This window comes from Mycobacterium sp. C31M (assembly GCF_053345865.1).
On sequence record NZ_JBKFAX010000024.1, the window covers coordinates 1 to 56,707 of the forward strand.

57 protein-coding genes and 1 pseudogene (1 of these 58 cut by a window edge) are annotated in these 56,707 nt (G+C 67.5%); 30 read left to right on the forward strand and 28 right to left on the reverse strand.

Features of this window, described 5'->3' with window-relative positions; genetic code table 11:
- Both ACLBYA_RS28045 and ACLBYA_RS28050 read right to left on the reverse strand, forming a co-directional pair.
- On the reverse strand, positions 1-671 hold a 671-nt coding region (locus ACLBYA_RS28045), incomplete at its 3' end, for a DUF222 domain-containing protein (protein ID WP_447712753.1).
- A gap of 229 nt (positions 672-900) precedes the next feature.
- Positions 901-1,236, reverse strand: a complete 336-nt coding sequence (locus ACLBYA_RS28050) for a DUF4262 domain-containing protein (RefSeq protein WP_447712754.1) — start codon at positions 1,234-1,236, stop codon at positions 901-903.
- Between ACLBYA_RS28050 and ACLBYA_RS28055 the strand changes: the two genes are divergently transcribed.
- Positions 1,237-2,610 (forward strand): NAD(P)/FAD-dependent oxidoreductase, encoded by a 1,374-nt coding sequence (locus ACLBYA_RS28055; RefSeq protein ID WP_447712755.1) that lies wholly within the window; start codon positions 1,237-1,239, stop codon positions 2,608-2,610.
- Here the strand turns inward: ACLBYA_RS28055 and ACLBYA_RS28060 are convergent.
- On the reverse strand, positions 2,607-3,062 hold the full coding sequence (locus tag ACLBYA_RS28060) for an SRPBCC family protein (RefSeq protein WP_447712756.1): 456 nt from the start codon (positions 3,060-3,062) through the stop codon (positions 2,607-2,609). The genes ACLBYA_RS28055 and ACLBYA_RS28060 overlap by 4 nt on opposite strands.
- A gap of 64 nt (positions 3,063-3,126) precedes the next feature.
- On the opposite strand from ACLBYA_RS28060, the gene ACLBYA_RS28065 reads away from it, so the two are divergent.
- The 3 genes from ACLBYA_RS28065 (at position 3,127) to ACLBYA_RS28075 (ending at position 5,008) form a co-directional block, all read left to right on the forward strand.
- Positions 3,127-3,486: a DUF427 domain-containing protein gene (locus ACLBYA_RS28065; RefSeq protein ID WP_447712757.1), complete on the forward strand. Its 360-nt coding sequence runs from the start codon at positions 3,127-3,129 to the stop codon at positions 3,484-3,486.
- A 9-nt stretch (positions 3,487-3,495) separates the two neighbouring features.
- Positions 3,496-4,392, forward strand: coding sequence for a DNA-3-methyladenine glycosylase family protein (locus ACLBYA_RS28070; protein WP_447712758.1), 897 nt, complete (start codon positions 3,496-3,498; stop codon positions 4,390-4,392).
- Positions 4,393-4,465: 73 nt separating this feature from the next.
- Entirely contained in the window at positions 4,466-5,008 is a 543-nt protein-coding gene (locus tag ACLBYA_RS28075) for a Dps family protein (RefSeq protein WP_447712759.1), read from the forward strand.
- A gap of 47 nt (positions 5,009-5,055) precedes the next feature.
- Here the strand turns inward: ACLBYA_RS28075 and ACLBYA_RS28080 are convergent, their stop codons facing one another.
- Positions 5,056-5,868, reverse strand: coding sequence for a PaaI family thioesterase (locus ACLBYA_RS28080; RefSeq protein WP_447712760.1), 813 nt, complete (start codon positions 5,866-5,868; stop codon positions 5,056-5,058).
- A 462-nt stretch (positions 5,869-6,330) separates the two neighbouring features.
- Here ACLBYA_RS28080 and gltB point away from each other — a divergent pair, with 462 nt between their 5' ends.
- Positions 6,331-10,920 carry a glutamate synthase large subunit gene (gene gltB, locus ACLBYA_RS28085; RefSeq protein WP_447712761.1) on the forward strand — a complete coding sequence of 1,530 codons (4,590 nt, stop codon included), beginning with the start codon at positions 6,331-6,333 and terminating at the stop codon, positions 10,918-10,920.
- On the forward strand, positions 10,913-12,379 hold the full coding sequence (locus tag ACLBYA_RS28090) for a glutamate synthase subunit beta (protein WP_447712762.1): 1,467 nt from the start codon (positions 10,913-10,915) through the stop codon (positions 12,377-12,379). The genes gltB and ACLBYA_RS28090 overlap by 8 nt, the downstream gene beginning before the upstream one ends.
- A 414-nt stretch (positions 12,380-12,793) precedes the next feature.
- On the opposite strand, the gene ACLBYA_RS28095 is transcribed toward ACLBYA_RS28090, so the two are convergent.
- Positions 12,794-13,654, reverse strand: coding sequence for an LLM class F420-dependent oxidoreductase (locus ACLBYA_RS28095; RefSeq protein ID WP_447712763.1), 861 nt, complete (start codon positions 13,652-13,654; stop codon positions 12,794-12,796).
- Positions 13,655-13,742: 88 nt separating this feature from the next.
- Here ACLBYA_RS28095 and ACLBYA_RS28100 point away from each other — a divergent pair, with 88 nt between their 5' ends.
- Positions 13,743-14,783 carry a PHP domain-containing protein gene (locus tag ACLBYA_RS28100; RefSeq protein WP_447712764.1) on the forward strand — a complete coding sequence of 347 codons (1,041 nt, stop codon included), beginning with the start codon at positions 13,743-13,745 and terminating at the stop codon, positions 14,781-14,783.
- Here ACLBYA_RS28100 and ACLBYA_RS28105 read toward each other — a convergent pair.
- Entirely contained in the window at positions 14,780-15,070 is a 291-nt protein-coding gene (locus ACLBYA_RS28105) for a YiaA/YiaB family inner membrane protein (protein WP_447712765.1), read from the reverse strand. The two genes, ACLBYA_RS28100 and ACLBYA_RS28105, sit on opposite strands and share 4 nt — an antisense overlap.
- A 66-nt stretch (positions 15,071-15,136) precedes the next feature.
- Here ACLBYA_RS28105 and ACLBYA_RS28110 point away from each other — a divergent pair, with 66 nt between their 5' ends.
- Positions 15,137-15,568 (forward strand): hypothetical protein, encoded by a 432-nt coding sequence (locus tag ACLBYA_RS28110; protein ID WP_447712766.1) that lies wholly within the window; start codon positions 15,137-15,139, stop codon positions 15,566-15,568.
- Here the strand turns inward: ACLBYA_RS28110 and dinB are convergent.
- Positions 15,565-16,794 carry a DNA polymerase IV gene (gene dinB / locus ACLBYA_RS28115; protein WP_447712767.1) on the reverse strand — a complete coding sequence of 410 codons (1,230 nt, stop codon included), beginning with the start codon at positions 16,792-16,794 and terminating at the stop codon, positions 15,565-15,567. The genes ACLBYA_RS28110 and dinB overlap by 4 nt on opposite strands.
- A gap of 24 nt (positions 16,795-16,818) precedes the next feature.
- Entirely contained in the window at positions 16,819-17,460 is a 642-nt protein-coding gene (locus ACLBYA_RS28120; RefSeq protein ID WP_447712768.1) for a TetR/AcrR family transcriptional regulator, read from the reverse strand.
- A gap of 77 nt (positions 17,461-17,537) precedes the next feature.
- Here ACLBYA_RS28120 and ACLBYA_RS28125 point away from each other — a divergent pair, with 77 nt between their 5' ends.
- Complete coding sequence (locus tag ACLBYA_RS28125) at positions 17,538-19,007, forward strand: flavin-containing monooxygenase (RefSeq protein WP_447712769.1); 1,470 nt, start codon at positions 17,538-17,540, stop codon at positions 19,005-19,007.
- A 96-nt stretch (positions 19,008-19,103) separates the two neighbouring features.
- On the opposite strand, the gene rraA is transcribed toward ACLBYA_RS28125, so the two are convergent.
- The 6 genes from rraA to ACLBYA_RS28155 are packed head-to-tail and all read right to left on the reverse strand — an operon-like array spanning position 19,104 to position 23,030.
- Entirely contained in the window at positions 19,104-19,586 is a 483-nt protein-coding gene (gene rraA / locus ACLBYA_RS28130) for a ribonuclease E activity regulator RraA (RefSeq protein ID WP_447712770.1), read from the reverse strand.
- Complete coding sequence (locus tag ACLBYA_RS28135) at positions 19,583-20,338, reverse strand: MerR family transcriptional regulator (protein WP_447712771.1); 756 nt, start codon at positions 20,336-20,338, stop codon at positions 19,583-19,585. Before ACLBYA_RS28135 ends, rraA begins: the two co-directional genes overlap by 4 nt.
- A gap of 46 nt (positions 20,339-20,384) precedes the next feature.
- Positions 20,385-20,882, reverse strand: a complete 498-nt coding sequence (locus tag ACLBYA_RS28140; RefSeq protein WP_447712772.1) for a hypothetical protein — start codon at positions 20,880-20,882, stop codon at positions 20,385-20,387.
- Between the two features lie 44 nt (positions 20,883-20,926).
- Positions 20,927-21,847: a copper resistance D family protein gene (locus tag ACLBYA_RS28145; RefSeq protein WP_447712773.1), complete on the reverse strand. Its 921-nt coding sequence runs from the start codon at positions 21,845-21,847 to the stop codon at positions 20,927-20,929.
- Entirely contained in the window at positions 21,844-22,377 is a 534-nt protein-coding gene (locus tag ACLBYA_RS28150) for a copper resistance CopC family protein (protein ID WP_447712774.1), read from the reverse strand. Before ACLBYA_RS28150 ends, ACLBYA_RS28145 begins: the two co-directional genes overlap by 4 nt.
- Entirely contained in the window at positions 22,374-23,030 is a 657-nt protein-coding gene (locus tag ACLBYA_RS28155) for a DUF6474 family protein (protein ID WP_447712775.1), read from the reverse strand. Before ACLBYA_RS28155 ends, ACLBYA_RS28150 begins: the two co-directional genes overlap by 4 nt.
- 257 nt (positions 23,031-23,287) lie before the next feature.
- On the opposite strand from ACLBYA_RS28155, the gene ACLBYA_RS28160 reads away from it, so the two are divergent.
- From ACLBYA_RS28160 to ACLBYA_RS28170, 3 genes are all read left to right on the forward strand, one after another.
- On the forward strand, positions 23,288-24,277 hold the full coding sequence (locus ACLBYA_RS28160; RefSeq protein WP_447712776.1) for a hypothetical protein: 990 nt from the start codon (positions 23,288-23,290) through the stop codon (positions 24,275-24,277).
- 64 nt (positions 24,278-24,341) lie between these two features.
- Positions 24,342-24,833 (forward strand): DUF955 domain-containing protein, encoded by a 492-nt coding sequence (locus tag ACLBYA_RS28165; RefSeq protein ID WP_447712777.1) that lies wholly within the window; start codon positions 24,342-24,344, stop codon positions 24,831-24,833.
- A complete protein-coding gene (locus ACLBYA_RS28170; RefSeq protein ID WP_447712778.1) occupies positions 24,830-25,975 on the forward strand; it encodes a hypothetical protein in 1,146 nt (381 codons plus the stop codon). The genes ACLBYA_RS28165 and ACLBYA_RS28170 overlap by 4 nt, the downstream gene beginning before the upstream one ends.
- Before the next feature lie 77 nt (positions 25,976-26,052).
- Here ACLBYA_RS28170 and ACLBYA_RS28175 read toward each other — a convergent pair whose 3' ends face one another.
- The 4 genes from ACLBYA_RS28175 to ACLBYA_RS28190 all read right to left on the reverse strand — a co-directional run bounded on the left by ACLBYA_RS28175 (position 26,053) and on the right by ACLBYA_RS28190 (position 28,527).
- Positions 26,053-26,451, reverse strand: coding sequence for a helix-turn-helix domain-containing protein (locus ACLBYA_RS28175; protein ID WP_447712779.1), 399 nt, complete (start codon positions 26,449-26,451; stop codon positions 26,053-26,055).
- 464 nt (positions 26,452-26,915) lie between these two features.
- On the reverse strand, positions 26,916-27,449 hold the full coding sequence (locus ACLBYA_RS28180) for a peptidase (protein WP_447712780.1): 534 nt from the start codon (positions 27,447-27,449) through the stop codon (positions 26,916-26,918).
- Between the two features lie 166 nt (positions 27,450-27,615).
- Entirely contained in the window at positions 27,616-28,239 is a 624-nt protein-coding gene (locus ACLBYA_RS28185) for a superoxide dismutase (protein ID WP_447712781.1), read from the reverse strand.
- A gap of 132 nt (positions 28,240-28,371) precedes the next feature.
- The gene (locus ACLBYA_RS28190; RefSeq protein WP_447712782.1) at positions 28,372-28,527 is read right to left on the reverse strand and encodes a hypothetical protein; all 156 of its coding nucleotides are present in this window, start codon (positions 28,525-28,527) and stop codon (positions 28,372-28,374) included.
- Positions 28,528-28,936: 409 nt separating this feature from the next.
- Between ACLBYA_RS28190 and ACLBYA_RS28195 the strand changes: the two genes are divergently transcribed.
- Genes ACLBYA_RS28195 through ACLBYA_RS28205 form a run of 3 tightly spaced genes read left to right on the forward strand, consistent with a single transcriptional unit; the run spans position 28,937 to position 31,157 of the window.
- Positions 28,937-29,260: a rhodanese-like domain-containing protein gene (locus tag ACLBYA_RS28195; RefSeq protein WP_447712783.1), complete on the forward strand. Its 324-nt coding sequence runs from the start codon at positions 28,937-28,939 to the stop codon at positions 29,258-29,260.
- A 9-nt stretch (positions 29,261-29,269) separates the two neighbouring features.
- A complete protein-coding gene (locus ACLBYA_RS28200; RefSeq protein WP_447712784.1) occupies positions 29,270-30,325 on the forward strand; it encodes a DUF4328 domain-containing protein in 1,056 nt (351 codons plus the stop codon).
- 4 nt (positions 30,326-30,329) lie between these two features.
- A complete protein-coding gene (locus tag ACLBYA_RS28205; RefSeq protein ID WP_447712785.1) occupies positions 30,330-31,157 on the forward strand; it encodes a glycerophosphodiester phosphodiesterase in 828 nt (275 codons plus the stop codon).
- On the opposite strand, the gene ACLBYA_RS28210 is transcribed toward ACLBYA_RS28205, so the two are convergent.
- From ACLBYA_RS28210 to ACLBYA_RS28225, 4 genes are all read right to left on the reverse strand, one after another.
- The gene (locus ACLBYA_RS28210; RefSeq protein WP_447712786.1) at positions 31,158-31,703 is read right to left on the reverse strand and encodes a ferritin; all 546 of its coding nucleotides are present in this window, start codon (positions 31,701-31,703) and stop codon (positions 31,158-31,160) included. It abuts the gene before it with no gap.
- Between the two features lie 121 nt (positions 31,704-31,824).
- Positions 31,825-32,961 (reverse strand): LCP family protein, encoded by a 1,137-nt coding sequence (locus ACLBYA_RS28215; RefSeq protein ID WP_447712829.1) that lies wholly within the window; start codon positions 32,959-32,961, stop codon positions 31,825-31,827.
- Positions 32,962-33,096: 135 nt separating this feature from the next.
- The gene (locus tag ACLBYA_RS28220; RefSeq protein ID WP_447712787.1) at positions 33,097-33,861 is read right to left on the reverse strand and encodes a CPBP family intramembrane glutamic endopeptidase; all 765 of its coding nucleotides are present in this window, start codon (positions 33,859-33,861) and stop codon (positions 33,097-33,099) included.
- Between the two features lie 19 nt (positions 33,862-33,880).
- Positions 33,881-34,672 carry a DUF2470 domain-containing protein gene (locus ACLBYA_RS28225; RefSeq protein WP_447712788.1) on the reverse strand — a complete coding sequence of 264 codons (792 nt, stop codon included), beginning with the start codon at positions 34,670-34,672 and terminating at the stop codon, positions 33,881-33,883.
- 111 nt (positions 34,673-34,783) lie between these two features.
- Between ACLBYA_RS28225 and pheA the strand changes: the two genes are divergently transcribed.
- Positions 34,784-35,704 (forward strand): prephenate dehydratase, encoded by a 921-nt coding sequence (gene pheA, locus ACLBYA_RS28230; RefSeq protein ID WP_447712789.1) that lies wholly within the window; start codon positions 34,784-34,786, stop codon positions 35,702-35,704.
- Complete coding sequence (locus tag ACLBYA_RS28235) at positions 35,701-36,384, forward strand: histidine phosphatase family protein (RefSeq protein ID WP_447712790.1); 684 nt, start codon at positions 35,701-35,703, stop codon at positions 36,382-36,384. Before pheA ends, ACLBYA_RS28235 begins: the two co-directional genes overlap by 4 nt.
- Positions 36,385-36,615: 231 nt before the next feature.
- Here ACLBYA_RS28235 and ACLBYA_RS28240 read toward each other — a convergent pair whose 3' ends face one another.
- A complete protein-coding gene (locus ACLBYA_RS28240; protein WP_447712791.1) occupies positions 36,616-36,966 on the reverse strand; it encodes a metallopeptidase family protein in 351 nt (116 codons plus the stop codon).
- A gap of 4 nt (positions 36,967-36,970) precedes the next feature.
- Positions 36,971-38,428: a septum formation family protein gene (locus ACLBYA_RS28245; protein WP_447712792.1), complete on the reverse strand. Its 1,458-nt coding sequence runs from the start codon at positions 38,426-38,428 to the stop codon at positions 36,971-36,973.
- Between the two features lie 113 nt (positions 38,429-38,541).
- On the opposite strand from ACLBYA_RS28245, the gene serS reads away from it, so the two are divergent.
- The 3 genes and pseudogenes from serS to ACLBYA_RS28260 all read left to right on the forward strand — a co-directional run bounded on the left by serS (position 38,542) and on the right by ACLBYA_RS28260 (position 41,594).
- Complete coding sequence (serS, locus tag ACLBYA_RS28250; RefSeq protein WP_447712793.1) at positions 38,542-39,795, forward strand: serine--tRNA ligase; 1,254 nt, start codon at positions 38,542-38,544, stop codon at positions 39,793-39,795.
- Positions 39,792-40,596, forward strand: a pseudogene (locus ACLBYA_RS28255) (DUF5718 family protein). Before serS ends, ACLBYA_RS28255 begins: the two are co-directional and overlap by 4 nt.
- Before the next feature lie 11 nt (positions 40,597-40,607).
- Positions 40,608-41,594, forward strand: a complete 987-nt coding sequence (locus tag ACLBYA_RS28260; RefSeq protein ID WP_447712794.1) for an MOSC domain-containing protein — start codon at positions 40,608-40,610, stop codon at positions 41,592-41,594.
- Here ACLBYA_RS28260 and ACLBYA_RS28265 read toward each other — a convergent pair.
- Both ACLBYA_RS28265 and ACLBYA_RS28270 read right to left on the reverse strand, forming a co-directional pair.
- A complete protein-coding gene (locus tag ACLBYA_RS28265; protein WP_447712830.1) occupies positions 41,591-41,920 on the reverse strand; it encodes a hypothetical protein in 330 nt (109 codons plus the stop codon). The genes ACLBYA_RS28260 and ACLBYA_RS28265 overlap by 4 nt on opposite strands.
- Positions 41,921-41,934: 14 nt before the next feature.
- Positions 41,935-43,491: a Rieske 2Fe-2S domain-containing protein gene (locus tag ACLBYA_RS28270; RefSeq protein WP_447712795.1), complete on the reverse strand. Its 1,557-nt coding sequence runs from the start codon at positions 43,489-43,491 to the stop codon at positions 41,935-41,937.
- A gap of 98 nt (positions 43,492-43,589) precedes the next feature.
- On the opposite strand from ACLBYA_RS28270, the gene ACLBYA_RS28275 reads away from it, so the two are divergent.
- The 3 genes from ACLBYA_RS28275 to ACLBYA_RS28285 are packed head-to-tail and all read left to right on the forward strand — an operon-like array spanning position 43,590 to position 45,920.
- Positions 43,590-44,363 (forward strand): lysophospholipid acyltransferase family protein, encoded by a 774-nt coding sequence (locus ACLBYA_RS28275; RefSeq protein WP_447712796.1) that lies wholly within the window; start codon positions 43,590-43,592, stop codon positions 44,361-44,363.
- Positions 44,364-44,370: 7 nt separating this feature from the next.
- Entirely contained in the window at positions 44,371-45,108 is a 738-nt protein-coding gene (locus ACLBYA_RS28280; protein WP_447712797.1) for a lysophospholipid acyltransferase family protein, read from the forward strand.
- The gene (locus ACLBYA_RS28285) at positions 45,108-45,920 is read left to right on the forward strand and encodes an HAD family hydrolase (protein ID WP_447712798.1); all 813 of its coding nucleotides are present in this window, start codon (positions 45,108-45,110) and stop codon (positions 45,918-45,920) included. Before ACLBYA_RS28280 ends, ACLBYA_RS28285 begins: the two co-directional genes overlap by 1 nt.
- On the opposite strand, the gene ACLBYA_RS28290 is transcribed toward ACLBYA_RS28285, so the two are convergent.
- Entirely contained in the window at positions 45,915-47,498 is a 1,584-nt protein-coding gene (locus tag ACLBYA_RS28290; protein WP_447712799.1) for an N-acetylmuramoyl-L-alanine amidase, read from the reverse strand. The genes ACLBYA_RS28285 and ACLBYA_RS28290 overlap by 6 nt on opposite strands.
- A 123-nt stretch (positions 47,499-47,621) precedes the next feature.
- A complete protein-coding gene (locus ACLBYA_RS28295; RefSeq protein WP_447712800.1) occupies positions 47,622-48,578 on the reverse strand; it encodes a hypothetical protein in 957 nt (318 codons plus the stop codon).
- 237 nt (positions 48,579-48,815) lie between these two features.
- Here ACLBYA_RS28295 and glf point away from each other — a divergent pair, with 237 nt between their 5' ends.
- The 7 genes from glf to ACLBYA_RS28330 all read left to right on the forward strand — a co-directional run.
- Complete coding sequence (gene glf, locus ACLBYA_RS28300; protein ID WP_447712801.1) at positions 48,816-50,036, forward strand: UDP-galactopyranose mutase; 1,221 nt, start codon at positions 48,816-48,818, stop codon at positions 50,034-50,036.
- Between the two features lie 61 nt (positions 50,037-50,097).
- On the forward strand, positions 50,098-52,053 hold the full coding sequence (locus ACLBYA_RS28305; RefSeq protein WP_447712802.1) for a glycosyltransferase: 1,956 nt from the start codon (positions 50,098-50,100) through the stop codon (positions 52,051-52,053).
- A 1-nt stretch (position 52,054) separates the two neighbouring features.
- Entirely contained in the window at positions 52,055-52,591 is a 537-nt protein-coding gene (locus tag ACLBYA_RS28310) for a phosphatase PAP2 family protein (protein ID WP_447712803.1), read from the forward strand.
- Positions 52,588-53,508 carry a decaprenyl-phosphate phosphoribosyltransferase gene (locus ACLBYA_RS28315; protein ID WP_447712804.1) on the forward strand — a complete coding sequence of 307 codons (921 nt, stop codon included), beginning with the start codon at positions 52,588-52,590 and terminating at the stop codon, positions 53,506-53,508. The genes ACLBYA_RS28310 and ACLBYA_RS28315 overlap by 4 nt, the downstream gene beginning before the upstream one ends.
- The gene (gene zomB / locus ACLBYA_RS28320) at positions 53,486-55,450 is read left to right on the forward strand and encodes a flagellar motor control protein ZomB (protein WP_447712805.1); all 1,965 of its coding nucleotides are present in this window, start codon (positions 53,486-53,488) and stop codon (positions 55,448-55,450) included. The genes ACLBYA_RS28315 and zomB overlap by 23 nt, the downstream gene beginning before the upstream one ends.
- Positions 55,451-55,598: 148 nt before the next feature.
- A complete protein-coding gene (locus ACLBYA_RS28325; RefSeq protein ID WP_447712806.1) occupies positions 55,599-56,555 on the forward strand; it encodes an esterase family protein in 957 nt (318 codons plus the stop codon).
- A 74-nt stretch (positions 56,556-56,629) separates the two neighbouring features.
- Positions 56,630-56,707: the beginning of an esterase family protein gene (locus ACLBYA_RS28330; RefSeq protein WP_447712807.1), read on the forward strand. The gene runs 924 nt beyond the window's last position; only the first 78 of its 1,002 coding nucleotides appear in the window; the start codon lies at positions 56,630-56,632; its stop codon lies off the right edge, out of view.

Sequence of the window (56,707 nt, forward strand, 5' to 3'; positions counted from 1 at the left end):
TAGGCCGCCGTCTCCGCATCCACCCAACCACTGATGTGGGTCAACCCGTCGGCATCCTGCTTACCGACCCGGGTCCCACACGTGTGCCGGGCCACATCCGGGCCGGGGCCGTCCTGATTGATCAGCATCAACGCAAACGTCGCCGCGGTCTGCACCGTCTCCGGAACACTGACCACCGCAACCGAGACCAGGATCTTTTCGAGCTCCGCACACTTGGCCGGGCTGGTGTACTTGCCGGCTTGGTGTAGCGCGTCACGGATGACGGTGATGTGCGCGTCGGTGATGCGCCCCTCAGACAGAGCGCGTGCACATTCCGGTAGCAGCGGGGCCAACACCTGCCCGTCCAGGGCGTGGCGCGGCCCCAACTCCTTGGCGGCCTTGATCCGCCGCCCCGCCTCGGCCTCGGACAGCCGCATCCGCGTCGAGAGCACATCGGCCCAGGTTTTGCCGCCGATCTCATGGGCGGTGGCCCGATCCATCAACGTCGCCAGGATCCGGTGATCAACCGCGGCATCGGCGCGGGCACGTTCCTCGCGATCGGACTGGATCGCCAACAACTCCGCGGTATCGAAACACGTGAAATCCGCGTCCAACAACGCCTTCACCGATGCAGCGCGATCGGCCAGTGCATGCTGCACCGATTCCCGACTCGCCACCGCATCCGACTTCATGACCTCAACATATGCGTGACCACCGACAAAACAGGTCGGCTTGTGACACCAGAGGCCAACGGGGTTAGAGAAACTCGAGTCGCTCGAAAGTCGCTGCCCAGGTGGCACATTCGGATGTCAAGCCAGCGGCATGGCCGGCCCGAACCCGCCCGGTCCGCGTAGTCCCAGCACCGGCTGTCGCCGACCGCCAAGGTTGAAATCCGGGCACCGCGGTGAATGGCCTACCCCGTCACGCAAGGCGATCTGCAGCGCCCGGACGGACCGTGGTGGAACGCCAGCGCCCATGGCATGTGGACGTCAGGGACCGCTCGGGCGGCAGGGCGGTGATGAGCAGCTCCGGCAGACCGGCGTCGGCCAGGCCGAGGGTGTAGGCGAACGGCGGCTCCGCGTCGACGTACTGCACCGCCCAGCCGTTCTTGCGCGCCAACCCGCGCAGCACGTCGAGGTAGTCCTGCCGGGTGGACCCGGGGTGATCGCACAGCCAGCACATGATGTGCCCCTTCGGTCGGTGCTTGCGACCACCATGCGCCCGCATACCGACAACCCGAGCTGACAGAATCGGCACGTGCCCACGCTCAACGGTCAGGTATCCCACTGGTTCGACACGCCGCCGACGCCGCGGCCCCGGCTGCCCGGCGACCGGGGCGCCGACGTCTGCATCGTGGGTGCCGGCTACACCGGCCTGTGGGCGGCGTACTACCTGAAGAAGGCCGACCCGTCGTTGCGGATCACCATCGCCGAGGCCCGCTTCGCCGGCTTCGGCGCATCGGGCCGCAACGGCGGATGGCTGTCCGGTCTGGTCCCGGGCGACCGGCACCGGATGGCGAAAACCCATGGCCGGGAGAAGGTCCTGGCCTGGCAGCAGGCCCTCAACGGTGCCGTGGACGAGGTCATCGCCGTGGCCGACGCCGAGGGAATCGATGCCGGCGCGGTCAAGGGCGGCACCCTGGAGATCGCCCGTAACCCCGCCCAGGCGGCCCGGTTGGCGGCCACCATCGCCGAAGAACGGCGCTGGCTCAACGATGTCACCGAACTCACCAAAGACGAAGCGGCCCAGCGAATCCAGTTCGATGGGCTGGTCTCGGCCTACCACACCCCGCACTGCGCGCGGATCCAACCGGCCGCGCTCGCGCGTGGGCTCGCCGACACCGTCGAGCGACTCGGCGTCACCATCTACGAACGCTCACCCGTCATCGAGATCGCGCAGGGCCGTGCCGTCACCATGACCGGAACCATCTCCGCGCCGATCGTGTTGCGCGCGACCGAGGGCTTCACCCCGGCACTGCGGGGGCTGCACCGGCGGTGGCTGCCGATGAACTCATCCATGATCGCCACCGAACCCATCCCGTCCGAGATCTGGGACGAGATCGGTTGGCAGGGGCGCGAAACCGTCGGCGACACGGCCCACGGTTTCTTCTATGCCCAGCGCACCGTCGACGACCGGATCGCCATCGGTGGACGCAGTGTGCCCTACCGGTTCGGATCGCGCACAGACACCGACGGGCGGGTGCCCGAACGGACCATCCGATTGCTCACCGAGGTGCTGCACTCGTTGCTGCCCCAGGTGCGACGGGTGCCCATCGCGCACGGCTGGTGCGGAGTGCTGGCCGTCCCGCGGGACTGGGAGGCCGGGGTTTCGCTGGATCGGGCGACCGGGCTCGGCTGGGCCGGCGGATACGTCGGGCACGGGGTGACCGCCACCAACCTCGCCGGCCGCACACTGTCCGACCTCGTGCTGGGCCAACACACCGACCGCACCGAACTGCCGTGGGTCGGCCACCAGTCACGCAACTGGGAACCCGAACCGCTGCGCTGGCTCGGGGTGCGGGGTCTCTACATCGCCTACAAGCTGGCCGATAAGCACGAGCAACGCAGCGGGTCTGCCAAAACGTCGCCGATCGCCCGGGTGGCCGATCTGATCACCCGGAAGCCGCACTAACCCTCGGCGCGCTCCTTGAGCCGCTGCAGCGTCAGCCGGATGTGCTCGGCATTGGCGCCGTCCCGGTCGCTGACCCCGGTGGCCACACCGGCGATCTTCTTGAACCAGCCGGCCCGGCGATCCCAGGTCGACTCGGTGACGGTGCACCCACCGTCGGCGACGACGATGTCGTAGCGCCAGTGTGCGACCGGGAACACCGCGGACTTCACATCGAAGGCGAATGCCTTGCCCGGGTCGGCCGTGGTGACGGTGCAGGTGGTGGTCCAGGACTTGGTGCCGTTGCGATTCTGGCCCTTGAACACCGCGCCGGGAACGGCGGCCGAGCCTTTGGTCCAGGACATCGCATGCGCCTCCTCGGCCAGTGCGGCCATCGTCGGCAGGTCGGTGATCAGCGCGTACACCGCGGACGGGTCGGCGGCGATGGTCACGGAGGCTTGCACGGGAGCGGTCATGGGGGGATCGTAGCCACCGTGGAGTCCCGGGAATCACCGATCGCGGCGTCATGTTGATTCCGCTATGACAGACCGTGAGCCCCGGCAACCCAGCGCCGAGCACCCCATCACCATCACGCCCACAGGGCAACGGGTGACCGTCACCGTCGGTGGCGTGACCATCGCGCAGACCGACGACGCTCTGACCCTGCAGGAAGCCAACTATCCGGCGGTGCAGTACATCCCGTTGGCCGATGTCGATTCCAGCGTGCTGGCCTGCAGTGCCACCAGCACCTACTGTCCCTATAAGGGTGACGCCACCTACTACCACGTCAACGACGTGCAGGACGTCATCTGGACCTATCAGCAGCCCTATCCGGCAGTCGCACAGATCGCCGGACATGTGGCGTTCTATCCGGACAAGGCCGACATCCAACTGGCCTAGATTGGGTTGGTGCCGTCCGCCACGCTGAAGTTCAGTGGCCCCGTCAGCCCCGGGGCGACGCTGGGTCCGCTGCGTCGTGGCAGTGGTGATCCGTGCTTCCGGACGATCGGCGCCGATATCTGGCGGACGTCCTGGATGCGGACCGGGCCGGTCACTGCGCGGATCACCAAGACGGCAACGGATACCGTCGAATGCGAGGCATGGGGCGCAGGAGCGCCGGAGTTGATCGACGGGCTACCGGGGCTGCTGGGATACGACGACACCGCGGCGGGCTTCGACCCGGTCGAACCCACGATCGCCGAGGCCTACCGGCGGGTGCCCAATCTGCGGCTGGGTCGCACCGGGCGGGTGCTGGAGGCACTGGTACCGGCGATCATCGAACAACGTGTCTACGGCAAGGACGCCTTCCGTTCCTGGCGTCTGCTCACCACCAAATTCGGTCAGCCCGCTCCGGGACCGACGCCGGCAGGCATGCGAGTGCCGCCAAGCCCCGAGGTGTGGCGGCGTATCCCGTCCTGGGAATTCCACATGGCCAATGTCGACCCGGGTCGCGCCCGCACCGTGGTGGGTTGCGCTCAGCGGGCCGACGCGCTGGAACGGCTGACTGCCGAGCGCGCCGTGGCAGGCCTGAGATCGCTACCGGGGGTGGGGGAGTGGACGGCGGCGGAGACGGTGCAACGGGCCTTCGGTGATGCCGACGCCCTGTCGGTGGGTGACTTCCACCTGGCGAAGACGGTGGGGCTGAGCCTGCTGGGTGTACCGATCGACGATGCCGCGATGGTGGAACTGCTCGAGCCGCTGCGCCCGCACCGGCAGCGCGCCGTCCGACTGCTGGAGCTCAGCGGGCTCGCGGTGAACCCGCGCCGTGCGCCGCGGCAGGCGATCCCGAACCTGCGTGCGCTCTGATTGGGGGTGATTACCTGACGGCAACGGTGGGTATGTGTGTGTTCGACAACAGATGCCACTGTTAGGAGGCACAATGACTGCGTTCACGATTCCCGGGCTGTCCGACAAGCAGGGCACCGAGGTGGCCGAGCTGTTGCAGAAGCAGCTGAGCACCTACAACGACCTGCACCTGACCCTCAAGCACGTGCACTGGAATGTCGTCGGCCCGAACTTCATCGGTGTGCACGAGATGATCGATCCGCAGGTGCTGCTGGTCCGTGAGTACGCCGACGAGGTTGCCGAACGGATTGCGGCACTGGGTGGTTCGCCCAAGGGTACGCCGGGCGCGATCCTGGCCGACCGCACCTGGGACGACTACTCGGTGGGTCGCGACAACGTGCAGGCGCACCTGGCGGCACTCGACCTCGTGTACACCGGGGTCATCGAGGACACCCGCAAGGGCATCGACCGCCTCGATGATCTGGACCTGGTGTCACAGGACATGCTGATCGGTCACGCCGGTGAGCTGGAGAAATTCCAGTGGTTCGTCCGCGCGCACCTGGAGAGCGCCGGCGGCGAGCTGGTCCACGAGGGCAAGTCGACGGAGAAGGGCGCTGCCAACAAGGCGCGCAAGTAAACTCACCCCCACTGAGCGTCCGGCGCGGTGACAACCGTGTCGGACGCTCAGTGCCGGTATGCGGTCAGCCGCGCGGTCAGCGCGAGCTTGCCGTCGTCGCCGATGGCGCGTGCCTCGGCAACGCCGCTGCTGCGGCCGCTGTGCAGAGCCGTTGCGGTGTAATAGGATTGGCCGCCGCCGATGAGCCTGCGCAGATAGTTGACCCGCAACGAGGCGGTGTGCAGCGGCTGATCGGCGCGGCCGGTGTTGAGCGCCGCGGAGGCCACCAGTTCCAGGCCCGCTGCGGCCACACCGCCGTGCACCGCACCGAGCGTGTTGTTCACCGCCGGGTCCGCCAGTTGGCGCAGGGTGCTGCCATGGCCGCCGGTTTCGGCCACCTGCACCGCCATCAACTCGGCGAGATCGGTCGGCAACGGCTCGGCGGGTTCGTCGGGCTGTTCGAATGCGCCATCGACGTGGACGGCCGCAGTGATGTAGAACGTGCGAACGGTGGCGAGCCCTATCTCGGCGCCGTCGTGGGTCAGCTCGCTCACCGACAGGGACGTCGCTCCCGCCGCACCGAGGGCGCGGCTGGAGGCCAGTACCGGGATCGACGGTGCGTCGGCGAGGCGCGCCTGTGCATCCGGGGTGAATTCCATGGCGAGCTCGCTGGACACCGTCCAATGCCCGTCCGGGCGACGGGCATGATTCGCGAAGCCGGCGATATGGTCCACCAACACCGCCAGCGGGGCCAAGGTGGGCGCTCCGGTGAGGGGATTGCTGAGGCCGGCGATGGGCATGGTTGCCGCATAGCGCGTGGGGCCTACCTCGACATTCGCGATGCCGAAGCGGCCAGGTGGGGTGGTCTGCGGATATGACATCACCGTCCAGCTTCGCGCCGGTTCGCGACGGCTATACCGGGAGGGGGTATCCAACGAGGTAAAAGCAAGATATCTAAGAATCTGGCAAGGCTTTGAGCAAATCCGCGACCAGCCGTTGCCGCACTTCAGTGCGCTGCACATAACAACTGGCAAATCGATGTGACGAGTGTCTCAATCGGGTGTGTCGAGTGAGTCGACCCGCCGCCCGTCGCGTTTACCGCGAAAAGCTCTGGGGTGCTGAGTCTTTGGTGCCGAAGAGTTCGTGCGCCGGGTTCGGCCGGCGGAGGCGGCGAAACAGTCTAGTTAGGTTTGACTAAGTTGGCATGCCTTGCTGTCTTTGTCATATCGTTTCCCCACTTGTGGCGAGTGGATAAACGCCGTCGTTCAGTGCTGCACGAAGGCGCCGCAATCAGTGCACGACGCTTCACGCAGGCATGAGAGTAAGGGTCAGGTGGATTACCGATGGGAACAGTGCCCAGCGGGCTCTACAACCCGGCATATGAGCACGACTCATGTGGCGTGGCCATGGTGGCCGATATGCACGGTCGCCGCAGCCGCGACATCGTCGACAAGGCGATCACCGCGCTGCTGAACCTGGAGCACCGCGGTGCCGCCGGTGCCGAGCCCAACACCGGTGACGGTGCCGGCATCCTTCTGCAGGTTCCCGACGAGTTCCTCCGCGCGGTGTGCGCCGAACAGGGTGACTTCGAGCTGCCGGCCGAGGGCAGCTACGCCACCGGCATCGCCTTCCTGCCGCAGTCCTCGCGCGACGCCAAGCTGGCATGTGAAGCCGTGCAGAAGATCGTCGAGGCCGAGGGGCTGGAATTGCTCGGCTGGCGCGATGTGCCGCACGACGACTCCTCGCTGGGCGCGCTGGCCCGCGACGCACTGCCCACCCTGCGCCAGGTCTTCATCGCAGGCGCCTCGGGGATGGATCTGGAGCGTCGCGCCTACGTCATCCGCAAGCGCGCCGAGCACGAACTGGGCACCAAGGGCCCGGGCCAGGACGGTCCCGGCCGCGAAACCGTTTACTTCCCAAGCCTTTCCGGGCAGACCTTCGTCTACAAGGGCATGCTGACCACCCCGCAGCTGCGCGAGTTCTACCTCGACCTGCAGGACGAGCGGCTGACCAGCGCACTGGGGATCGTGCACTCGCGGTTCTCCACCAACACCTTCCCGTCCTGGCCGCTGGCGCACCCGTTCCGCCGGGTCGCGCACAACGGTGAGATCAACACCGTCACCGGCAACGAGAACTGGATGAAGGCCCGCGAGGCACTCATCCACACCGACGTGTTCGGCTATCACAACGACCTGAACAAGATCTTCCCGGTGTGCACCCCGGGGGCCTCGGATACCGCGCGGTTCGACGAGGTGCTCGAACTGCTGCATCTCGGCGGCCGCAGCATCGCGCACGCGGTCCTGATGATGATCCCGGAAGCCTGGGAGCGCAACGAGAACATGGATCCCGCGCTGCGGGCGTTCTACCAGTACCACGGCTCGTTGATGGAGCCCTGGGACGGACCGGCATCGGTGTGCTTCACCGACGGCACCGTCATCGGTGCGGTGCTCGACCGCAACGGGCTGCGGCCCTCCCGGGTGTGGGTGACCAACGACGGTCTGGTCGTGATGGCGTCGGAAGCCGGCGTGCTCGATCTGGACCCGTCAACCGTCGTGCAGAAGATCCGGCTGCAGCCGGGCCGGATGTTCCTGGTGGACACCGCCCAGGGCCGGATCGTCTCCGACGAGGAGATCAAGTCCCAGCTGGCCGCCGAGCAGCCGTACCAGGACTGGTTGGACGCCGGTCTGTTCCACGTCGACGACCTGCCGCAGGGCAAGTACGTCAAGATGCCGCACCACCGGGTGGTGCTGCGCCAGCAGGCATTCGGCTACACCTACGAGGAACTGAACCTGTTGGTCGCGCCGATGGCGCGCACCGGCGCCGAGGCGCTGGGATCGATGGGAACCGACACCCCGATCGCCGTGCTCTCACAGCGCCCGCGCATGCTCTACGATTATTTCCAGCAGCTGTTCGCGCAGGTGACCAACCCGCCGCTGGACGCCATCCGCGAAGAGGTGGTGACCAGCCTGCAGGGGGTCATCGGCCCCGAGGGTGATCTGCTGAACCCGGACGAGAACTCGTGTCGCCAGATCGTGTTGCCGCAGCCGATCCTGCGCAACGCAGATCTGTCCAAGCTCGTCGACGTGGATCCCGACCACGAGATCCGCGGCCGCAAGCACGGGATGCGTGCCGCCGTGGTCAGTTGCCTGTACCCGGTCGCCGACGGCGGAGCCGGCCTGCGCCGCGCCCTGGAGGACGTCCGCACCAAGGTGTCCCAGGCCATCCGCAACGGCGCCCGCATCATCGTGCTGAGTGACCGCGAGTCCACCGAATGGCTGGCCCCGATCCCGTCGCTGCTGTCGGTCGCCGCCGTGCACCATCACCTGGTCCGCGAGCGCACCCGCACTCAGGTCGGCCTCGTCGTCGAGTCCGGTGACGCCCGCGAGGTGCACCACATGGCGATGCTGTGCGGGTTCGGAGCCGCCGCCATCAACCCCTACATGGCCTTCGAATCGATCGACGACATGATCGACCGCGGCGTGATCACCGGGATGACCAGTGATCAGGCGAAGTCCAACTACGTCAAGGCCGCAGGCAAGGGTGTGCTGAAGGTGATGTCCAAGATGGGCATCTCGACACTGGCCTCCTACACCGGTGCCCAGCTGTTCCAGGCCATCGGTATCAACCAGCGGGTGCTCGACGAATACTTTTCCGGATTGCACTGTCCCACCGGCGGTATCGACCTCGACGATATCGCCGCCGATGTCGCGGCCCGGCACGAGCTGGCCTATCTGGACCGACCCGACGAGTGGGCCCATCGCGAGCTCGAGGTGGGCGGCGAGTACCAGTGGCGGCGCGAAGGTGAGTACCACCTGTTCAACCCGGACACTGTCTTCAAGCTGCAGCACTCCACGCGGACCGGTCAGTACGAGGTCTTCAAGGAGTACACCAAGCTGGTCGACGACCAGAGCGAGCGGATGGCGTCGCTGCGCGGACTGCTGAAATTCAAAGAGCGCGAATCTGTTCCGCTGGACGAGGTCGAACCCGCCAGTGAGATCGTGAAGCGCTTCTCGACCGGTGCGATGAGCTACGGCTCCATCTCGGCCGAGGCGCATGAGACGCTGGCCATCGCGATGAACCGCCTCGGCGGCCGGTCCAACTCCGGCGAGGGCGGCGAGAGCGTCGATCGTTTCGAACCGGACGAGAACGGGGACTGGCGGCGCAGTGCCATCAAGCAGGTGGCCTCCGGCCGGTTCGGCGTGACCAGCCACTACCTGTCCAACTGCACCGACATCCAGATCAAGATGGCCCAGGGCGCCAAGCCCGGTGAGGGCGGTCAGCTGCCGGGTCACAAGGTGTACCCGTGGGTCGCCGAGGTGCGGCACTCGACACCCGGCGTCGGCCTCATCTCGCCGCCGCCGCACCACGACATCTACTCGATCGAGGATCTGGCCCAGCTGATCCACGACCTGAAGAACGCCAACCCGGCCGCCCGCATCCACGTGAAGCTGGTGTCCGAGAACGGTGTCGGCACCGTCGCAGCCGGTGTCTCCAAGGCGCACGCCGATGTCGTGCTCATCTCCGGCCATGACGGCGGTACCGGTGCCACCCCGCTGACATCGCAGAAGCATGCCGGTGCGCCGTGGGAGCTGGGGCTGGCCGAGACGCAGCAGACGTTGCTGCTCAACGGTCTTCGCGATCGCATCGTGGTGCAGGTGGACGGACAGCTCAAGACCGGTCGTGATGTGGTGATCGCCGCGCTGCTGGGTGGTGAGGAGTTCGGTTTCGCCACCGCGCCGCTGGTGGTCTCGGGCTGCATCATGATGCGGGTCTGCCACCTCGACACCTGCCCGGTGGGGGTGGCCACCCAGAACCCGGTGCTGCGCCAGCGATTCAACGGCAAGCCCGAGTTCGTGGAGAACTTCTTCCTCTTCATCGCCGAAGAAGTCCGGGAATTGATGGCACAGTTGGGCTTCCGTACCGTCAACGAGATGGTCGGTCAGGTCGGCGCGCTGGACACCAGCCAGGCCGCCGAGCACTGGAAGGCGCACAAGCTGGACCTGGCGCCGGTGCTGCATGAGCCGGAATCGGCGTTCATGAACCAGGACCTGTACTGCAGCTCGCGCCAGGATCACGGCCTGGACAAGGCGCTGGATCAGCAGCTGATAATCCAGTGCCAGGAGGCCATCAACGACGCCATCCCGGTGCGGTTCACGACCAAGATCGCCAACGTCAACCGCACCGTCGGCACCATGTTGGGCCACGAGGTCACCAAGGCCTATGGCGGCCAGGGGCTTCCGGACGGCACCATCGACATCACCTTCGAGGGGTCGGCGGGCAACAGCTTCGGTGCCTTTGTGCCGCGCGGTATCACGCTGCGGGTGTACGGCGATGCCAACGACTATGTCGGCAAGGGTCTGTCCGGTGGCCGGCTCGTGGTGCGCCCGCCGGAGAACGCCCCCAACGGCTATGTCGCCGAGGACAACATCATCGCCGGCAACGTGATCCTGTTCGGTGCCACCAGCGGTCAGGCTTACCTGCGCGGTCAGGTCGGCGAGCGGTTCGCCGTGCGCAACTCCGGTGCGCACGCCGTCGTCGAGGGCGTCGGCGACCACGGCTGCGAGTACATGACCGGCGGCCGGGTGGTGATCCTCGGCCAGACCGGGCGCAACTTCGCCGCCGGGATGTCCGGTGGTGTCGCCTACGTGTACGACCCGGCCGGTGCGCTGGCGGGCAATGTGAACCCGGAGATGGTCGACCTGGACGAGCTGGCCACCGAGGACCTCGAGTTGCTGCAGGAGATGATCGTGGGACATGTCGATGCGACGGATTCCGCTGTGGGACAGCGGATCCTGACCGACTGGGACGGTGAGACCAAGAAGTTCGTCAAGGTGATGCCCCGCGATTACAAGCGGGTGCTGACTGCCATCTCGGATGCCGAGGCAGACGGCCAGGACGTGGCAGAGGCGATCATGGCGGCGGCCCGTGGCTGATCCGAGCGGTTTCCTCAAGCACACCGTCCGCGAGACCCCAGCCCGGCGGCCGGTCGATCTGCGCCTCAAGGACTGGAAAGAGGTCTACGAGGAGTTCTCTCAGGACACTCTGCAGGTGCAGGCGTCGCGTTGTATGGACTGCGGTATCCCGTTCTGCCACAACGGATGCCCGCTGGGTAATCTGATCCCCGAGTGGAATGACCTGGTGTTCCGGGGACATTGGCGCGACGGTATCGAACGGTTGCACGCGACCAACAACTTCCCGGAGTTCACCGGTCGGCTCTGCCCGGCGCCGTGCGAGGCGTCCTGCGTGCTCGGCATCAACCAGGACCCGGTGACCATCAAGCAGGTCGAGGTCGAGTTGATCGACAACGCCTTCGACCAGGGCTGGGTCAAGCCGATGGTCCCGACGGTGCGGACCATGAAGAAGGTCGCCGTCGTCGGCTCCGGGCCTGCCGGGCTGGCCGCCGCTCAGCAGCTCACCCGTGCCGGTCACAGCGTGACGGTGTTCGAACGCGCGGACCGCATCGGCGGCCTGCTGCGCTACGGCATCCCCGAGTTCAAGATGGAAAAGCGCCATATCGACCGTCGCCTGGAGCAGATGGCGGCCGAGGGCACCCAGTTCCGCACCGGCGTGAACGTCGGCGTCGACATCACCGTCGAGCAGCTGGACTCCGAGTACGACGCGGTGGTGCTGGCCGGCGGTGCCACCGCATGGCGCGACCTGCCGATCCCGGGGCGTGAGCTGGACGGTATCCATCAGGCGATGGAGTACCTGCCGTGGGCCAACAAGCTGCAGCACGGCGATGACGTCGCAGGCCCCGACGGCGAGCCGCCGATCACCGCCAAGGGCAAGAAGGTCGTCATCATCGGTGGCGGTGATACCGGCGCGGACTGCCTGGGCACCGCGCACCGCCAGGGTGCAGCCAGCATCCACCAGTTCGAGATCATGCCGCGCCCGCCGGAGACCCGAGCCGACTCCACACCGTGGCCGACCTATCCGCTGATGTACCGGGTGGCCTCCGCGCACGAGGAGGGTGGCGAGCGCGTCTTCTCGGTCAACACCGAGCAGTTCGTCGGCACCGACGGCCGGGTGACCTCGCTGATGGTGCACGAGGTCGAGATGAAGGCAGGCAAGTTCGAGAAGGTCGAGGGCTCGGACTTCGAGCTCGAGGCCGATATCGTCTTCCTGGCCATGGGCTTCGTCGGGCCGGAGCGCCCCGGATTGCTGACCGATCTGGGTGTCGAGCTGACCGATCGCGGCAACGTCGCGCGCGAACGTGACTTCCAGACCACTGTCCCCGGCGTGTTCGTGGCCGGTGACATGGGGCGGGGCCAGTCGCTGATCGTGTGGGCGATCGCCGAGGGCCGGGCGGCCGCCGCCGGGGTGGACCGTTACCTGATGGGCGAGTCGGCCCTGCCGCGGCCGATCGAGCCGACCGCGGCGCCGCAGCGATGAGCGCTTGCGCGAAGAGCAATCAGATCCAGCGGTAGCTACGTCGGTCCAGTCACATCAGCAACATGAGCCACAGAAGAAACATCTGACTTTAAATCGGCGCGCCGAGTGGTGTTAGCCGCGTCACAGGTGTCTAATAGCTGGGCAGGGGTCGTGCGGGTAAAGTGACCCCACGGTGCAGCTATTCGCCGACCGCAGGAGTTCCTACCGTGTACATGACACCCAATTCACGGTCACGGGTGAGTCGAATCGCCTGGTCATGGTTCCGTCATCCACGTCGCAGCCGTGATTTCCCAGCTAAGCACGAACGGCTGATCACGTCCGCCGAGTTACTGCGCTACGGCGTCTGACCCGGTCGCCGGCGGGCGATCGGACGTCTCCGCCGGCGTTTGCCAAATCGTAATAATCTCGTGACTGTCATTCTTGGGATGCGGTTTGCAGGCCAGAATCCCGGATCGCCTCGGCGAGCGGTTCCAGCACCGCGGGGTCGTACGGCGGCGGCAGGTAGACGATCGCGAGATCCAGGCCCTCGGCACTGAGTCCGGCGGCCTCACCGATGACCTTTGCGTAATCGCGGTCCTCGCCGAGCCGGACATGCGCCGACAGCGTGATCTCCTTGGGGTCCCGGCCGATATCGGCGCAATGGGCGGCCAGCACATCGCGCTTGCGGGCGAACTCCTCGGGCGGGCCGCCGACGAAGTTCCAGTGATCGGCGTACTTGGCGGTGATCTTGAGTGTGCGCTTCTCACCGCTGCCGCCGATACAGAACGGCGGGTGCGGCTGCTGCGGCCCCTTGGGCTCGTTGCGGGCGTCCTTGAGTTGGTAGAACTTGCCCTCGAAGGTCGTCGACTCCTGGCTCAGCAGACCGCGGAGGATCTCGCAGGCCTCCTCGAACCGGTCGAAACGCTCCTTGATGGTGCCCAGCTCGATGCCGTACGCGCCGGACTCCTCCTCGTTCCAGCCGGCGCCGATACCCAGTTCCAGGCGGCCGCCCGAGATGATGTCGAGCGCGGAGGCCATGTTCGCGAGCACCGCGGGATGCCGGTAGTGGATGCCGGTCACCAGCACACCGACGCGGAGCCGCTCGGTGGCCTGGGCCAGTGCGGTCAGGGTGGTCCAGCCTTCCAGGCAGGGCCCGGTGGAGTCGGAGAAGATCGGATAGAAGTGGTCGAAGGTCCAGCCCGACTCGTACGCGTCGATACCGTCGGCGGTCTTCCAGATGGCCAGCATGTCGGCCCAGGTGGTGTTCTGCGGGGACGTTTTGAAGGCGAATCGCATACCTGCCGAAACTAGTCGCCCCCGGCAGTTCATTCCGGATCGCCCCAGATTATTCCTGTGAATGTTCCCAGCGGGCACACTGGAGCGCATGGACCCCGTGCAGGCACTGCGCCGGATCGCCTATTACAAGGACCGGGCCCGTGAGGACACCCGGCGGGTGATGGCCTACCGCAACGCCGCCGATGTGGTGGAGGCGATGACACCCGAACACCGCGAGCGGGTCGGTAAGGCGGGCAGCTGGCAGACGTTGCCGGGTATCGGTCCCAAGACTGCGAAGGCGATCGCCCAGGCCTGGGCAGGCCGCGAGCCAGACACCCTGGTCGAGCTGCGTTCGGCGGCGGCCGATCTCGGCGGGGGACAGATCCGCGCCGCGTTGCGCGGTGACCTGCACCTGCATTCGAACTGGTCCGACGGTTCGGCTCCGATCGCCGAAATGATGTCCACCGCAGCCGAACTCGGACATGAATACTGCGCCCTGACCGACCATTCGCCACGGTTGACGGTCGCCAACGGGCTGTCCCCGGAGCGGTTGCGTGAGCAGCTCGATGTCATCGACGAGCTACGCGAACAGTTCTCGAACACATCCCCGTCGCTTCGGTCGCCCCAGCCGATGCACATCCTCACCGGGATCGAGGTCGACATCCTCGACGACGGCACCCTGGACCAGGAGCCTGAGCTGCTGGAGCGTGTCGACATCGTGGTGGCCAGCGTGCATTCGAAACTCAAGATGGATGCGCCGGCGATGACGCGCCGGATGCTGCGCGCCATCACCGAGGGACAGGCGAACATCCTCGGCCATTGCACCGGCCGACTGGTCGAGGGCAACCGCGGCACCCGGCCCGAATCGAAATTCGATGCCGAGAAGGTCTTCACCGCCTGCCGCGACAATGGTGTTGCGGTGGAGATCAATTCGCGCCCCGAGCGCCGAGACCCCCCGACCCGGCTGCTCGAGCTGGCGTTGCAGATCGGCTGTGACTTCTCCATCGACACCGATGCGCACGCCCCCGGCCAACTGGACTTCCTGGGCTACGGCGCACAGCGGGCGCTGGACGCGCAGGTGCCCGTCGACCGCATCGTCAACACCTGGCCGGCCGATGACCTGCTGGAGTGGGCCGGCCGGCGGAGTTAGCCGTTCGCGGTGAACGGATTGTGTTCGGCGATCAGCCGTTCCATCCGCGCCTCGTCGATGCGCGCGTGCACGCTGGCCGACTCCTGCTGGTCGCGGATCACCTTGGCGAGCGTGAATGCGCTGGTCACCAGGAACAGGACCGACATCCCCAAAAACATGCGCTGCCAGATATCCAGCGGCAGGAACGTGATACCGGCGAGCACCCCGACGAAACTGACACCGAAGGCGATGGTGGCCTGCAGGGCGAACGCCGCGGTGACCTTGGCCGTGTCCGTGAACGTGTTCATGGCTCCCAGCCTGACCGGATGAGGCGTTCGGCGAATGCGTGGAACTACTCAAATTAGACTCGCCCGATGCATTCAGCCCTCGGCGTCGGCACCACGATCACCCTGCTGGCCGCCGGGCTGATCTTCCTGCTCGCGCTGTCACTGGGCGTCTGGAAGTACCGGCAGATAGTGACCAGCGAGAACCACCTGGCCCATCCCTACGTCGACATCGCACACCGCGCGGCCCTGCTGTACGCGTTCGCGACCCTGCTGGTCGCCGTGTTCGTCGAACTCAGCGCCTGGCCGATCTGGCTGAACCTGACCGCCGCCATGGTTCAGGTGTTCTTCTTCGTATTCGCAATCTTCACCTACATCGTGCACGGGCTCACACAGGACACCACCAACCAACTGGAGCGCCCGACTCCCACCCTGCACATCGGCATGTGGGCGCTGATCGTCGGCGAGATCGGCGGTTTCGCCGTGCTCTTCGCCGGTTTTGTTGTGGCACAGTTCTTCTAGTCGGGCAGCATGGGCATCTCCCATCCCGGGTCACGGCCCAGCAGCACGCCTCGGGTCACCGAGGCCCGGCCGAAACGCGCCCGCACCTCGTCGACCGCGGCCTCCAGTGCCACCGGGTCCGCCGAGCCGGTGAACGGCAGTTCGAGCTGCGCGGCGCCGTCGCGGTCGATATTGGTGACCGCGAAGCCGACCAATGTCAGACCCCGCTCGGCGATCAACGGCGCGGCCGCGGCCACCAGCCCGCGGGCCGCGGCGAGTACCACCTCGGTGGAGGCCGTCGCGCGGGGCATCGTGTGCGAACGGGTGACCCGGCCGAAATCGTCGAACCGTAGCCGCAGCACCACCGTTCGCCCGGTCCGCCCGGCCTTGCGCATCCGGCCGGTGATCCGGTCGACGAGATTCACCACGACAGCGTCGATCTCGTTGTCCGACATGGTGTTCCCGGAACGGCCGAGTGCGCGCTGCGCCCCGACCGAGCGGCGGCGTACACCGGCGACGACCCGGCGGCGGTCGGTATTGTGCGCCAGCGCGAACAACTGTCGCCCCATTGCCGGGCCGACCATGGCGCCCAGTGACGTATCGCTCAGTTCGGCGACGTCGGCGACGGTGTGGATGCCATGGGCCTGCAGTTTCTCGGCGGTCTTGGCCCCGACGCCCCACAGTCGGCGGACGGGCAATGGATGCAGGAAGGCCAGTTCGCGGTCTGGTGGGACCAGCAGTAACCCGTCCGGTTTGGCTTCCTGGCTGGCGACCTTTGCCAGGAATTTGGTCCGTGCGATCCCGACGGTGATGGGCAGGCCCACATCGACGCGGATGCGCTCCCGCAGTCGCGCCCCGATCTGTACCGGGGTGCCCGAGACCCGCGCCAGTCCACCGACATCGAGAAAGGCCTCGTCGACAGACAGCGGTTCGACCAGCGGGGTGGTGTCACGGAAGACGTCGAACACCGCGTGGCTGGCCTCGGAGTACGCGCGCATACGTGGCGGGACGACGATGACGTGCGGGCACAGCCGGCGGGCCTGGTGCCCGCCCATGGCGGTACGGACGCCGTAGGCCTTGGCCTCATAACTTGCCGCCAGCACCACCCCGGCGCCGACGATGACGGGACGGCCGCGCAACGCCGGATCATCACGTTGCTCGACCGAGGCGTAGAACGAGTCGAGATCAGCGTGCAAGATGGCCGGCTGAGCCGGCCGTTCAGCAGAAGTCGCACCGGACACGAACATATGTTCGCATCGAGGTCCGACAAGTTATGGTTGCGCGCCGTAGATGCTGGCCAGCCAGATGTGGGTGAGGGTGTCGACGACGCGGTCGTACTCGACTGCGGGCTGTTCGGCGGCCAGGGCGGCCATCATCATCCGCTCGTTCATCAGGTTCAGTGAGGTCGCCAGGTCCAGCGCTGGAATGGTCTCCGGGGCAGCGCCGCGTTCGCGTTCGGATTTGATCAGCGCGGCGGTCAGGGCGATCCACTTCTGCATGAGCCCGTTCCAGAAGGCCCGAAACTCGGGGCTGGCGGTCATCGCCTCCTTGCCGGCCCGGGCGGTGGCGGGTCGCGATCCGAAGGAGCTGAAGAAGATCTCGATACCCCGGCGGATCGCCTGATGCGGTTCGGTGGGCATGGCGCCGATGGCCTGGTCGAACCCGGTGTCGGCGCGCTTGATCATGGGGTCGAGCAGCGTGAGCAGTACCGCTTCCTTGGATGGGAAGTAGAAGTAGAAGGTCGGCCGAGAGATGCCGGCTCCTCTGGCGAGATCGTCGACCGAGATATCGGCGAACGACCGCTGCTCCAACAGGTCTGCCGCGGTGGTGAGAATCGCCTGCTCACGATCGTCACCCGAGGGTCGGGTCGAGCGTCGGCCGCGCGGTGCGCGGGCCTGGCTGGCGGTGGTCACCGTGGTGACTTTACGCCATGTCGAAAAAATCAACACACCGTTGACCGACTCAACACCATGTTGATACCGTCGGTCCCATGAACGAACACTTCGACGTCGTGATCGTCGGCGCCGGCATCTCCGGTATCAGCACGGCCTGGCATCTGCAGGACCGCTGCCCGTCCAAGAGTTACGTCATCCTGGAGCGGCGCGAGAACATCGGCGGCACCTGGGACCTGTTCAAATACCCCGGCATCCGCTCGGACTCGGACATGTTCACCCTCGGTTTCCGGTTCAAGCCGTGGACCTCGAGCCGGTCGATCGCCGACGGCGCGTCGATCTGGAACTACATCAACGAGGCCGCCGCCGAGAACGGCATCGACAAGCACATCCGCACCGGCCAGAAGGTCGTCGCCGCGGACTGGTCGGATGCCGACAACAAGTGGACGGTCACCGTCGAGGCCGGCGGCGAGCAGAAGCAGATCACCGCCTCGTTCCTGTCGGTCTGCAGCGGCTACTACAACTACGACGAGGGGTATAGCCCGACCTTCACCGGTGCCGAGGACTTCACCGGCCAGATCATCCACCCCCAGCATTGGCCGGAGGATCTGGAATACGCAGGTAAGCGGATCGTCGTGATCGGCTCCGGGGCCACCGCGGTCACGCTGATCCCGTCGCTGGTCGACGGCGGCGCCGGCCACGTCACGATGTTGCAGCGCTCACCCACCTATATCGGCTCGCTGCCGCTGGAGGATGTGGTCGCCGCGAAGGCCAACAAGTACCTGCCCAAGCACCTCGCACATTTTGTGAACCGCTGGAAGGCAATCGGTTACGCCACTGGCCAGTACCAGATCGCGCGGCGTTTCCCGGCGGTTTTCAAGCGGGCGCTGCGCCAGATGGCCACCCGCCGGCTGCCCAAGGACTTCGACTACGACAAGCATTTCAGTCCGCGTTACAACCCCTGGGATGAGCGAGTCTGCCTGGCGCCCAACGGTGATCTGTTCAAGTCCATCCGCTCCGGCAAGGCCGATGTCGTAACCGACACCATCGACCGCTTCACCGCGACGGGTATCCAGCTCGCCTCCGGCCAGCACCTCGATGCCGATATCATCATCACTGCAACAGGTTTGAACATGCAGCTGTTCGGTGGTGCCAAGGCGCTGCGCAACGGCGAGCCGATCGATCTTCCCAGCACGATGTGCTACAAGGGCCTGATGCTCTCCGGCGTGCCGAACATGGCGATCACCTTCGGTTACACCAACGCATCCTGGACACTCAAGGCCGACCTCGTCTCCGAGTTCATCTGCCGGGTGCTGAACTACATGGACGACAACGGTTTCGACCGCGTCGAACCGCAACACCCCGGTGCCTCGGTCGGCGAGGAACCGTTCATGGACTTCACCCCGGGATACTTCCGGCGCGCCATGGACAGCCTGCCCAAGTCGGGTTCGGAGGCGCCGTGGCGGCTCAAGCAGAACTACTTCATCGACCTGCGGACCATCCGGTACGGCAAGGTCGACGAGGAGTCGCTGCTGTTCACCAAGCACCGCGCGGCGGTCAACGCCTGACCTTCATCCGCCGAGAAGGCGCCGAATGGCCCCCAAATCCCGTGATTTGGGGGCCATTCGCGCTCCCCCGCAAGCGGGAGGTGCCCCCAGCTCGCGCTAAGAGGGTGCGACGACGACAATGCCGTCCTCGTCGCTGTATGCGATCTCGCCCGGCACGAACGTGACGCCGCCGAAGCTGACCTCGACATCACGTTCGCCCGCACCGGTTTTGGTGCCCTTGCGGGGGTTGGTCCCCAAGGCTTTGATGCCGACGTCGATGGTGGCCAGTGTCGCCGCGTCGCGCACGGCTCCGTTGACGATGACGCCGGCCCAGCCGTTGTCGGCCGCCAGTCCGGCGATGATGTCGCCGACCAACGCCGTGTGCAGCGACCCGTCGCCGTCGACCACCAGCACCCCGCCCGCGCCCGGTGTCGACAGGATCGACTTCAGCAGGGCGTTGTCCTCGAAACAGCGCACCGTGGTGATGGGGCCGGCGAAAACGCTGCGCGCGCCGAAGTTCCGCAGCTGCAGATCACAACTGCGGACGTCGGGGTAGATCTCGTCGACCAGATCGGCGGTGGCGCGGGGTTGGATGGTCATTCCATGAGACTAGCGATAACCACCTCGTGGACGAACTGCGCCAACCCCGGTTCGACAGCGTCGTAATAGGCCGTGAACCGGGCATCGGCCAGATACATCTGCACCAGGCCGCGGTGCATCTCACCACCGCACTCATAGAACCGTTCGATCGATGCCCGGTGCCGCGCCGCCAAGGCATCGGCCTCCGGTGACCCGGCCTGCACCCCGGCGCGCTTGGCGGCGGCCAGATCGGCCAACAGGGCGTCGCCTTCGGCCTTGAGGTCGATCCAGTCCTGTTTGGTCAGTTGCGCCGCCCGTTGCTGGGACAGCCGCCACGCCTCCGTGTCACCCCAGCGCTGCTGCGCCTCGATGGCGTACTCCTCGCCGAACGCCGTCGTCCCGAAGATCTCGACCTGTTCCTCGGCCGTCAACTGGATACCGCTGCGGTGTGCCGCCATGAGTTCCTCCACCGCCTTGATGGTGCGCTGCAGATCGTCGGCCCGCTCCAACAGCAGAGCGCGCTGACGTTGCAGCCGGGACAGCTCGTCGGCCTCGGGGTCGTCGAGCAGGACGCGGATCTCGTCGAGCGCAAGCCCGGCCGCCCGGTACACCAGCACCAGGTGCAGCCGTTCGACGTCGGCATCGGTGTACCCGCGATAGCCCGCTGGGGTGCGCACGCTCGGCACCACCAGACCGATGTGGTCGTAGTGATGCAGCGTCCGCACGGAAAGCCCGGTCAGTGCCGCAACCCGGCCGACGGTCCGTTCGTCCATGGACTCGACTATCGCCCCTGACGTCGCGTCAGGGTCAAGGGTGAGTTCAGGCGGCGTCGTCGCTGCGGCGGGTCCAGAGCACCACCACGACGGCGAGCAGGCCGACGGCCAAGGCGACGGCCAATGGCAGCCGCGATTGATCGGGACCGGCGGCCGGCACCACGGCGGGTGTCGGCACCGCCGCCGCGACGGTTGATTTCGCTTGGGCAGCAACCTCTTTGGCGGCTTCCGGGGTCGCCTTCACCGGCGCCGGCACGACCTTGGCGGCCGGAGCTTTCTTGGCAGGCGCCTTTTTGGCCGGAGCTTTGGCCGGGGCTGCCTTCTTGGCGGGGGTCTTCTTCGCGGCGGCCTTCTTGGCCGGAGCCTTGGCCGGGGCTGTCTTCTTGGCGGGCGTCTTCTTGGCCGCGGCCTTCTTGGCAGGCGGCGGGGGAGTCGGGGCGGCGGCCTCAGTCGGGCGATCCTCGGGCAGTCCGGGGTCAGCCGGGTCCTTCTGCTCGGGAAGGTCCTGCTCGTCGGCCATGCGTCTGCTCCTCTGCAGTGTCATTTCGCGCCCCGCCAAAGGCCCATCATGCCAGCAGCGGGTTCCGGCTAACCCGTTACCGCCAGCGCAGCCGCCAAAGTCAGTGCCACCGCCATCAGCGCCAACTCGGTGTCGGAATGCCGGGTGGACACCTGGGCGGTCACCCGGTGTCCGCGTGCCGACGGCAGCCACCGATACCGATTTCGCCAGGCCAGCACCATCAGGGCGGAGGTGACGACGATTTTTGCCGCCAGCAGTCGGCCGTAGCCGGTACCGATCAGCGCCGCCGGTGAGTCGAGCATCACCGCGGCGCTGAGTACCCCACCGGCCAGCAAGACGATCACGCACCACAGCGACATCACCGAGAACCGTGGTAGCACCCGCGCCCACTGGCCGCGGTGGGCGACCGTCAACACCAGCGCTGCCAGCACCCCACACCAGAGTGCGGCCGCCACTGCGTGCAGCGTCACCGCGACTCCGCCGATCGGACTGTCGGAGAGGTGCCCGGCCAAGGTGCGCGCCGCGGTGCCGGTCGCCGCGACCCCGGCGATCACCATCGTCGCCGCCGGCCCGCGCGTCACGACCGCCGACACCCCGACCACCAGCGCCGCTCCCACACAGATCAGGTCGGCACGCCCGGCCACTGTCGCCAGCGCGTACTCGGTCGTGGTGCGTAACCCGAGGCTCAACACCCCGACAGCGGCGGTATCGGCGGCTGCCGACACCAGACGCACCAACTCGGCCGCCAGCCACACCCAGGCCGCCACCGCCAGGGCGGCGGCGCTCCGGCGGGTCAGTTCCGGGCGGTAGCGGGGGACATCGAGGTAGGGCACCACCGCCAGACCGAGCACGATGACCGCCGCGCCATCGGCGAGCACCCGGGTGACGGTGGTCGGCAGTGACAGCTGCGGCTGGGCCAGCGCCCAGGCCAGCGTGATCCCGACGAGGAGGACGAGCGCACCGGGTGCGGCGCGCCGCAGGTACGTCACGTCCGGCGGCGTCGGCTCCACCAGAGGCCGGCGCCGACGAGGACGACCGCGCCCATGACGAACGGCCACACCGGAAACCCGTCATCGGGGGCCGCCGTCGGCGCTGCGGCCGGCGCAGGCGACGGCGGCGGCGAGGCGACGGCGGGTCCCGGCGCCGCTTCGGTACGGGCCACGGTCAATTCGAACGACCAGGAGCCGCTGATGACATGGCCGTCAGCCGAGGTGACGCGGTAGTTGGCGGTGTAGGTGCCGGCCGGACCGAGCGGACGCAGGTCGACCTCGGCGACGGGACCGTTGACCCGGACCTCACCGGATGACCACAGATTGCCGTCCGGACCGACGACGGTCATCGCGGCGAACGCAGTCTGCAGATCCTCGCTGAACGTCGCGCTGACCGTGGCCGGGCCCTCGGCGAGGGTGGCGCCCGATGCCGGATCAGAGGACAGCAGGGTCGCGTGCGCGGATGCGACACCGGGAGCGGAGAACACCGCCAACAGTGCAGCGATCAGCACGGCGAGCAGCCGTGTCACGGCAGGCCCAGCCGGGCCAGCAGGTCGGCGTCGATCCCGTCGAGCTGATCACCGATCGCGGCGTGGGCGGCGCGGCGCCGGGCCGAGGGCATGTTCTCCGCGGCGGTCACGGCGGCGGCGAGGTCGATCAGTCGGTCGTTGACGGCGGCGACGAACTGCCGGGTCTCGCCATCCTTGGGGTTCTTCTCGGCGACCCGGCGCACCGCCTGCTCGGCGCCGGTGATGCGGGCCGACAGTGCCGCACCATGGCCGGAGAACTGCCCGACCTGGCTCAGCGGTACCCCGAGCTGATCGGCGCGGCGCTGGTCCAGCAGGCCGCGGGCGGCGATGGCGCCGCGGTAGGCAAGCGGCACCACGACGGGGGCGAGCAGCCGCGACACCGTCAGCGCTCGGCGAATCTTGGTCGGCGACAGCAGCTTGCCCTCACGGACCGCCTTGAGCTGGGTCTCAGCAACCTTCAGTGCCGCGCGATCACTGTCGTGCTGGGCCTTGAGCTGTGCCTTGACCGCCTTGGACGCTGCCTTGCGATCGGCCTTGATGCGTCGGGCGTCATTCTTGGCGGCCAGCCTGGCCTCGAGTTTGGCCTTGGCTTTGATCGCCCGGGCCTCGGCACGCCGGGTCGCGCGGCTCTTGCGTTGTTTGAACAGGGCCATCGGCGGTGCCTCCCGGTCAGATCGTCGATGTGGTGGGCGGATGCATGGCATATGCGCACCGCTGCGGCCAACCCTATCGCTCTGCTGTGGACACCGGCGTCGGTGCCCGATGCGGCGGCCGGTTTCGCGCTGACAGCAAACAGTGCGCGGGGGGTGTGCGACAATTGCCGAAACGAGGGCTGATCTGCACGATGACGCCATGAAGGGGTGGTGACGACGTGGGTTCGCGCATGCGAGTCGCCGCGGCTGCCTGCCTCGTGTCGTCTGGCCTGCTCGTCGGGGGTGCGTCCACTGCCATCGCATTCGCCGCACCGGACACGGCAAGTGACCCGTCGGACGGTGGAAGTGCTGGTCCGGCCGCCGATCAGCCGTCCCGCGGCCCCGGTCGCGACGCGGTCAACCGACCTGGTGCGGGGGCCACGCCGATCTCCGGGCGGGTGGGCGCCCGTCAAGCCGAGAAGCCCCGCCCCAGGGCCGGTGATCCGAAAAACGAACCCACTGACAGCAAATTTTCCGAAGCGGCAGAAGAGAACGCGGCAGAGGAGTCCGAGGACGGCGCCGGCGAACATTCTCCGGATCCGACCCGAGCCGTCGAGAACCCCCGCGAGGACCCCAAGGGTGAGGACGATCCCAAGGGTGAGGACGGTACCGAGGAGGACGACGAGGACGAGTGCGGCTGGTGGTGGCCGAGTCCGCCCGAGGGCGATATCCCGTCGTCGGGGACCGGTGACGGCTACGACGGTGTCTCCCCACCCGTCGGCCGGCCCAGCATCCCGCCCGGCATCGGCCTCCCACACGCGATGGTGCCGGAGTCCCCGGTGGTACCGGTCGTCCCCGACCCGCTCGAACCGCCGCCCGGACTGGCGGCCCCGGCCGCGCTACCGATGCCGGTGCTGTCGATGCCGATGGTCGCGTTGCCACCTGCGGTACCCGGCGGCGGCTCGGGCGGTGGTGTCGGCGCCGCACCGCGCGTACCGGGCGTTGCCGAGCCGCGTCCGGCTCCGCGCAGCACACCGCCGGCCGAAGGCCCGGCCGCTGTCCGTGGCACCGAGGCCGTCCCGGCCAACTACCGGGCGGGTTACGGGGAGCGTCTGCGCACCGCATCGACATCGCAGGTGATCGCGATGGCGGTGCCCGGAGCAACCGGGATCATGCTTCTCACCGGAGCGGGTGGGCTCATCGGCTACCGGCAGGCCCGCGCAGGTCTGGCCATCCGGGCAGCCGGTTCGGGGAGGTTCGTCAGTTGATCGCCAATCCCGCGCACGCAGCGAACGTCAGCGCCATAGTGGAAAGGTCGAAAAGGGGGACACCATGCCTGCCAGTCGTCGAGTGACCCGTGCCGTGAGTTCTGTACTGGATCTGGCCCCGCGACGGGGTGAGGTCTCGCTACCGCGCCTGGTCGAGGCGGTGGCCGACGATCAGGGGCGGCCGATCCAGATCAAGATGGCCGATCTGCCGCCGGGGGTGTGCGGGCAGTGGCGTCAGTACGCCGACCACGATGTCTTCCTGATCCAGAAGGGGCTGCCGGCCTGGGATCGCACCCTGGCCCATGAGCTCGGCCACCTGGTGCTCGGCCATGCGGGGACGCCGGTCGTCGAGGCGGCCCGCGAGGTGACCGAACTCGCCGGCTCTGATCTGATCGGATACATGCTCAATCAGCGGACCGGGTGCATGGGTCCGGCGGGAGAGGCTGCCGAGCAGGAGGCGGAGGATTTCGCCGCGTTGCTCATCTACCGTCTCGGCCGGTTGCCCTCGGATCGTTCGTCGATCATGCAGGTGCGACTCGGGGAGGCGTTTGGTTGACCGTCTGGGTGATCGCCGGTCTTCTCGGATTGGCGACCGGCCTGCGCATCGGCTGGGCGCTGGTCAACAAGCAATCCCTGGTCAGCACCGCGATGATCCTCGCGCTGGGGAGCCTCGGGATTGTCGCTGCCCTCAACTGGCAGCCGCTGACGCTGCTGATCGATACCGCGCTGCGCTGGCCCAACATCTCAGTGGCGCTCAGCCAGGTCGCGCTGATCGCCTGTGCCGCAGGCAGTTGCGTGATGATCACGACGGTCGCCTCGGACCGTAAGCCGGCCGCCATCCGGCGGATCGCGGTGGCGCAGTACGTTGTCGCCGCGGTGATCGCGACCGTCACCCTGGTCAGCTTCTTCCGCCGGGAGCGGGAGCCCGAGATGGCACCGGAGGAGTATCTGCGTCGCCACCTCGGCGCCGGCGGATCCTCGGCCTGGCTACTGCCGATGTTGTACGTGCTGTTGGCGTTGACACTGGTCGCCTGGGCCGGCGTGCGGCACTCGAACCGCACCCGCCGCGGCCGCGCGCTGTTCGTGTTCAGCGTCGGGATGGTGCTGATGGTGTTGGCCAGCGCCTTCTTACTGCTGCGCGCGGTGGGCAACACCGATGTCCTCGGGGTCGGGGCGGCCGCGACGCTGCTGGGCTGCGCCATGCTGGTGGTCGCCGGCGGCTCGCTGCTGCCCAGCATCGAGGACTGGTTCGGGGCGCGCCGGGAGATGCGCACGATTGCGCCGCTGCTGGCCGAGCTGAACGAGCGGCATCCGGATGTCGGGATCGGTGTACGCCCGCGTGGGCCGCTGCTGTTCCGGGTGGCCGAACAGATGTCGCTGATCTCGGACTCGCTGTACCTGGAGGCGATCGCTGCCGAGGGGGTGCGCCGCCGCACGGTCGACGCCGGCCCCGGCGGGCGCGATGCGGAGCTGAACATCGCCGATATCGCCGATCTGGACTCGCCGCCGGTGCCCGCCGATGAGCAGGCCCGCGGTATCGCGCAATGGATCTACGACGGTCGCGATGACAACAGCGGGGACGGCCCGCACGGCTCGTTCCCCGGGTTGAACTGGCTGCGCCAGCCGACGACGTTCTCGGACCGGGAATGGATCCTGGCGATCGCCGAGCAGTACGAGGATCTCGTCAAGGTGCCCTGAACGGGCACTGAAACCACAGACGGTGCCGCAGCGCTCACGCGCCCGGCACCGCTTGTGTCGTGATCCTGTGGATGGATCTAGCTGTCGAGGTTCTCCCGACGACGGAGCTCTTCGGCCTTCTGCACCAGATCCTGCTGGGCATCGGCGGAGAGCCCGACGGTGCGCGCGGCGATGCGGCGGACGCCCTCGTCGCGCATGTTGGCGAGCCACGTCAGCTCCTTGTCGAGCTTCTCGTAGTACTCGTCATCGGTGAAGTAGGCCGGCTTGATCCGGAAGAAATTGGCGAGCGCGGCCATCGTGGTCACCGACGGGTTGGTGCGATTGCCGGAACGCAGCTGGGACAGATACGGGGCCGACATCGTGACACCTTCGGCCTTGAGGGCGCCGATCACCTCGGCCGACGTGTGGGGTCCCCGGCCCGGGGGGTAAACCGTATCGAAGAGGCGATTCAGTCGGGCGGCGAACGTCTTGCTCATCTAACTTTCCTCCACTTAACTCACGAGCCGTCTGCGCTGGGTTCGTATTTGCTGATCATCGTAGCGAGTGATGCCGCCACAACCAAGTGCAAACCACTGAAAACTAACACTACCTTCACTTGGGGCCCCGGGCGAGGTGTTGTAGCTGCACGTCAACCTCACATTCGTCACCTGGGCGCGTGAGCTGGCGAAGTAGAAAATGACGGTGGCGCTGTTTTGCCCAGATCAACTGATCTTGACACGTTGTCACAGTAACCCCATAGCTGATCGGCAGTGCTCAGGCGTCACGCAGCAAAGATCGGCCTTGGATTTGCTGAGGTCGCCGGCGAAGCGGGTGACCGGTAGCCATGACGTGCACTTCGCTCCGCAACATAATTGCTGGCGTTTGCACAGGAAGTGGGGCCGAATGTGGCCGATTCGTGTCCGAACCGTTATCGTGATTTTGCTGCGACAGCGTCGGCGAGCTAAGCGGCGAGCAGCATCGCCAGGATCGCGGTGTCCGGATGGCTGATCGGGTCGACGCCCACCCGACTCACCATCGAGGTGATGGTGCCGTCGGCCTCGGCCTCCACCCAGGCCGCCCGGTGCTCCAGGCCCAGATGTGGGATGCCGGGCAGCAGGACACATCCGGATGCCGCGCCTGCGCATTCGGGAAGTGACGGCGTGGTCTCCGACGGCGGGTGCAGCATCAGTAGCGCGGGCGGTTGATGCTCGGCGAAAAACCCTGGCGGAACCGCAGATTCACCGACCACCGGACCCTCGGCCAGGACCAGGCCGACGGTGCCGGGTTCGGGTTGGTCGGGCAACTCCTCGCGGACACCGAAAATCGTTGTGGTGGAGAGCAAGCCGGGCAGTGAGGCGACCCGCACCGCGACCATGAGCAGCTGCGCCCATTCCTTTGTGGAGTCCGGCCAGCGACCCGACACCACAAAACCCTTGAGGGTTCCCCTGGAATGGAACGGGGCGATCTCGACCGCTCTTCCGGAACCGGTGTCCATCTGGCCTCCCGACAGTCGCACGTCTGGTGAACCGACACTGCTGTGGGTCGCTGTGACACAGGATGCGGCAGTGGCGCATTAGCACGCAAGAGGACACGAGTGCCAGCAGAAGCCAAGAGCCCCGCATGCCGGGGCATGCGGGGCTCTCTTGAAGTGCGGCGCGGGCTCAGCCGAAGATGAGGCCGCCGGCCTGGGAGGTGGCGCGTGCGTAGCGGTCCTGGACGTCGGCCCAGTTGACGACGTTCCAGAAGGCCTTGACGTAGTCGGCCTTGACGTTCTTGTACTGCAGGTAGAAGGCGTGCTCCCACATGTCGACCTGCAGCAGCGGGATGATGCCGAGCGGGACGTTGGCCTGCTGGTCGTAGAGCTGGAAGGTGAGCAGGCGAGCTCCGAGGGTGTCGTAGCCCAGGACGGCCCAGCCCGAGCCCTGCAGGCCGTTGGCGGCGGCGGTGAACTGGGCGCGGAACTTGTCGAAGCTGCCGAACTGGTCGTCGATGGCGGCTGCGAGGTCGCCTTCGGGCTTGTCGCCGCCGTTGGGGGACAGGTTCTTCCACCAGATGCTGTGGTTGACGTGGCCGCCGAGGTGGAAGGCGAGGTTCTTCTCGTTGAGGAAGATGGCCGACTGGTCGTCTCCTGCGCGGGCTTCTTCGAGCTTGGCCACCGCGTCGTTGACGCCCTTGACGTAGGTGGCGTGGTGCTTGCTGTGGTGCAGTTCGTTGATCTGGCCGGAAATGTGGGGCTCCAGCGCGCCATAGTCGTAATCGAGTTCTGGCAGCGTGTATTCAGCCACGTTGGTCCTTCCTAGTCATGGGAATCGCGGTGGAGTTCGGCGTCGCGGAGTTCGACAACAAGCTCGAGCACAACCTTGCTCCATCCCCGCGTGCACCGCAAGGAGTGGGTACCCAGGTCGGACCGGGGAGAATCAGAAGAGGACGATCGCGGCGAGGACGCCGAGAAGCACGAGGGCGATCACGCTGGCGCGGATGAGCGCCACCACCTGGTTCTTGGTGTAGTGATGCGAGGTGTGCCAATCCGAGGGCGGCACGGCCGAACCCTGCCCGATCGGGTGTGCTGCCATCAAATGCTCCTGACCTGCACGATCACGCCGTCCCCCCAGTGAGATCTGTCACACGGACTGTTGTGACGCCGATCATAGACCCTGTTTGCTCAGGGCAGAAATCGGGTGTCTGCGCCGCCACCGAAAGGTCCCGTGGTGATCAAATCTGGCCGATCCGAATGGCAAAAATGACCGTCGAGAAATTTAGCTCGGCAACGCTTTTGCTCGCTCGGTGTGTCGCTTGTTGATCGTCGACCACGGACAGGGCCGATTCATCCACAGCCTGATGCTTTCCTCACAGCGAAAGCCGGGGTTGTGCACAGTCAAGCCCGTGCACACTTGTGGATGAACCTGTGGAAACTGTGGATAGCAAGGACATTGCTGCTGGGGAATCGGTGCGATGCCGCCCACGCCGTGCCAGCATGGTCGTATGTCTGACGACGATGTGGCGCAGATCGAGGTCGGCCAACTGCCGCTGGAGTTCGGCGAAGCGGTGGTGCTGCTCGACGTGCGCGAGGACGACGAATGGCAGGGCGGCCACGTGGCCGGTGCCCAGCACATCCCGATGGGTGACGTGCCCGCCCGGATCGACGAGATCGACCGCGACGCGACCCTCTATGTCATCTGCCATGCCGGCGGGCGCTCCCAACGCGTCGCGCAGTATCTGGCGCGCAACGGTTTCGAACCGGTGAATGTGGCCGGCGGCATGTTGTCGTGGGTTCAGGCGGGTCGCCCGGTCAGCACCCCGTCGTAGGCTGGTCGGGTGATTCAGGTCTGTGCCCAGTGCGGGACGCGGTGGAATGTGCGCGACCGCCAGCGGGTGTGGTGCCCGCGCTGCCGCGGCACACTGCTCGCCCCCGGAGCACCACCACCTGCGCAGGCCCCCGCGACACCGCAACCCGCGGGGCGTCCGGGCGGACCCTGGGACGCCAGGCCCGCAGGCCCGGGCAAGAAGCCGGCAGGTTATCGCTGGATCGCGGTGCGGCCCGGTGCGGCGCCCCCGACACGTCGTCGGCGCGGACCGTTGGGCCCGACGCCGCGCTACACCGTCATTCCGCGCTGGGGTCTCTACGAGCAGTTCGAGAATCCGGCGGCGGCCGATGCGGCGACGACCGACCGCCGTGCGTCCAACCCCGCCACGGTGCGTCGCGTTCTGATCCTGACGATGATCCTGCTCGGCGCGGCCGCGGTGCTGCACATGCTGCGCTACGCGCTGATGCTCTACAACCGCAGCACCCTGCTGAACCCGATCGTGGCCGGTATCGCGACCTGGCTGCCGGTGGCTGCGAGCGTCTTGGCGTTGTTCGGTGTGCTGGCCAGTGCTCTGATCTTGACCAACTGGCTCATCGCGCGGCGCGCTGCGGCCTTCGACCATCTTGGCTCGACGGATCCGCGCACACCCGGTCGTCTGTGGGTCGGCTGCATGGTGCCGCCGGTCAACCTGGTGCTGGCACCGGTCTTCGTCATCGAACTGGCTCGGGCCGAGCGGCGCGAGGGGCTGCGCATCGTGAGCTGGTGGATCACCTGGTTCTTCAGCTACCTGCTGTCGACGGCCTCGATCGTGACGACCGTGCTGACCGTCTTCGGGACCGATGCCCAACGCATCGCCGACAACACGGTGATCACCACGATCGCCTATCTGGTGGCGTTGGCCACCCTGGTGCTGACCTGGCAGGTGTATCAGGGCTTCGAGCGGGTTCCGGTGCACCGACCGTCCCGACGCTGGGTCATGGTCGCCGCCGGGCAATCCGAGCCGGAGCCGGGACCTGCCGAAACAATCCCTCCGGTTGAGGCCGAGGACCGGAACCCGGCAGCATAGCCCTATGACCGAGGGGGACGTTGCGGCCAACACCGGCCACCCGTTCGTGGTGGCCCACCGGGGCGCCTCGGCGGATCGGCCCGAGCACACTGTCGCCGCCTATGAACTCGCCCTGTCCGAAGGCGCCGACGGCGTCGAATGCGATGTCCGGCTGACCCGTGACGGCCACCTGGTGTGTGTGCACGATCGCCGGGTGGACCGGACCTCGAACGGGACGGGTCTGGTGTCGGAGATGACGCTCGCCGAGCTGCGCGAACTGGACTTCGGATCCTGGCACGCCGGCTGGCGGGACAGTGGGACGACCGGGGATACCGGGCTGCTGACCCTGGACACCCTGCTGACGCTGGTGCTGGATACCAAGCGACCGGTGAAGATCTTCATCGAGACCAAACACCCGGTGCGCTACGGCGCGCTCGTCGAGAGCAAGGTGCTGGCCCTGCTGCACCGCTACGGCATCGCCGCGCCCGCATCGGCCGATCTGGCCCGGGCGGTGGTGATGTCGTTCTCCGCTGCGGCGGTCTGGCGTATCCGGCGGGCGGCGCCGATGCTGCCGACCGTGTTGCTCGGGGAGACCTCACGCTTCCTGGGTGGCAGCGCCGCGACGACGGTCGGGGCCACGGCCGTCGGGCCGTCCATCGCGACGCTGCGTGAACATCCGGAGCTGGTGGACCGGGCGGCCGCACAGGGGCGGGCACTGTATTGCTGGACGGTCGATCACTACGAGGATGTCCGGTACTGCCGGGACCTCGAGGTGGCCTGGGTGGCCACCAATCATCCCGGCCGTACCAAGGACTGGTTGGAGAACGGTCTGACCGGCGCCGGCCGTGACTAGTTAGAGGTTGCCGCCGGCGGCCTTCGGGGCGGTCGCATCCGCGCCGGGCGCGCTGAATTCGCGGGCCACGAAATCTTCCAGGCTGAACAGGTTGGCGCCGGCCCGCTCGGCGATGCGCACCAGGGTCGACATGGTCGCGACCTCTTCCACCTGCTCCTTGAGGAACCACTGCATGAACTGTTCGCCGAGGTAGTCGCCCTCGTCACGGGCGGCGGCCGCCAGCAGGGTGACCTGCTCGGTGACGGTGCGCTCCTGCTCGAGTGCCAGGCGCAATGCCTGCGACGGGGTGTCGAAGCTGTTGTGGACCGCGTCGACCCCGGGGATCTCGACGTGGACGCCGCGGTTGAGCAGGTACTGCACCAGCATCATCGCGTGATTGCGTTCCTCGACGGCCTGGGCGTAGAAGTGCGTGGCCAGTCGGGGCAGGTCGAAACCGTCGAAATACACGGCGATGGCAATGTACTGCTGTGACGCGGTGAACTCGCTGCGAATTTGCTCGCGCAGGAGGGTGTTGAACTTGGTGTCGAGGGTCGTTGCGTCAGTCATGATCACCACAATAGGGCAGGTCATACGGCATGTCATCCAAGGTGAACCTTATTCAGGTTAGCCATCCCTAACCGCTGTGATGGCCGTTACAAAGGGTAGGTTTAGTTTGCTGGCAGCTGACTCAGGGCCGGTCGGTGTCGAGCACATCGGCCGGCACCGCGGTATCGGCGGCCAGTGCCGCGAACAATCGGCCGGTGGCCTCGCTGTCCCACACCACGATGGATCCGACGTCGCTGGAGGTGTATTCGGCGATCGGCACCGTCGTGGTGGTGGGGTTGTCCTGCAGCGCCCAGCCCAGGCGAGCCAGATCCCAGATGTGTCCGCCCTGGTCGACGGTGACGGCCCCGGTGGCTGCTGTCGCCATCGGATACCAGCGCAGCGGATTGAGCATGACGCCCGGGCTGAGCGCGCGGTGCAGCAGTGCGGACATGAATTCCCGCTGGTTGGCCATCCGGTCCAGGTCGGCCCGGGCAGTGGCGCGGGACCGGACGAACCCGAGTGCCGTGCGGCCGTCGAGTTCCGAGCAGCCCGCGGGCAGGTCGATGCCGGCCAGCGGATCACTGATCGGCTCGGCGGGGCACATCGTCACTCCGCCGACGGCGTCGACCAATTGCGCGAACCCCCCGAAGCCGACCTCGGCGTAGTGGTCGAGTCGGATACCGGTGGCCTGCTCGACCGTCTGCACCAGCAGCGGCGCACCGCCCAACGCGTACGCGGCATTGATCTTGTCCTCGCCGTAGCCGGGAATCGGCACGTAGGAATCCCGCGGCAGGGACACCAGCGTCGGCGGGGTGTCGGAGAACAGCCCGCCGATGTGCAGCAGCAGCAGGGTGTCGGTGCGCCCGTTGCCGACATCGCCGCCGGTGGCCAGGGTGTTCTGCTCGTCGACTGTCAGGTCGGCGCGGCTGTCCGAGCCGACCAGCAGCCAGGTGGTGCCCTTGCCGGCCGGCGGGCGTTCCGGATAGTCGGCCAGCACCGGGATGCGCTGTAGCGAGGAATCGAGCCACAGACCGCCGCCGCCGGCCGCGCTGACAAGTAGCAGCAGGACAGCCATGAACACGGCGCCCCAGCGCCGGGCCCGCCGCGGTCTTTTCGGCGCCGGCGCGGGTGGGCGCGGCGCGGGGCGGGTCGCCCGCTGTACTGGGGGTCTCGGTGCCGGTGGTCTCGGTGCCGGCGGTTTGGCTGGCGGTGGTGCCGGCCGTCGCGGCGGCGGCGGTGGCGGGGTTGCCCGGCGCGACGGTGGCGGGGGAGGAGGCATCCGCGGCGGGGTGGCCGGATTCGGCGGCCACACCGGCGGCGGTCGATGGCCGGCGTGACGACGGATCTCCGGCGCCGGTTCCCTGCCCGGCCGATCCTCGTTCACCCTGCAAATGTACGGCGCGCGGGGGCGATCTCAGCCCAACCAATCCAGCTCGTCGGCGGCCAGCGAATACCCGACGAAGGCGACCGCGTCGATCAGTCCGTGCGCGACGATCAGCGGCCACAGTCGCCCGGTGCGTATCCACACGTAGCCGAACACCAGCCCCATCACGATGTTGCCCAGCCCGGCGCTGTAGCCCTGGTACAGGTGGTAGGTGCCGCGCAGCAGCGCCGAGATCAGCAGGGCGGCACCGACGCCGAAGCACAGCTGCCGCAACCGGGTGATCAGGAACCCGACGACGATGATCTCCTCGGCCCAGCCGTTGGCGAAGGCGATCGCCAGCAGCAGCGGTATCCGCCACCAGGTGTCGTTGATCTCGGCGGGTTCGACGGCCGCGCTGAGGCCGAGCATCCGGGCACCGACGTAGAACGCGAGCCCGGGCAGTCCGATCAGTGCGGCCAAGGCCAGTCCGCCGGTGAGGTCCGGATGCAGTCGGAACCGGCCGAGGCCGATCGATGCGGGCCCGGATCCGGTGCGCCACAACAGGTACAGGCCCAGCGCGCCCCATGCCACGAGCTGGACGAAGGAGGCGATGTTGAGGCCGAGGTCGATCAGATCGATCGGGGAGCGGCGCTCGTTGAGGGCCACCGTCTGACCGGCCAGGCCCAGCAACACCGCCTCGATGAGGCGTAGCGACGCGGCGTAGGCACTCAGACCGAAGGTGACCGCGAGGACGACCAGGATCTCGATGCGGATGGTGCGCGGCGGCAGAAACTCGTTGTTGGAGGGCCCGGTCACCGCAGCCAGGCTAGACGGATCAGATGCGGCGCGCGCGCAGGCCGTTGAGGAACGGGCAGCCCATCAGCACCCGGATGGCCTGGCTCAGTCCGGTCACATCGTCGACCGGCTTTGCGAACGGCAGGCGGACGTCGTGGTCACCGGACTCGTCCTCGACGCGCAATTGGACGCCGTAGCGGTCCAGGCCCAGCGGGCGGACACGGCCGCTGCGCAGGGTTTGTGGCAGCCGGTTGGCCAGCCGGTCGACCACCTCGCGGTGGGCCGACTCGAGGTGGCGCAGCCAGCAGGATTCCAGCCCGCAGAACGGGTCGGGGTCGGCGGCCAGCAGCGCTCCGAGGCCGACGGACTCGGCGCCGGTCGAATCGGCGACCACCACCGACTCGATCTCGAGGCGGGCCAGCGCGTACGGCGTCTCGCCGTGTGCGGCCTCATCCGTGCCGGTGTTCACCTGCAGCAGAGCCGGATTGGGATTCTCGGCGGCGATCAGGTCGAGCATGCCCGCGACCTCGCCGTCGGGGACCAGGAACATCCGGCCCTGGATCCACACCAGCGACCGCACGGGTTCGCGTAGCGGCAGCGGCGCGTAGTCGGTCATCTCCAGCACGGCCTGGATGCCTGCCGACCCGGCGGAGACCACCATGCCGGTCAGCAACCCGTCGGCCGGGATGGTGATGGCAAAGGAGCCGTCGTCGAGCAGATGGTGGACGGGTGTGGCGGTGGGCTCCATGCCCTCGACCGCCAACATTGCGCCGCCGGCCCTGGCACAGGCGCTACGAATTCGCTCGGCGGTCGTCGGTGCCGTCACTGTCATCTGTGGCCTTCCGGTTAGTGAGGTAAGCCTTACTTAACTACACGGCGCAGGGGTGCGCAAGGTTTCCCTCGCGGCCCGGAAACCGACCATCGAGCTACTAGGGTTGAAGTCGTGTCACGCATCGCCTACCTCGGACCGGAGGGAACGTTCACCGAGGCGGCGCTGCTGCAGATGATCGCCGCCGAGGTCATCCCCGGCGGAGGCGATGTCATCCCGCTGCCCCAGGACAGCCCGGTCGCGGCGCTGCAGGCGGTGCGCGACGGTATCGCCGACTACGCGTGCGCGCCGATCGAGAACTCCATCGAGGGATCGGTGTTGCCCACCATGGACGGGCTGGCGACCGGTTCGCCGCTGCAGATCTACGCCGAGCACACCCTCGACGTCGCCTTCAGCATCGTCACCCGTCCCGGTGTGGCGCCCGCCGATGTGAAGACCATTGCCGCATTCCCGGTCGCCGCCGCCCAGGTGCGACGTTGGCTGGCCACCGAGCTGCCCGATGCGCAGGTGGTACCGGCCGCGTCGAATGCTGCGGCGGCCAAAGATGTCGTCGAGGGTAACGCCGATGCCGGCGTCAGCACCGCGCTGGCGGCCCGGCGCTATGGCCTTGCCGAGCTGGCCTCCGGGGTGGTCGACGAGGCGAATGCGCGCACCCGCTTCGTGCTGATCGGCGCGCCCGGTCCACCTCCGCCGCGCAGCGGTGCCGACCGCACCTCGGTGGTGCTGCGGCTGGACAACGTCCCCGGTGCGCTGGTGGCGGCGATGACCGAACTGTCGGTGCGCGACATCGATCTGACCCGGATCGAATCCCGGCCCACCCGAACCGAATTGGGCACCTACAAGTTCTTCCTCGATTGGGCGGGCCACCTCGAGGACGACGCTGTCGGGGACGCCCTCAAGGCGCTGCACCGGCACTGCGCCGAGGTCCGATTCCTGGGATCCTGGCCGACCGGTGCGGCGGTCGGGGCACTCCCACCCGCGGTCGACGATGCGGCCCGCTGGTTACAGGCATTGCGGACAGGAGGATCGAGATGACCGGTCGGCTGGTGCTGGTACGGCATGGACAGTCCTACGGCAACGTCGAGCGCAGGCTCGACACCCGGCCGCCGGGGGCGGCGCTGACCGAACTCGGTCATCAGCAGGCGGCGACCTTCGCGCAGAACTGGTCGCATCCGGTCGGTTTGGTGGCCCATTCGGTGGCGACGCGGGCCCGCGAGACGGCCGCCGGCATCGCATGCGGCCTGGACCTGGACACCCACGAGTTCGAGGGCATTCACGAGGTCCAGGTCGGTGATCTGGAGAACCGTAACGACGAAACCGCCATCGACACGTTCGAGTCGGTCTACCGCAGCTGGCACCTCGGTGATCTCGACGTCCCGGTGCCGGGCGGTGAGAGCGGCCGCCAGGTGCTGGATCGGATGGTCCCGGTGCTCACCGAACTACGTTTGCGCCACCTCGACGACCGGCGCTGGACCGAGGACATCGTGGTGGTCAGCCACGGCGCGGCCATCCGGCTGGTGTCGGCGGCCCTGGCCGGTGTGGACAATGCTTTCGCGTTGGAGAACCACCTGAGCAATACCGAGTGCGTGGTGCTGAGTCCGATCACCGACGGCCGGTGGAGCTGTGTGCAGTGGGGTGCGGCCACCCCGCCGTTCACGGTGACGGCGCAGCCCGAACCTCAGACCACCGAGGCCGACGCCGGCCCCATGGGCTGAGCCCACGCGGCGCATTCACAGCCCACGGCAAAACAGTCGATGGCGTAGGTGTGCGCCGCCTCGGGTGTTTCACAATCGGGTTCGGTGCATTCCGAACGCTGACCGATGTGCACGATCACGGTGCCGTGACAGTGCGCACGCTCCGGATCGACCGCACAGCTCGGACAGTTCCCGCTCATGATTCGATTGTGGCATCACCGACCGACAGGGCCGCGCTCCCACGCGGTGCGTTCAGCCCCAGCCCAGTTCGTGCAGGCGATCGTCGTCGATGCCGAAGTGGTGTGCGAGTTCGTGGACCACGGTGATGGCCACCTCCTCGACGACCTCCTCCTCGGTCTCGCACATCTGCAGCAGCGCGTCCCGATAGATGGTGATGACATCCGGTAGCGCACCGGCGTACGTCGAGTCGCGTTCGGTCAGCGCGTAACCCTCGTAGAGGCCCAGCAGATCGGGCTCCTCGGGATGCCGGCTGCGTACCAGGAAGACGACATTGTCCGCCGCGGCGGCCAGTTCGGCGGGTATCAGGTCGAGCGCATCGGAGACCAGTTCCTCGAACCGTTTCGCGCTCATCCGAACCGGCACGTAGTTACGGAACCGGTGCCGGGATCACCGGCGGTGGCGGAGCCCCCGGCGGCGGGGCGGCCGGGGGCGGGGCGGCCGGGGGCGGCACACCCTCCATCGGCGGGCCGGCCGGCGGCGGAGCGGCCCCCGGCGGCGGTGGCAACTGTGGCACCGGCGGACCATTGAGGAAGGTGTTACCGCCGGTCGGGGTCGCCGGCGCCTCCTCCTGGGTCGGGCTCGACTGACCGGGCAGATGCTCGTTGGACTGCCCGGAGCCGCTGCTGCTCGAACCACTGCCCGAACCGCTGCCGCTCGATCCGCTGTCGTAGTTGCTGTCGGTCTGGTCGTAGGTGATCTGCGACGAGGTGTCCACCGGCGGCGGCAACGGGATGGCCGGGATGCTCAGGCGCTCGTCGGGGATGTCCGGCGGCGGGACCGGTGGGCGGCCGTTGATCATCAACGGCCCCTTGGCGCTGTTGACCAGCGTGGACCAGCCGCCGTTGCCCAGCGTCGCGCCGATACTGCAGGAGACCTGATGGCTGCCCGCCGACCAGCTCGGCAACGCGATGGTGCTGTACACCAGGGTCAGGGTGGTGGTGCGCAGCTCCAGTGGCGCCAGATACGCCTCGGTGACCCGGGCGCAGTTGTCCTTGACGAAGGTGTCCTGTTCGGCCTCGGGTGGCAGCCCCTGCGGGAACTTCTCGGCGAGGTTCACCGCGCCGGTCACCTCAAGGGAGTGCGGGCCGGTGCAGTCGACGGGAATGTCCGTCGGCTGGTTGGTGGCCGGGTCGATGCCCAGGCAGGTGCCCGCCGGCCACACCTTGGACTGGTCGATATCGGCGACCTTGCCCTGATAGGCCTGCTGCTGATTGTTTGCGCCCGGGAGCTGCAGGCCGCACAGCATGCGCCGCTCACCGGCCTGCCGCCAGGCCTTCTCGCCGGACCACAGCAGGCTCACGGTGAACCGGCCGTTGGGGTCATAGCGCTCACCGAGGTAGCGCTGCACCGCGCTCTGGCACTGCTCCTGGCTGATCTGCTGGATGCGGGCCGGCGACGGCGGGGCCGCATCGGGGCCGTACTCGGTGCCCGGGAAGGTGCGCATGTCGACGGACTCGGCCACCTCGAACCGGTGCTCGGTGGTGCAGTCGACGATCTGTGCCTTGTCCGGGGTGCGCTCCGGCCAGTTCAGGCAGTCCCCACCCTTGGCATTGTCGAAGGTGCTGTTGGCGCGCAGACCCAACGCGCCGGTGCCGGAATTGAGGCCGGCCAGTCGGCCTCCGGCGGCGGTGTCCGGCAGCACCGTGATGACACCGGCGATCAACAGACCTCCGAGCGCGGTCAGCAACAGCGCGCGGCGGGTCGGGCTCAGCGGGTTGCTGACGGACAGCGCGCCGCGCCACCGGGAAACCGGTTTCTGCGGGGTCTTGGCCTCGTACAGAAACGGTTCCGCGTCGGCAGGCTCGTCCTTGGGTGCGTCGAACATCGCCTTCCATTGTGACAGGCGTGTCACGATGTGTGACAAGTGATGCGCTTGTAATGTTATGTGGTTGTGGCCCGGCCCGTCTGGCCGCGCGGGGCGCAAGTAGGGTTACGCCCGTGATCGACCTCAAGTTGCTCCGTGACGATCCCGATCGGGTCCGCACCTCGCAGCGTGCCCGCGGCGAGGATCCGGGCCTGGTGGACGCGCTGCTGGCCGCCGACACCACCCGCCGCGCCGCGATCTCGACCGCCGACACCCTGCGCGCCGATCAGAAGCTCGCCAGCAAGTCGGTCGGCAAGGCATCCGCCGACGAGCGCCCGGCCCTGCTGGCCCGGGCCAAGGACCTGGCCGAGTCGGTCAAGGCCGCCGAGGCCGCGCAGGCCGAGGCCGAGTCGGCATTTACCGCGGCGCATATGGCGGTGTCCAACCTCATCGTCGAAGGTGTCCCCGCCGGCGGCGAGGAGGATTTCGCCCTGCTCGACACCGTCGGGGAACCGCCCGCGATCGACAATCCGCGCGACCACCTGGACCTCGGTGAGACGCTCGGGCTGATCGACATGGAGCGCGGCGCCAAGGTGTCGGGTTCGCGGTTCTACTTCCTGACCGGCCGCGGCGCGCTGCTGCAGTTGGGTCTGCTGCAGCTGGCGGTGCGGCTGGCGACCGACAACGGGTTCACCCTGATGATCCCGCCGGTGCTGGTGCGCCCCGAGGTGATGGCGGGTACCGGTTTCCTCGGCGCACACGCCGACGAGATCTACCACCTCGACGACGACGATCTGTACCTGGTCGGCACCTCTGAGGTGCCGCTGGCGGGCTATCACAGCGACGAGATCCTGGATCTGTCACAGGGGCCGAAGCGATACGCCGGCTGGTCGTCGTGCTTCCGGCGTGAGGCCGGCAGCTACGGCAAGGACACCCGCGGCATCATCCGGGTGCACCAGTTCGACAAGGTCGAGGCCTTCGTCTACTGCAAGCCCGAGGATGCCGAGGACGAACACCGACGCCTGCTCGGCTGGCAGCGCCAGATGCTCGCCGCGATCGAGGTGCCCTACCGCGTGATCGATGTCGCCGCAGGCGATCTCGGGTCATCGGCGGCGCGCAAGTACGACTGCGAGGCATGGGTGCCGACCCAGGGCACCTATCGGGAGCTCACCTCGACGTCGAACTGTTCGACGTTCCAGGCCCGCCGGTTGTCGACCCGCTACCGCGATGACAGCGGTAAGCCGCAGATCGCCGCCACCCTGAACGGCACCCTGGCGACCACCCGTTGGCTGGTCGCGATTCTGGAGAATCACCAGCAACCCGATGGCAGTGTGCGGGTGCCGCAGGCGCTGGTGCCCTACGTAGGTACGGAGGTCCTGACACCGTGATCGAGATCGATATCGAGGAATTGCGCACCTGGTTCGGCTTCGGGGTGGCGGGCAACTTCGCCGGCCATCTCGAACAGGCCGGCGAGGCAGTCGATTTCGAGAAGGTCGCCAGTGTCGGGAGCGCGCCCAAGGGGATCTTCCCGTGGTACGCGCCCGGTGTGGACGGGCAGCTCGGCGAGTTCCCGCTGTCCCAGGACACCATCACGCTGCCGGTCAGCGACGAACCGCTGAACCTGCAGATCGAACCCGAGGTCGGGCTGGCCTGCAAGGTGCGCTGGAACGGTGACACCGTCGCCTCCCTTGAGCCGTTCGCCCTCGGTGCGTTCAACGACTGCTCGATCCGGCGCCCGGGCGCACGCAAGATCAGCGACAAGAAGAACTGGGGGCCGGCCTCCAAAGGTGTTGCGCGCCAGTTCTTCGATATCAGCGATCTGACCCCGGACGGGCCCACCGCCACGCTGAGGCTGGTCTGTTATCTGCACGGTGCCGACGGGCAGGAGCGTGAGTACGGGGTCGACAGCCCGCTGCTCGGCTACTCCTAACTACGGCGAGGTGCTGCTGGACTGGATCACCGAGCGGCTGGCCAACCAGAAGGGGTCCGAGGACACACCGTTGGAGGATGTCGGTGCGCTGATGGTGGCCGCCGGCCGCCCCGAGCACGTGCTGATCGGCATCGGTGCGACCAAGTACACCGAGGTGGGCGAGTCGACCTACCTGACCGCCGGTGATGAGGCCATCGTTCGGGTCTACGACACCGCCTCGGACGCGGCTTCCGAACTGCGGCAGACGGTTTCGGGCTAGGAACTCCGGACATGCCCGTCGTGGCCGAGCTCTGGCGTTTCCCGGTCAAGTCGATGGGCGGAACCCGTGTCGAGCGAGTCGGGATCGACCGCCGCGGCGTCCATGCCGACCGGCTCTGGGCCGTCCGCGATATCGCCAAGGGTGCCACTGTATCTGCGCGCCGAGTCCCGGCCCTGCTGGGCTGCTCGGCCCGCTATCGCGCCGAACCGGGTGCCGATGCCGGACCCGGGAACGTGCCAGGTGTTGTCATCACCTTTCCCGACGGCAGCGAGCTCACCGATGACGATCCCGCGGTGCACGTGGCGCTGTCCGAACTGGTCGGACGGGAGATGCGGTTGGTGGCGCTCGCCCCGCGCGGCGACAACCGTCAGCACCGGATGACACTGGCCGATTCACTGGACAATTTCCGGGTGGCGCAGGTGCGCAGCGACTTCGGTCTCGGTGATTCCGACGATCTGCCCGACACCTCGGTGTTCTCCACCAAGGACATCATCACGTTGGCCCGGTTCACCACACCGCCGGGTACTTTCGTGGACCTGAGCCCGGTGCATCTACTGACGACGGCAAGTCTGCGCGACCTGGCGAACGGCGCGACACCCTACGATGTGCGCCGATTCCGGCCCAATGTGCTCGTCGACGCCGGCGACGACGAGGCCGAGTTCCCCGAGTCGGCCTGGGTCGGTGCGGAATTGGAGATCGGTTCGGCACGTGTGCGGGTCACCGTGCCGACTGTGCGGTGTGTGGTGCCGACGCGCCCGCAGCCGGGCATCGACCTGGACAGGGGTCTGAGCCGGCAGTTGGCTGATCGGACGAACCGTTTCCTGGGCGTCTACGCCGATGTCGCGGTCCCCGGGGTGCTGACGGTCGGCGACGAGGTGCGGGTGGCCCACCCGCGGGCCCCGGGCGTGGTGCGCCGGGCCGCTGCCGCGGTCGGCAGGTCGGCCACCCGCGGAGTGCAGCGGGTGCTGGAGGCCACCGTATTGCGGGAGAAGGCTTAGCTTTTCACCAGCAGCTCGTCGAGCACGGCGACGAACTCCTTGGGCCGCAGCGGTGTGAACGCCGGCGCCGGGGACAGGCCCGCGACGTCGAGGATGACCAGCGTCGACTTGATGGGCCGCCAGACATCCAGCGGCATCCAGCGCCGTGGATCGGTGCTGCCCCAGATCCGGAAGCGCTCGGTGAGCAGACCCAGCGATTCGGCGCGGTAGGAGCGGACCGCGCTGAGCGGGATGATCTTGGAGGTCCCGGAGGGAAAGTGGTAGCGGCGCAGCGTGATCGCCTGGCGGTCCAGTTGGATCATGCCGTCGTCGTAGACCGGTGACACCGACTGCGGCGCACTCATAATCGTGCAGTCCGCAGTTGATGTCCCTTGGCGGTCAGGCAGCGGCCGTTCTCCAGGTTCCACTGCCAGCCGTGCAGATTACAAGTCAGCGTACTGCCCTCCACCACACCGAACTTGGACAGATCGGCCTTCAGGTGCGGGCAGCGCCGCTGGATCTCCCACCCGGCCAGCGTGGTGGAGGCACTGTCATCGTGCGCCTCGGCGAACCAGCCGTCGGCGTACGCGATGCGCTCATCGGTCAGGCATTTGAAGAAGGTGTACAGGTATTCGTTGTAGCCACCCACCCGCCAGGCCTTGAACCGGGTGGACAGGAAGATGGTGTTCACCCAGTCCGGTTCGTCATCGCGCACCACGGTGCGCACCAATGCGGCATCGATCTCGAAACCGTACCGGAACTTCTCATCCGGAACCGCCTCACGCACAGCGCGTTTGGGGAAGTCCAGCACCACCGTCTCGATACCGCCGGGGCTCGGCAGCCGTAGCTCCACCGGATAGCCGATGCCGTCGCAGATCTGATCGGAGGCCAGCATGATCGGCTCGAACAGTGTGCGCAGCGGTTCCAGCAGCGGTTCGCCGTCGGCCGCCGCCCAAGACGCCTTCTGCGCGGCCAGCACCGGGGCCTGCCGCTGCGCGTAGGCCTCGATATAGGCGGCCTTGCCGGTGGTGAACACGGTCTGCGGATCGTCGATCGGATGGGTCAGCGAATTCAGTTCCGAGCCGGTGAAATCCGCGGTCGACCCGGGAACCATCAGCAGACCGCGGTCGTGCCCGTGCCGGCGCAGCTGGTCCAGGAACACCACCTGGTCGGGGAAGATGTTGGCCGGGTCGCCGTGATCGTCGTTGAGGAAGCGCAACTCCGCATCCAGGAAGCAGGGTGGGCCTGCCGAGGGCACCACCCAGGTGGCGCCGACCTGGGCGATGTACTGGCGACAGCGGTCCATCTGACGCTGTCGTTTCTGGGTGCCGAACGCCTCCTTGGCGCGGGCCGGCATGTCGTAGACCATCGGGTACCAGATCGCGCCGGAGTACTGCAGCATGTGCACGTCGATGTGGCCGAACTCGGCCGCCAACATGTCCAGATCGATCGGGCGGGCGTCGTTCATGTTGAACGCAGTCGTGACGCCATCGGAGACCACCAGACCGGAGTCGCCGATCGGGCCGTCGGCTGGTGCCCGCAACGCGATGATCATCACGTCCAGATCGCCCTTGGGTCCGCTGACCCGGTGTTTCACCGAATCGGTGGTCTCCACGAAGGTGTGAAATCCCAGCGCCTCGAGCGCGCGGCGCAGATCCGGCACCGGGTAGTCCGGCAGCAGCACGGTGGCGTCCTTGTTGACGTGCGCGGCCAGCAGTGCCGGGTCGAAGTGATCCTTGTGCAGGTGGCTGACATACAGGTAGTCGCAGTCGCCGAGGGCGTCCCAGTCCAACCCGGAGTTGTCCGGGAACGGGAACCACGACGCGAAATACGCGGGGTTGACCCAGGGGTCGCACAGGATGCTGCCGGCTCCCGTATCGATCCGGAAACCGGCGTGTCCAACGCTTGTGACCTGCACGAATAGCCTCTCTCACGGTCGGTGGCCCGGGTATGAGTTTAGCGTCAGCCACGGTGCTCGGATGCTCGGCGGGACACACAGCTACTAGGCTGACTGCTGTGGAGCCGGTATACGGGACTGTCATCCAAGCCGCTCGCCTGGTGTGGCGGTTACAGGGCTTGCGGTTCACCGTGACCGGAGTGGAGAACCTGCCGGTCACCGGCGGTGCCGTCATCGCCGTCAACCACACCAGCTATTTCGATTTCACCTTCGCCGGGTTGCCCGCCTACAAACAGGGCCGCGGCCGCAAGGTGCGCTTCATGGCCAAGAAAGAGGTCTTCGATCACAAGATTGGTGGCCCGGTCATGCGCAGCCTGCGCCATATCGAGGTCGACCGGTCCAGCGGTGCCGAGTCCTTCGCGGCGGCCTGCGCGGCGCTCAAGGCCGGCGAGTTGGTCGGGGTGTACCCGGAGGCCACCATCAGCCGCAGCTTCGAGATCAAGGGCTTCAAATCGGGCGCGGCCCGGATGGCCATCGAGGCCGATGTGCCGATCGTCCCGCACATCATCTGGGGCGCCCAGCGGGTCTGGACCAAGGGCCACCCGCGCAACATGCGACGGCCCAAGGTGCCGATCGCGGTCGCCGTCGGTGAACCGATCTACCCGACTTTGCCGCCTGCCGAGCTCACCGAGCTGCTGCGGCACCGCATGCAGCACCTGCTGGAACGGGTCCAGGAGAGCTACGGTCCGCATCCGGCGGGCGAGTTCTGGGTGCCGCACCGGCTCGGTGGCGGCGCACCGACGCTGGCTGAGGCCGACCGGATGGACATGGAGGAGGCCGCCGAGAAGGCGGCCCGGCGTGCGGCACAACAGTCGGGTGAGGCGCCGGAGTAGACGGCAGATGGAACCGGTCTTTCGAGCACTCGAGATCGCCGCCACGACAGCAGTTCGTGTCACCGGGACCCGGATCACCTACCTGGGTCTGGAGCACATCCCGTCCAACGGTGGCGCCGTGATGGCCGTCAACCACACCGGCTATGTCGACTTCCTGCCCGCGGCGCTGGCCGCGATGTACGCCGGGCGCCGGATGAGGTTCATGATCAAGGCCGAGATGCAGGACGTGCCGGTCGTCAACTTCCTGATCCGGCATTCGGGCACCATCCCGGTGGACCGCACGGCGGGCGGCGAAGCCTATCCGGTGGCGGTGCAGCGCCTGTGCGAGGGTGAGCTGGTCGGGGTGTACCCGGAGGCGACGATCAGCCGCAGTTTCGAACTCAAGGAATTCAAGTCCGGTGCCGCCCGGATGGCGCGAGACGCCGGGGTGCCCATCCTCCCGCTGGTCGTCTGGGGTGCGCACCGGATCTGGACCAAGGACCACCCGAAGGAACTGGGCCGCAACAGCATTCCTGTCACGGTGCGGGTCGGGCCCGCAATCCACGCCGGACCCGACGTGGAACAGACGATGATCGAGTTGAGGACGGCGATGACGACGTTGCTACACCGCATCCAAGCGGACTACCCGCACCCGGCGGGCGAGTACTGGGTGCCGCGGCGGCTCGGCGGTGCCGCGCCGACCCCGGCGCAGGCCAAGGTGCTCGACGAGGCCGAGCAGGCCCGTCGCCGGGCGGAGCACGCCTGATGCTGCCCACTCTGATCGCCACCGATGTCGACGGCACCCTGCTCGACGAGCACGAGCGGGTCACGCCACGTACAGCCGCGGCGGTGCGTGCCGCGGTGGATGCCGGTGTCCGGTTCGTGCTGGCCACCGGGCGGCCGCCGCGGTGGGTGCCGCCGATCGTCGACCAACTCGGATTCGCGCCGATGTCGGTGTGCGCCAACGGTGCGGTGATCTACGACCCGGCGGCCGACCGCATCGTGTCGGCCCGCACCCTGTCGACCGAGGCGCTGGCGACGCTGGCCGAGACCGCGGCCCGTGTCATCCCCGGCTCCGGTTTGGCGGTCGAGCGGGTTGGTCGCAGTGCCCATGACGCGGCGACCCCGCAGTTCGTCAGCTCGCCCGGATACGAGCATGCCTGGTTGAACCCGGATAACACCGAGGTGTCACTGGAGGATCTGCTCAGTGCACCCGCGGTGAAACTGTTGATCCGCAAGGCCGGCGCCAGTAGTGGCGACATGGCCGCGGCCCTGGCGCCGCACATCGGCGTCGAGGGTGACCTGACCTACTCCACCAACAACGGCCTGATCGAAGTGCTGCCAAGGGGATTGAGCAAGGCCACCGGTGTCGCCGAGGTAGCGGGGCCGCTGGGCATCGACGCGGCCGATATCGTCGCGTTCGGGGATATGCCCAATGACATCCCGATGCTGCGCTGGGCCGGTCTGGGGGTGGCGATGGGTAATGCGCACCCCGAAGCGGTGGCCGCCGCCGACGAGGTCACCGCGCCCAATACCGACGACGGACTGGCCCGCGTGCTGGAACGCTGGTGGTTATAGCTTGCCTGCGCTGATCGGGGTGAACCGCTCCAACTGAACCGGGGAATGCTCCGGCATCGGAACCTCGTGCGGCACACCGTCGATCACCCGGGTCACGGTGCCGGTCTCACGGTCGAAATTCAGCGTGCCGTGCTGGAAGTTCTGCTTGATCCACAACGGCTCGGAGATCTCGGCGCTGGTCGGCAGCCCGAGCGCACCACGCTCGAATCCCAGTGTGCCCCAGGCGTCATAGATGGCGCCAGTGACGGGCTGGGCACCGGATTCCGGGGACCAGTACATGGCCCCATGGTCGAAGGTGACGTAGCGCGCCGAGCCGTAGCCGGAGGCCTCCGGCGAGGTCGGCATGCCCAGGGCGCCCTTCTCGCTGCCGCGTGACTGCCATTTCATGAAGATGGCCCCGCCGCGCAGCGAATCGACCAGATCCTGTTGTCCGGGAGGCTGATTGAAGCGTGCGGCGATATCGCGCAGCAGAGGCATCTGGGCGTAGGCGGCATCACCCGGGCAGTCGGTGTTGCCGACGTCGCGGTGGGTGAAGATGGTCGGCAGTGTCGGGGTGGCCCCGCGGGGGAATAGCGTGAAACTGCCGCCGGCCGAGGTCAGTGCGACGGTGCCGCGCGGGTCGACGCGGTCCAGTCCGAGTCGCCAGCCCAGCAACCGACCGGTGGTGCGCAGTTGGATGGCAGTCGGCGGTTCGGCGTTGAAATCGCCGATCATCGCCACACCCCAGGTGTCGGAGTTGAATCCCCCGGTGTGGGCGCCCTGCACGGGCCGGTTCATCCCGCCCGCACGCCCCTCGAACACCTGGCCGTACTTGTCGACCAGGGCGTTGTAGGCCATGTCGCACCAGCCCAGCGTCCGGGCGTGGTACTCGTAGATGGACCGCACGATCGCGGCCGAATCCTCGGGCGTGTAGTCGTTGCTGCCGGCCGTGTGGTGCACAACCCCTGCCCGCACACTGCGGTCGTAGATGGGATCACCGCACCGCAATGACTCGTTGGCGCCCCACTGGGTGCGGCTGATGATCTGTGGTGCCTGCCCGGGCACGGTCACCGCGGTGGGCGGCGGGATCTGCAGGTCCACCGGTGCCTGCGGCGGACTGATGAGCACCGCGTTGACGTTGGTGGGCAGCGGCTGTTCCACGTTGGCGGGGATGTAGCCGAGGTCGGGACCCGGTTTGGCCTCCTGCGCCGGCGTGCGGGATACCGCGATCTGCACCCTGTTGGTGCGGCCGACGAAGACCGGTTCGGTGCCGTGGGTTTCCGGCCGCTCGGGGCCGACACCGTCGAGCGCCTCGGCCTGGTACCACGGGCCCCAACTGCCGTCGGCGCGCTGCGCACGGACGCGGGCGGTGGTGCCGTCGAGATCTGCCGCGGTCAAGGCGACGAGGGAGAACGGAGTGTCCTGGTGGATCTCCCGGATGGTCTCGCCGGTGCCGAGATTGTCCAACTGCTGTTGGTTGATCGCCGTCTCGGCGGCGGGCTCCTGCGCCGGGAGGCCGCTGACCGCAAAGGGCAGGATCGCGACCGTACCCAGCACTGCGGAAAGCAGCAGAGAGGGCGTTGAACGGCGACGCGGCACAAACAGATGTTACGTATGTGCTTACTGTTACCAGTGTTGCGACACGGCATGTGTCGCACGCAACGGCACCGCAGAGCCGACGCTGGCTTCTGCGGTGCCGTCAGGGGAGAAGGACTATGGCGCCTAGGCGCCCGCACCCGCGGCGGTCGCCGCGGCTGCGGCGGCGCCGGTGGCGGCCTCGGCCGCGCCCAGTGCCGGTGCTACTGCGGCCGGAGCGGCGGCCGCGGCCGGAGCCGCGGCTGGTGCCGCACTCTTGACCGCGGACATGATCGCCGGCATGACCATGCCCTTGAGCAGGTCGATCGCCTGGCCGGCGCCCAACTGCTCGGCGGCGCTGTTGATGGTGCCGAGCAGGCCGCCGCTACCGGGGGCGGCCATCGGGGCGGCCAGTGACGGATCGGCACCCAGGATCGGGTACGTCCCCGCCATCGGGTCGAGGCCGATCGGCTGGGCGATCGGGATCTCACCGGGCAGGCCCAGGCCGCCCAGTGCCGGGTCGGTCAGGCCGACCGGGCTGGTCAGGCCGGGATCGGTCAGCGAGGCCGGGCTCAGCGCGCCCGGTGACAGCGACGGTCCTGCCGCGCCGACCGGCGGGATGCTCAACCCGGGGGTGGTCAGGTCCGGGGTGCTCAGCCCCGGTGCTGTCAGGCCCGGCGTCGTCAGATCGGGCGTGGTCAGGCCCGGGGCGGTCAACCCCGGCGTGGTGAGCTCAGGTGTTGTCAGCCCGGGTGCGGTGAGTCCCGGTGCGGTCAACCCCGGTGCGGTCAGACCGGGAGAGGTCAGACCAGGTGAGGTCAGGCCTGGGGAGACCAGCGTCGGGCTGGCGGCCGGCGAGCCGGTCAGCAGGCTGGTGGGCATCGGCGGCATGTTGACGCCGAACTGGGACAGGCCCTGGGTCAACGCCGAGAACAACTCCATCGGGAGGTCGGTGATCATCGCGGCGTGGACGAACTCGCGCTGTTGCGGGTCCTTGGCCTCGGACATCTCGGATACGGCGGCAATGGCGACTGGACTTGCGACGGCCAGGGCGGCGACTGCGCTCATGGCTGTCGAGAGCTTGCGTCGACGTCGGTTCGGCACGGAAGTCTCCTCAATACATGGACTACGTGTACGGATGTTTCTGCGGGTTATTTGGCGTCACGACGGCTCTCGTGCCTCGGGTAACCGACGCGCTGCCAACGTGTTTGATGGTACTGCTGTGACTCATGGGTCTAGAGTGACGATGCGGAATCGTGAGCGAATTGCGACCTGACCGATCGGCCCCGGCACGTCACACGTTTCGGGGCGCTGGGGTCCGGTCGGATACCCTTGCTGCCGATGACCGATCAATCTCCCGGCCTGTCCACCGAACGCTTTGACCTCATCGTCGTCGGATCCGGATTCTTCGGCTTGACGATCGCCGAACGGGTGGCCACCGAACTCGACAAGCGTGTACTCGTCGTCGACCGGCGCCCCCATATAGGAGGTAACGCCTACTCCGAGGCGGACCCGCAGACCGGTATCGAGATCCACCGCTACGGCGCGCACCTGTTCCACACCTCCAACCAGCGGGTGTGGGACTACGTGAACCGGTTCACCGATTTCACCGGCTACCAGCATCGGGTGTTCGCCCTACACAAGGGGCAGGCCTACCAGTTCCCGATGGGGCTGGGCCTGGTGTCGCAATTCTTCGGCCGCTACTTCAGCCCGGACGAGGCCCGCGCGCTGATCAAGGAACAGGCCTTGGAGTATTCGGGGATCGAGGCCTCGAACTTCGAAGAGAAGGCCATCTCGCTGATCGGCCGCCCGCTGTATGAGGCGTTCGTCAAGCACTACACCGCCAAGCAGTGGCAGACCGATCCCGCCGAGCTGCCCGCCGCGATCATCAACCGGCTGCCCGTGCGCTACAACTTCGACAACCGCTACTTCAACGACACCTACGAGGGTCTGCCCGTCGACGGCTATACCGCGTGGCTGCAGAACATGGCCGCCGACGACCGCATCGAGGTCCGGCTGGACACCGACTGGTTCGACGTGCGCGACGAACTGCGGGCGTCGAGCCCGGAAGCCCCGGTGGTCTACACCGGACCACTGGACCGCTACTTCGATTATGTCGACGGCCGGCTGGGCTGGCGCACCCTGGACTTCGAGACCGAGGTGCTGCCGACCGGCGATTTCCAGGGCACCCCGGTGATGAACTACAACGACGCCGATGTGCCCTACACCCGCATCCACGAGTTCCGGCATTTCCACCCCGAGCGGGCGTATCCGACCGACAAGACGGTCATCATGCGGGAGTTCTCCCGCTTCGCCGAGGCCGAGGACGAGCCGTACTACCCGATCAACACCGATGCCGACCGGGCCCTGCTGGCCGGCTATCGGGACCGGGCCAAGACCGAGACCGCGGCCGCCAAGGTGCTGTTCGGTGGCCGCCTGGGCACCTATCAGTACCTGGACATGCACATGGCGATCGCCAGCGCGCTGAACATGTACGACAACACCCTGGCCCCGCACCTGCGTGACGGTGCGCCGCTGACCCAAGACGAAGGCAACTCATGAGCGACGCTTGCGAGCGAATCATCGATCTGACATGGCGCGTCCGAGCTTGCGAGGAGGCGGCATGAGCGACATCCCATCCGGCGCACTCGACTCGACGGAGTCGCGGGCCGTGAGCCTGCTGTCGCGGATCATCCTTCCGCGACCCGGCGAACCCCTCGACGTGCGCAAACTCTACATCGAGGAATCCGAGACCAACGCGCGCCGCGCGCACGCCCCCACACGCACGACGCTCGAGATCGGCGCCGAGTCCGAGGTCTCGTTCGCCACCTACTTCAACGCCTTCCCGGCCAGCTACTGGCGGCGTTGGTCGACGCTGGAGTCGGTGGTGCTGCGAGTGGAGTTGATCGGCCGCGCCCGCGTCGACGTCTACCGTTCCAAGGCCACCGGTGCCCGCATCACCGTCGGCGGTACCGCGGCAGAGGGCACCGAGGGCGGTGCGCCGGTCGTGGTGGAGTTCGAGGTCGAACTCGCCCCGTTCGAGGACGGCGGCTGGATCTGGTTCGACATCACCACCGACAGTAAGGTCTCGGTGCTGCAGGCCGGCTGGTATGCGCCCGTGCCTGCGCCCGGCCGCGCCGACGTCGCGATCGGCATCCCGACCTTCAACCGGCCGGCGGACTGTGTCAACGCGCTGGCCGCGCTCACCTCGGATCCCTTGGTGGACACGGTGATCAGTGCGGTCATCGTCTCCGACCAGGGCAACAGGAAGGCCAAGGACCATCCGGGATTCGCCGAGGCGGCCGCCGCCCTGGGCGACCGGCTGACGATCCACAACCAGCCCAACCTCGGTGGGTCCGGCGGTTACAGCCGGGTGATGTACGAGGCCCTGCACCACACCGACTGCGAGCAGATCCTGTTCATGGACGACGATATCCGCGTCGAGCCCGACTCGATCCTGCGGGCGCTGGCGTTCAACCGGTTCGCCAAGGTCCCGACCCTGGTCGGCGGTCAGATGCTGAATCTGCAGGAGCCCAGCCACCTGCACGTGATGGGTGAGATGGTCGACTCCGAGAACTTCATGTGGACCGGTGCCATCAACACCGAGTACGACCACAACTTCGCGAAACACCCGCTGTCCGACGAGGAGCACGAGCGCAGTCGCATGCTGCACCGGCGCATCGACGTCGACTACAACGGCTGGTGGATGTGCATGATCCCGCGCCAGGTGGCCCAGGAACTCGGTCAGCCGCTGCCGCTGTTCATCAAATGGGACGACGCCGAATACGGGCTGCGCGCCGGTGAGCACGGCTATCCGACTGTCACGCTGCCCGGCGCCGCGATCTGGCACATGGCCTGGAGCGACAAGGATGACGCCATCGACTGGCAGGCCTACTTCCACCTGCGCAACCGGCTGGTGGTCGCCGCCCTGCACTGGGACGGCAAGATCGGCGGCCTGGTCGCCAGCCACTTCAAGGCGACCGTCAAACACCTGATGTGCCTTGAGTATTCGACCGTCGCGATACAGAACAAGGCGATGGACGACTTCCTGGCCGGGCCCGATCACATCTTCTCCATCCTGGAGTCCGCGCTGCCAGATGTGCGCGAGATGCGGACCCACTTCCCGGATGCCGTCGTGCTGGAGAGTGCGACCGCGCTGCCCGCGCCCTCGGACAAGAAGTGGCGCCGCAAGGTCAGCATCCCCACCAACCCGCTGACCATCGGTGTCCGGCTGACCCGCGGTGTACTGCACCAGCTCTCGGCACACGACCCGGCCCATCACGTCCGTCCGCAGATCAACGTCGCCACCCAGGACGCCCGCTGGTTCTCGCTGTGCAAGGTCGACGGCGTGACCGTGACGACTGCCGACGGCCGCGGTGTGGTCTACCGGCAGCGCGACCGGGACAAGATGTTCGACCTGCTCCGCGAGTCGCTGCGGCGCCAGGTTCTGTTGTTCCGTAAGTTCAACAGGATGCGCAAGGTGTACCGCGCCGCGCTGCCCGAGCTGACCAGCACCAAGCGGTGGGAAGATGTCCTGCTCCCGGCCGAGGTGACCACCTCGGCATTGGAACAGGCCTGAGGTGGCAGCGGATCTGGCGCCCGAGGAAGCGGCGCTTGTCGCGGTGCAGGCCGCCCTGGCCGGGCGCCCGGGCGTGCTCGCCGGGGCCCGTGCCCTGTCGCACTTCGGTGAACACAGCGCAGGCTGGGTCGGCGTCTCGCTGCTCGGCGCGACGCTACAGCCGCGGCGCCGCCGGGCCTGGCTGACCGCGGGCATCGGTGCATTCGCCGCGCATGCCGCCGCGGTCGTGATCAAGCGGGTGGTCAAGCGCACCCGCCCCGACCACCCGGCCATCGCCGTCAACGTCGGGACCCCGAGCAAGCTCAGTTTTCCGTCGGCGCATGCCACCTCGACCACCGCGGCCGCGATCCTGATCGGCCGGGCGACCGACAGTCGCCTGCCCTGGCTGCTGATTCCGCCGATGGCGCTGTCGCGTCTGGTGCTCGGCGTGCACTACCCGACCGACGTGCTGACCGGCGCGGCCGTCGGCGCGGCGGTCGCCCAGACCGTCGGCACCGTCGCGGACCGCGCGGCGGCTCGAAAGGAATCGGCACAGTGAGCGAAGAACCCCACCCGACCGCCGGACCGCCGAAGAATCTGGCGTCGGGGATCGTCAAGGCGCTGCGTCCGCGCCAGTGGGTGAAGAACGTCCTGGTCTTCGCCGCGCCGGTGGCCGCCCTGGGCGACGACAGCTTCGTCGTCGAGGATTACCGCGAGGTCTTCATCAAGGTGCTGCTGGCCTTCGTGGTCTTCAGCCTGGCGGCCTCCTCGGTCTACCTGGTCAACGATGCCCAGGACGTGGAGGCCGACCGCGCGCACCCCACCAAGCGGTTCCGACCGATCGCCGCCGGGGTGGTGCCCGAATCGCTGGCCTACGGGCTGGCGGTGGTACTCGGGGTCGCCGCGCTGGGGATCTCCTGGCTGGTGTCCCCGAACCTGGCGGTGGTGATCGGTGTCTACATCGTCATCCAGCTAGGTTACTGCTTCGGCCTCAAACACCAGCCGGTCATCGATATCTGCATCGTGTCCTCGGGCTTCCTGATCCGGGCCATCGCCGGCGGTGTGGCCGCGGGAATCCAACTGTCGCAATGGTTCCTGCTGGTGATGGCCTTCGGCTCACTGTTCATGGCGGCCGGTAAGCGCTACGCGGAACTGCAGCTCGCCGAGCGCACCGGCGCGAAGATCCGCAAGTCGCTGGAGAGCTACACCAGCGGCTACCTGCGGTTCGTCTGGACGCTGGCCGCCACCGCAGTGGTGCTGTGTTATGCGCTGTTCGCCTTCGAGCGCGACGGCGGCTCAGCGTCCTGGTGGGCCGTGTCGATCATCCCGTTCACCATCGCAATCCTGCGGTACGCAGTCGACATCGACGGCGGGCACGCCGGCGAACCCGAGGAGATCGCACTGGGGGACCGGGTACTTCAAGTCCTCGCCCTGGCCTTGATCGGTACCGTCGGTGCGGCTGCCTACTTCAGTTGACCGGCTGGCCGGCACCACCGCCGCGCGGCTGAGCCAGTGGCCCGCGCTGCGTTACAGCGTGTCGGCGCGCATCAGCCTCTGGCTGTCGGTGCTGGTGGTCGCCGGACTGTTCGGCTGGGGTGCCTGGCAGCGTCGCTGGATGGCTGACGACGGCCTGATCGTGCTGCGCACCGTGCGGAATCTCTTGGCGGGCAACGGCCCGGTGTTCAACGCCGGAGAGCGTGTCGAGTCCAACACCTCGACACTGTGGACCTATCTGATCACCGCCGCGAGCTGGCTGGCCGGCCCGGTGCGGCTGGAGTACGTGGCGCTGGCGCTGGCGCTCGGCCTGAGTGTGGCCGGGGTGGTGTTCGTGATGCTGGGCACTGCGCGGCTGTACGCACCGGCTCTCGCGGGACGGCCTGCGCTGCTGCTGCCGGCCGGCGTGCTGGTGTACATCGCGGTACCGCCGGCGCGTGATTTCGCCTCCTCGGGGCTCGAAAACGGTTTGGTGCTGGCCTATGTCGGCCTGCTGTGGTGGCTGCTGGTGTGCTGGGCGCAGGCCGGGCGGGCGGTCGGTGCGGCGTTGATCGCGGCGCTGGCCTTCGTCGCCGGGTGCAGCGTGCTGGTCCGCCCCGAGCTGGCACTGGTCGGTGGCGGGGTGCTGGTGCTGATGGTGCTGGCGGCGGCCGGCTGGCGGCGCCGGGTGCTGATCGTGGCCGCGGGCGGGGCGCTGCCCGTCGCGTATCAGGTGTTCCGGATGGGCTACTACGGGCTGCTGGTCCCGCAGACCGCGATCGCCAAGGATGCCTCGGGTGCGAAATGGTCCCAGGGCCTGACCTATCTGGACAACTTCAACGGCCCGTATCTCCTGTGGGTGCCGCTGGTGCTGTTGGTGCTGCTGGCCTTGATTCTCGTGCGAGGGCGTGCCACGCAGCCCGCACCGGAAACTACCCCGGCCCGGGCCGGGCGCATCGCGCGCCTGGTGCAGAACCCCACCGCCGCAGTCATCTTCATCGTCGCCAGCGGCCTGATCCAGGCCGTCTACTGGGTGCGCCAGGGCGGCGACTTCATGCACGGCCGGGTGTTGCTGACCGCCATGTTCCTGATGCTGGCGCCGGTCGCGGTCATCCCGATCACCGTGGCCGACCGCGCCGAGCTGGCCCGGCGCAGCGCGTACCTGCTGACCGGATCGGCCGGTGTGCTGTGGGTCGCGATCGCGGGATGGGCTGTTTGGGCGGCCAATTCGCCCGGTATGGGTTCGGACGCCACCCGCGTCACCTACACCGGAATCGTCGACGAGCGACGGTTCTACGCCCAGGCCACCGGGCACGCCCACCCGCTGACCGCTGCCGACTATCTGGACTACCCGCGGATGCGCGCGGTGCTGGTGGCCCTACGCAACACCCCCGACGGTGCGTTGCTGCTGCCGTCGGGGAACTACGACGTGTGGGATGTCGTCCCGGCCTTCCCGCCGCCACCGGATCGACCGCCCGGTGAAACCGGGCCGCACACAGTGTTTTTCACGAACATGGGCATGCTCGGCATGAACGTGGGCCTCGATGTCCGGGTGATCGACCAGATTGGTCTGACCAACCCGCTGGCGGCGCACACCGTGCGTCTGGAGGATGCCCGCATCGGACACGACAAGAATCTCTTCCCGGACTGGGCGGTGGCCGAGGGGCCGTTCCTCAAGGAGCGGCCCTGGATCCCGCAGTATCTCGACGAGGACTGGATCGCCAGGGCCGAGATCGCGCTGAAATGCCCGCAGACCGAGGCGATACTCAATGCGGTGCGCGCGCCGATGGGACCGCACCGGTTCCTGTCCAACTTCGCGCACGCCATGGAATTCGGCAGCTACCGCATCGACCGGGTCCCGCTCTACGAGTTGTACCGCTGTGGCCTGGAGATTCCGCCGCCCAAGAGCCCCGAATACACCGGACTGCCCGCGACCGGACCGTGATCTGGCTAACACGGGTTTTGCGACCGCGGTAACGACGTGGTTATGGTCTGCCGATAGTAGAAGCGTGGCCATGAACGCCCGCTGCGGTAGGCCGCCTGGTGATTCGGCGGTGACCGCATCACCAGTGAGACGGACGGATGGACACAGCATGCGTAGGACGTTGACCCTGCTACGAGGTGCGCTGGCAGCGGTGATCGCGCTGACCGCGGTGGCCGTCGTTCCTGCGCCGGCCTCGTCGGCCTTCTCCCGAGAGGGCCTGCCGGTCGAGTACCTGGACGTGTTCTCCACGGCGATGAACCGCAACATCCGGGTGCAGTTCCAGGCCGGCGGTCCGAATGTGGTGTATCTGCTCGACGGGTTGCGCGCCCAGGACGATTACAACGGCTGGGATATCAACACCCCGGCCTTCGAATGGTTCCACGATTCGGGACTGTCGGTGGTGATGCCGGTCGGTGGGCAGTCCAGCTTCTACAGCGACTGGTACTCGCCCTCGTCGTTCAACAATCAGGCCTACACCTACAAGTGGGAAACCTTCTTGACCAGCGAGCTGCCGCAGTGGCTGGCCGCCGACAAGCAGATCTCGCCGACTGGTAACGGGGTGGTGGGGCTGTCGATGGCCGGTGGCGCCGCACTGGTGCTGGCCGCCTATCACCCGGCCCAGTTCCGTTATGCCGCAGCACTGTCCGGCTTCCTCAACCCGTCCACCGCGTTCATGAAGCAGGCCATCAGGGTCGCCATGCTGGACGCCGGCGGTTACAACGTGGACAACATGTGGGGCCCGCCGTGGGACCCTGCCTGGAAGCGCAACGACCCCGTCGAACAGGTCGGCAAACTGGTCGCAGCTGGCACTAGGCTGTGGATCTACTGTGCGCCAGGGGGTTCCACACCGCTGGACACCGATGCCGACCCGGCGCAGAAGTTCAACGCCGATAGCCTGGAAGGGCTGGCGATCGGCAGTAACAAGAAGTTCCAGGAACGTTATACCGCCGCCGGTGGCACCAACGCGACGTTCAACTTCCCTGCTGCGGGTAATCATTCGTGGGCCTACTGGGGTGCCCAATTGCAGGAGCTGAAGCCAGATCTGATCGCGACGCTGGTCCGCTGATCCCAGCTTGTTGTGGTTGACTACTCACCGCACTCGCGGCCAGTAGTGGCCTGACAGATGGGGTTTCACCGGATATGAGTTTTGTCGAGAAGATGCGTGGCGCAACACGGCGACTGGTGGTGGCCGCCGCAGCGGCCGCGGTGCTGCCCGCC

Excerpts from the sequence above, each read along its gene's own strand:
- ACLBYA_RS28235 (WP_447712790.1), top strand. The coding sequence starts at position 35,701 with ATGACCGGTCGGCTGGTGCTGGTACGGCATGGACAGTCCTACGGCAAC.
- gltB (WP_447712761.1), top strand. The coding sequence starts at position 6,331 with ATGGGAACAGTGCCCAGCGGGCTCTACAACCCGGCATATGAGCACGAC.
- ACLBYA_RS28190 (WP_447712782.1), bottom strand. The coding sequence starts at position 28,527 with ATGGCAGCACACCCGATCGGGCAGGGTTCGGCCGTGCCGCCCTCGGAT.
- ACLBYA_RS28165 (WP_447712777.1), top strand. The coding sequence starts at position 24,342 with ATGCCTGCCAGTCGTCGAGTGACCCGTGCCGTGAGTTCTGTACTGGAT.
- ACLBYA_RS28155 (WP_447712775.1), bottom strand. The coding sequence starts at position 23,030 with ATGGCCCTGTTCAAACAACGCAAGAGCCGCGCGACCCGGCGTGCCGAG.
- ACLBYA_RS28110 (WP_447712766.1), top strand. The coding sequence starts at position 15,137 with ATGCATTCAGCCCTCGGCGTCGGCACCACGATCACCCTGCTGGCCGCC.
- ACLBYA_RS28205 (WP_447712785.1), top strand. The coding sequence starts at position 30,330 with ATGACCGAGGGGGACGTTGCGGCCAACACCGGCCACCCGTTCGTGGTG.
- ACLBYA_RS28095 (WP_447712763.1), bottom strand. The coding sequence starts at position 13,654 with ATGCGATTCGCCTTCAAAACGTCCCCGCAGAACACCACCTGGGCCGAC.
- ACLBYA_RS28080 (WP_447712760.1), bottom strand. The coding sequence starts at position 5,868 with ATGTCATATCCGCAGACCACCCCACCTGGCCGCTTCGGCATCGCGAAT.
- ACLBYA_RS28225 (WP_447712788.1), bottom strand. The coding sequence starts at position 34,672 with ATGACAGTGACGGCACCGACGACCGCCGAGCGAATTCGTAGCGCCTGT.
- glf (WP_447712801.1), top strand. The coding sequence starts at position 48,816 with ATGACCGATCAATCTCCCGGCCTGTCCACCGAACGCTTTGACCTCATC.
- ACLBYA_RS28280 (WP_447712797.1), top strand. The coding sequence starts at position 44,371 with ATGGAACCGGTCTTTCGAGCACTCGAGATCGCCGCCACGACAGCAGTT.
- ACLBYA_RS28175 (WP_447712779.1), bottom strand. The coding sequence starts at position 26,451 with ATGAGCAAGACGTTCGCCGCCCGACTGAATCGCCTCTTCGATACGGTT.
- ACLBYA_RS28260 (WP_447712794.1), top strand. The coding sequence starts at position 40,608 with ATGCCCGTCGTGGCCGAGCTCTGGCGTTTCCCGGTCAAGTCGATGGGC.
- ACLBYA_RS28140 (WP_447712772.1), bottom strand. The coding sequence starts at position 20,882 with ATGACACTGCAGAGGAGCAGACGCATGGCCGACGAGCAGGACCTTCCC.
- ACLBYA_RS28100 (WP_447712764.1), top strand. The coding sequence starts at position 13,743 with ATGGACCCCGTGCAGGCACTGCGCCGGATCGCCTATTACAAGGACCGG.
- ACLBYA_RS28215 (WP_447712829.1), bottom strand. The coding sequence starts at position 32,961 with ATGCCTCCTCCCCCGCCACCGTCGCGCCGGGCAACCCCGCCACCGCCG.
- ACLBYA_RS28245 (WP_447712792.1), bottom strand. The coding sequence starts at position 38,428 with ATGTTCGACGCACCCAAGGACGAGCCTGCCGACGCGGAACCGTTTCTG.
- ACLBYA_RS28325 (WP_447712806.1), top strand. The coding sequence starts at position 55,599 with ATGCGTAGGACGTTGACCCTGCTACGAGGTGCGCTGGCAGCGGTGATC.
- ACLBYA_RS28210 (WP_447712786.1), bottom strand. The coding sequence starts at position 31,703 with ATGACTGACGCAACGACCCTCGACACCAAGTTCAACACCCTCCTGCGC.
- ACLBYA_RS28285 (WP_447712798.1), top strand. The coding sequence starts at position 45,108 with ATGCTGCCCACTCTGATCGCCACCGATGTCGACGGCACCCTGCTCGAC.
- ACLBYA_RS28180 (WP_447712780.1), bottom strand. The coding sequence starts at position 27,449 with ATGGACACCGGTTCCGGAAGAGCGGTCGAGATCGCCCCGTTCCATTCC.
- ACLBYA_RS28195 (WP_447712783.1), top strand. The coding sequence starts at position 28,937 with ATGTCTGACGACGATGTGGCGCAGATCGAGGTCGGCCAACTGCCGCTG.
- ACLBYA_RS28305 (WP_447712802.1), top strand. The coding sequence starts at position 50,098 with ATGAGCGACATCCCATCCGGCGCACTCGACTCGACGGAGTCGCGGGCC.
- dinB (WP_447712767.1), bottom strand. The coding sequence starts at position 16,794 with ATGTTCGTGTCCGGTGCGACTTCTGCTGAACGGCCGGCTCAGCCGGCC.
- ACLBYA_RS28135 (WP_447712771.1), bottom strand. The coding sequence starts at position 20,338 with ATGGACGAACGGACCGTCGGCCGGGTTGCGGCACTGACCGGGCTTTCC.
- ACLBYA_RS28075 (WP_447712759.1), top strand. The coding sequence starts at position 4,466 with ATGACTGCGTTCACGATTCCCGGGCTGTCCGACAAGCAGGGCACCGAG.
- ACLBYA_RS28060 (WP_447712756.1), bottom strand. The coding sequence starts at position 3,062 with ATGACCGCTCCCGTGCAAGCCTCCGTGACCATCGCCGCCGACCCGTCC.
- rraA (WP_447712770.1), bottom strand. The coding sequence starts at position 19,586 with ATGACCATCCAACCCCGCGCCACCGCCGATCTGGTCGACGAGATCTAC.
- ACLBYA_RS28065 (WP_447712757.1), top strand. The coding sequence starts at position 3,127 with ATGACAGACCGTGAGCCCCGGCAACCCAGCGCCGAGCACCCCATCACC.
- ACLBYA_RS28125 (WP_447712769.1), top strand. The coding sequence starts at position 17,538 with ATGAACGAACACTTCGACGTCGTGATCGTCGGCGCCGGCATCTCCGGT.
- ACLBYA_RS28105 (WP_447712765.1), bottom strand. The coding sequence starts at position 15,070 with ATGAACACGTTCACGGACACGGCCAAGGTCACCGCGGCGTTCGCCCTG.